This is a genomic window from Nonomuraea sp. NPDC051941 (genome assembly GCF_044593615.1).
Map to the genome: position 1 here is coordinate 57038 of NZ_JBIUCF010000021.1, position 56087 is coordinate 113124.

Here is a 56087-nt window from a genome sequence, read left to right on the forward strand (position 1 = left end):
GCCGGAGTTCGCCGAACTGGCGACCGGGGCGGGGCACCGCCGTTATCGCTCGGACACGGCCGAACGGGCGCGGGCGATCGTCGAGTCGGCCGCCGAACGGCGCGACGCGCGGCGGGCGCCCGAGGTGTACGACCCGTACGGCGGCCCGTACGAAGGCTACGAGGCGTGCACCAAGACCCTCGGCGAGGCTCTCAGCCACGCCCTGGGCGCCCTCCTGGGCCCCCGCTGATCACGGCGGGGGCCGCGCCCGGGAAGGTCAGCTGGCCTGGCTGACCGTGGACATGTTGAAGTCCGGCACCCGCACCGCCGGCATGATCGTGCGCTGGAAGTAGTCGTTCCACTCCCGGGGCAGCGTGCGCCCGGCGGCGCCCACCTCCGTCAACCGCCCGAGCAGGTCGACCGGGCTCTCGTTGAAGCGGAAGTTGTTCACCTCGCCCACGACCTCCCCGTGCTCGACCAGGTAGACCCCGTCCCGGGTCAACCCGGTCACCAGCAGCGTCTGCGGGTCGACCTCACGGATGTACCACAGGCAGGTGACGAGGAGCCCGCGCTCCGTGGAGGCGATCATCTCCTCCATGGACCGGCCGCCCTCGGGGCCCGACATGATCAGGTTGGAGATCCCGGGCGTCACCGGCAGGCCGCTCAGCTCCGCCGAGTAGCGGGTCTGCAGCAGGGCCTCCAGGGTCCCGTCCTTGATCCAGCCGGTCGGCCCCAGCGGGAGCCCGTTGTCGAAGACCGAGCTCTCCCGGCTGGAGGCGTGCGCCGTGACGAACGGCGCGCACGCGATGCCCGGCGCCGACGGGTCGCTCGACAGCGTGACGGGCAGCGTGCCCAGCCGCTCGCCCACCCGCGTGCCGCCGCCGGGCTTGGAGAACACCGAGCGCCCGTCGAGCGCGTCCCTGGCCCCCGCCGACCAGAACAGGTAGATCATCAGGTCGGCCACCGCGCTCGGCGGCAGGAGCGTCTCGTAGCGCCCGGCCGGCAGGTCGACCCGGGTCTTGGCCCACTCCAGCCGCTGCGTCAGCGAGGCGTCGAGCGCCGCGACGTCCACGTCCGTGAAGTCCTCGGTGGACACGCCCGTCCACGCCGAGCGCTTCAGGTCGGCCGACTTGGCGTTGAGCTCCAGGCGCCCGGTCGGCTGGTCGTGGCGCAGCCGCAGGCCCGCGGAGGTGCCGAGGAACGTCGAGGTCAGCGAGTGCTCCGCGAACCCGTACAGCTTCCTGCCGCCCGCCTCCGCCGCCGCGAACGCGTCGCCGAGCGCGGGCGCGAACCCCTCGAACACCCCGATGTCGGTCGGCTCGACGGCGGAGCCCCAGTGCGGCGACTGCGGCACGCCCTCGACGAGGGCGCGGGCGTCCTCCGCGGGCTGGGCCTCCCGCGCGGCAGCGTCGGCCGCTGCCACCACGTCCGCGAGCTGATCCTCGCGTACGGCGGCCCGCGACACGACCCCGACGCTCTGCCCCGCGATCGAGATCACGGTCAGCCGGGCGGAGCGGGCGACGCCGTTCGTGGTGAGCGTGTTGCCGGCGAACCGCAGGTTGGCCGTGGACTCCTCGTCCACCAGCACCACGCAGTCGTCGTTCGCCGAGAGCTCCAGAGCCTTCTCGACCATCTCCTGCGGCCTCATGCTTTGCCACCCTCCTGAACGGTGTTGAGGATCCGCACGCCCCTGAACAGCGCCGACGGGCAGCCGTGGCTGACCGGCGCGACCTGGCCCGGCTGACCCTTGCCGCAGTTGAAGGCGCCCCCGAGCACGTACGTCTGAGGCCCGCCGACGGCCTCCATCGACTGCCAGAAGTCCGTCGTGGTCGCCTGGTAGGCGAAGTCCCTGACCTGCCCGGCCAGCTTCCCGTGGGAGATCCGGTACGCCCGCTGCCCGGTGAACTGGAAGTTGTAGCGCTGCATGTCGATCGACCAGCTCTTGTCGCCGACGATGTAGACGCCCCGCTCGACGCCCGAGATCAGCTCGTCGGTGGAGGGCCCGTCCGGCGCGGGCGCCAGCGAGACGTTGGCCATGCGCTGGATCGGCATGTGCCCCGGCGAGTCGGCGAACGCGCACCCGTTGGACCGCCCGAGCCCCTTCATCAGGGCCATCCGCCGGTCGAGCTGGTAGCCGACCAGGATGCCGTCCTTGACGATGTCGAAGCTCTGCCCCTGCACGCCCTCGTCGTCGTAGCCGATCGTGGACAGGCCGTGCGTGACCGTGCGGTCGCCGGTCACGTTCATCAGCGGCGAGCCGTAGACCAGCTCGCCCAGCTGGTCGAACGTGGCGAAGCTGGTGCCCGCGTAGGCCGCCTCGTAGCCGAGCGCCCGGTCCAGCTCGGTCGCGTGGCCGATCGACTCGTGGATCGTCAGCCACAGGTTGGACGGGTCGATGACCAGGTCGTAGTCGCCCGCCTCGACGGAGGGCGCCGCCAGCTTCTCGGCCAGCAGCTCGGGCAGCCTGGCCAGCTCGCCCTGCCAGTCCCAGCCCGTGCCCGTCAGGTATTCGTAGCCACGCCCGACCGGCGGCGCGAGCGTCGACATGTCGTCGAAGCCGCTCTCGTGCGCCTTCATCGCGTTGAGCTTCGGGTGCACCCGCACCCGCTGCTGCGTGGTGACCGTGCCGGCCGTGTCGGCGTAGAACTTCTGCTCCTTGACCTGCAGCAGCCGCGCCGACACGTGGTCGGCGCCCTTGAGCAGGCCGGCCGACCAGTCGGCCAGCAGGCTCACCTTGTCGGCCGAGGAGACCTCGAACGGGTCGACGTCGTACTCTGACACCCACACGGCCTCGGCGTGCACCGGCTCGGGCGCCAGCTCGATGGGCTCGCGGTTGATCGGGGCGCTCACCTCCGCCACCCGCACGGCCTGCTCGGCCACGGCCGCGGCGGCCTGCGGCGTCAGGTGGATGCCCGCCGCGAACCCCCATGTGCCGCCCTTGACGACACGCACGGCGTAGCCGAGGTCGTCGGCGTCCATGGCGCCTTCGAGCCGGGCGTCATAAAGGCTGAGCGTCTCGGCTCTGACGCGTTCGAGCCGGAAGTCGGCGTGCTCGGCGCCGAGTTCGCGGGCGCGTTGCAGGGCGGCGTCCGCCAGCTGCCGCAGCGGCAGCTCCAGGAAGTCGGGATCGATCTGGCGCATGTCCACGATCCTAACCCTGTGATCTTGTGCCACCCGGACAACCGCATACCCGCCGGTAGGAGATAGCGTCTGGTGCCATGGCACGCTCTGTACTCGTCACCGGGGGCAATCGCGGCATAGGCCTCGCGATCGCCCGTGAACTCGCCGCGGCCGGCGACGCCGTCGCGGTCACCTACCGATCGGGGGAGCCGCCCGAGGGCCTGTTCGGCGTGCGCTGCGACGTCACCAGCATGGCCGACGTCGAGGCCGCGTTCGACAAGGTCGAGGCGGAGCAGGGCCCGGTCGAGGTCCTCGTCTCCAACGCCGGCATCACCAAGGACACGCTGCTGGCGATGATGAAGGAAGACACCTTCACCGACGTCATCGACGCCAACCTGACGGGCGCCTACCGCGTGGCCAAGCGGGCCATCCGCCCGATGATGAAGCTCAAGCGCGGCCGGATCGTCCTCATCTCCTCGGTGGTCGGCCTGTCCGGCCAGGCCGGTCAGGCCAACTACGCCGCCTCCAAGGCCGGGCTGGTCGGCTTCGCCCGCTCCCTGGCCCGCGAGTACGGCTCGCGCAACATCACGGTCAACGTGGTCGCGCCCGGCTTCGTGGCCACCGACATGACGGCCGACCTCGACCAGGAGGCGATCGTCTCCCGCATCCCCCTCGGCCGCCAGGCGGCGCCCGAGGAGGTGGCACGCGTCGTACGCTTCCTGGCCGGCGACGACGCCTCTTACATCACCGGGGCCGTGATCCCGGTCGACGGCGGACTCGGAATGGGGCACTGACGTGGGAATTCTCGAAGGCAAGCGGATCCTCGTGACGGGCGTGCTCACCGACGCCTCGATCGCCTTCTCGGTGGCCAAGCTGGCCCAGGAGGAGGGCGCCACGGTGGTGCTCACCGGGTTCGGCCGGCTGAGCCTGGTCGAGCGCATCGCCAAGCGGCTGCCGGCGCCGGCGCCGGTGCTGGAGCTCGACGTCCAGAACAACGAGCAGCTCGACACGCTCGCGGCGCGGGTGGGCGAGCACGTGGACGGCCTCGACGGCGTGGTCCACTCGATCGGCTTCGCCCCGCAGACGGCGTTGGGCGGCAACTTCCTCAACACCACGTGGGAGGACGTCGCCACGGCCCTGCACGTGTCGACCTACTCGTTCAAGTCCCTCGCCGTGGCCTGCCTGCCCCTCATGAAGGAGGGCGGGGCGGTCGTGGGCCTCGACTTCGACGCCACGAAGGCGTGGCCCGTCTACGACTGGATGGGCGTGGCCAAGGCGGGTCTGGAGTCGTGCAGCCGCTATCTCGCCCGCGACCTGGGGCCGCACAACATCCGCGTCAACCTGGTGGCGGCCGGTCCGCTGCGCACCATGGCGGCCAAGTCGATCCCGGGCTTCAAGGAGTTCGAGGACAGCTGGCCGGCGAAGGCCCCGCTGGGCTGGGACCTGTCGGACACGATTCCGGCGGCCAAGGCGTGCGTGGCGCTCATGTCGGACTGGTTCCCGGCGACGACCGGCGACATCGTCCACGTGGACGGCGGCGTCCACGCCGTCGGCACCTGATCCGAGGCTGTTGCGGGGTCTCGCGCGGGTCGCGGGGCCCCGCTTTCGATGCGCGGGGGTTCCACCAGGCGCGGGCCCGCTCTTGGGTGCGCGAGCCGGGGCCCGCTCTTGGGTGCGCGGCCGCTCAGGCCACGCGGTGACGGCCGTTGCCGGCGCCGGGGCCGCTGCCGGCGCGCGCCGGTTCGAAGGGGATCGACTCCACCGGCTCCGTGCGCTGGCGCCGCTGCTGGACGATCCGCGTGGCCAGCACCGCCGACCCCAGCAGCGCGATCGTCAGCGCCGTCCCCAGCACGTCCGAGGCGGGCGGGCTGGGCCGTACCACCCGCTTGTCCTGCATCGGCAGGGTCAGCTCATGAGCGAACGGATTGGGCCACAGCAGGTCCACCCGCGGCTCGTCCGTGTCGACCTTCGTCTCCTTCTCGATCACCGGCCGCCCCGTGTCCACGGTCTGCGGGCGCTGATCCGGCGCCGTGGGCCTCTTGCTGGGCAGGGATTCCACGCCCCATTCGCGGGGCCGCGACGTACGCGAGGGAGAGGGGACGGGCGAGGGGGAGAGCTTCTGCATGTCCTCCTCGCCCACGCAGGCCTGCCCCGGCCGGCAGGCGCTGTCCTGAGGGTCGTCCCCCTGCCCCGTCGCGGAGGTGGAGGGCGACGCCGAGGACCTGGTGTCAGGCGTGGCCTTGGTGGTCGGCGCCACCTCTCCGACCCGGCCGAGCACCTCGTCGGTGGTGTCGTTCACGCCGTCCGTCACCTTTTTGGTGGTCCCGCCGGTCAGGGTGTCGACCGTGCCGGTGAGCGTGTTCACCACGTCGCACAGTGTGTTGGTCACCCCTGAGAGCAGGCCCCCGTCGCGCGTACAGTCCTGCGCGTCGGCCGCCGCGGCTGTCGCGGCCCCTGGGACGGCCGCCAGCGCCACCGCGAGAACTCCAGCCGAGATCGCGGCCCTGCTCCCCATCCGTCCCCTCCTGCGTCGCTTCCGGGGGAAATCTTTATGGACATCGGACATGAGACGCAGGCGTTTGGCAGGTAAAGTTGCGATTCGGTATCGAGTAGTGATACGCGAGGGGGTCTCTCGTTCCTGGGGCGAGGGGTCAGTCGAGTGACGACACGTCATCGAGGGCATCTCGGATCTCTATGGGCAGCACCACGTCCTCGGCCGTCAGGGCCCCCGTGAGCTGCGCGTGCGTACGGGCTCCGACGATGGCCGAGGCGACCCCCGGCTGATCGCGGACCCAGGACAGGGCGACCGCCAGCGGTGAGACGCCGAGCCCGTCGGCGGCGGTCATGACCGACTCGACGACGCTGCGGCTGCGCTCATCCAGATACGGCCGGACGAAGTCGGCGAAGTGCGGGGTGGCGGCCCGGGAGTCGGCCGGGATGCCGGTGCGGTATTTCCCGGTCAGCACCCCGCGGCCCAGCGGCGACCAGGCCAGCACGCCCACGCCCAGCTCGGCGGCGGCGGGCAGCAGCTCGCGCTCGGGCTCGCGGGCCAGCAGCGAGTATTCGGCCTGCGCCGAGGTGATCGGGATGCGGCCGGGGATCATCTTCTGGGTGACCGCCGCGACGGCCAGTTGCCAGCCGGTGTAGTCGCACACGCCCGCGTAGACGGCGCGTCCGGAGGAGACGATCGCGTCGAGCGCGGCCAGGGTCTCCTCCATCGGCACCTCGGCGTCGTACGTGTGCAGCTGCCACAGGTCGACGTAGTCGAGCCCGAGCCGGTTGAGCGAGTCGTCGACCGCGGCGATCAGGTGGCGCCTGGAGGCGTCGCGCGGCCGGCGGCCGGTCGGCGTCACCACGGCCTTGGTGGAGATCACCAGCTCCGAACGCGGCACCGAGTCGCGCAGCATCCGGCCCAGCAGCCGCTCCGAGTCGCCACCGGTGTAGACGTCGGCCGTGTCGACGAGATTGCCACCCGCGTCCAGGAACGTCCGGAGCTGGGCGGCCGCCTCGTCGGCGTCGGTGTCACGCCCCCACGTCATCGTGCCGAGCCCCAGCCGGGACACCGACAGGCCACTGTGGCCGACATAGCGCTGCTGCATGATCCCGCCAGGTTACCAACAAGAAACCTGCTCATCGGGCTGACGCACCACTGTTGTTCGCGGTTGGCGCGGCGGCGGCGGCCCACGGTGAAATGTTGTGATCCACGCCTGAGACACTTGCCGGGTGACCACGCTGCTTTTGGCCCGCCACGGGCTGACGGACCTCACCGGCCCGGTGCTGGCCGGGCGTACGCCGGGGGTGCATCTGAGCGAGGCCGGCCGGGCGCAGGCCGAGGCGCTGGCCGCCCGCGTCGCGGGCGTCAGGCTGGACGCCGTCGTCTCCAGCCCTCTCGAACGCTGCCGGGAGACGGCCCACGCGGTCGCCGACGGGCGCGGGATGGACGTGCTGATCGACGACCGGTTCATCGAGTGCGGCTACGGCGGCTGGACCGGCCGCCCGCTGAAGGAGCTCGCCCAGGAGCCGCTGTGGCAGGTGGTGCAGGCGCATCCCAGTGCCGTGACATTTCCGGAAGGGGAGTCCCTGGCCGGTATGCAACACCGGGCCGTCGCGGCGGTCCGGGAGTGGAATCAACGCCTGGGGGAGAAGGCTGTCTACCTGGTTTGCAGCCACGGCGACGTGATCAAATCGATCGTCGCCGACGCTCTGGGCCTGCACCTCGATCACTTTCAGCGGATAACAGCCGATCCTGCGGCCCTGACCATCATTCGCTATGCCCCCCTGCGCCCCTTTGTTCTCAAGCTCAACGATATGGGGGAATTGCGGCTCCCCGAGGATTCGGAGGAGAAAGACGGGGGAGAAAACATCACCGGGAGCGATGCCGCCGTCGGCGGCGGACCCGGAACCACGTAAGGTCAGCGTATGCCGGTCTTCGACTACGACCCACCAGAGAGGTTCGTCGCCGGTGCCCTGGGGCAGCCGGGCGCGCGCGCCTTTTTTCTGCAGGCCAGGGCCGAGGGCAGACTGACCACGGTGGCGCTGGAGAAGTTGCAGGTCGCCGCCCTCGCGGGCAGGCTGGACGAGCTGCTGGACGAGGTGCTGCGCCTGAGCGGGGGCACCGCGCACGTCCCGGCGCTGGCCCCGGCCGACCTGGCCGACGACGCGCCGCTCGAGGTGCCCGTCGCCGAGGACTTCCGGGTGGGCACCATGGCGCTGGCCTGGGACGCGGAGAGGTCGCAAGTGGTGATCGAGGCGCAGGAGGTCGTCGACGAGGAAGACGTCGAGGCCGCCGACCCCGCGGTGCTGCGGGTGCGCATCAGCGCGGGAGCCGCTCGCGCCTTCACCCAGCGGGCCCTCGAGATCGTCTCCGCGGGCCGGCCACCGTGCCCGCTGTGCGGGCAGCCGCTCGACGCTTCCGGGCACGTCTGCGTGCGCCTCAACGGATATCGCGGGGGTGAGGCGGCTTCATGACCGCTCCGGAGAGCGAACCGGCAGTCAAGCCGTCCCGGCAGCCGCCGTCCATGCAGGAGGACGAGGCCCTCGCGCTGCTGCGCGACGGCCGGCTGGAGGTGGCCGGCCGCCTCGTCGAGGCCACCAACATGACGCTCTACTGCTCGGTCAAGCTGGGCTCCCGCTCGGCCGCCTGCGTCTACAAGCCGGTACGCGGCGAGCGCCCGCTGTGGGACTTCCCCGACGGCACGCTGGCCGCCCGGGAGGTGGCCGCGTTCGAGGTGTCGCAGGCGACCAGCTGGAACATCGTGCCGCCCACCGTCTACCGCGACGGCCCCTTCGGCCCCGGCATGGTCCAGCTGTGGATCGACACCGAGCGCGAGATCGACCTCCAGCGGCTGGTCAAGAGCCGAAATCCGCTGGTGCGCCGGATGGCGGTGTTCGACGCGATCGTCAACAACGCCGACCGCAAGGGCGGCCACCTGCTGCCGCTGCCCACGGGGCACGTCTACGGGGTCGACCACGGGGTCTGCTTCTCCGTCGAGGACAAGCTGCGCACCGTGCTGTGGCAGTGGCGCGGCAAGCCCCTCGCCCGCGAGGCGGTGGCCGTGCTGGCCAAACTGGAGCGCGACATCGAGTCCGGCGCCCTCGGGCGCAGGCTGCGCGAGCTGCTGAGCCTGGAGGAGGTCGAGGCCACCTGGCAGCGGGTCAGGCGGCTGCTGGACACCGGCGTGCACCCGTACCCCTCCGAAGGCTGGCCCGCCATCCCCTGGCCCCCGATCTAAAGCGTTCCCGGGCCCGTCAGGGCCCGCCCCTCCCGGCGGCGGCCGAAGCCCGTTTATTACCCTTTGCCCCATGTGCACGCTGATCGTGAAACCCGGGCGGACGCTCACCCTCATGGGCGTCAGAGACGAGTTCACCGACCGCCCGTGGGAGGCGCCGGGCGAGCACTGGCCGGAGCATCCGGGCGTGGTCGGCGGGCGCGACCTCAAGGCCGGCGGCACCTGGCTGGCCGTCAACCCGGCGGCCCGCCGCGCCGCCGCGCTGCTCAACGGGCGCGGCCGGCACGCGCCGGAGTCGGACCGGCTCTCGCGCGGCGACCTGGCGCTGCGGGCCGTGTCCACCGGCGAGCCGCCCGGCCCCGACCTGACCCGCTACGACCCCTTTCACCTGGTGCTCGCCGACCTGGCGCGGATCCGCATGTTCAGCTGGGACGGCGACCGGCTGACCACCACCGACCTGCCCGACGGCGTCAGCATGATCGTGAACACGGGCCTGGACCCGGCGAGCGAACGGGTCGTCGTGTACCTGCCCAGGTTCGAGAGCGAGGCCTGGAGCGAGCTCATCAAGGCGGAGCCGTCCGCCGACCCCGGCGCGCTCATCGTCCGGCACGAACTCCCCGGCGGGCGCGTCTTCGCCTCCCTGTCGGTGATGGAGGTCTCACTCTCGGCGGAGGACGTGACGTACCAGTTCACTGACCTGACCGCTGATCGGGACAGATAGGCTCAAACACATGAGATCGTGGGCTGCCCAGAACGTTCCAAAGCTCCCAGGTGAGAGCATTCCGCTGAGTCTCTATGACACCTCGGCCAAGCAGGTGAGGCAGACCGATCCGGGGCCGACCGCCAGGATGTACGTCTGCGGCATCACCCCCTACGACGCCACCCACCTCGGCCACGCCAACACCTACCACGCCTTCGATCTCGTCGGCCGGATGTGGCGGGACGCGGGCCACGAGGTCCACTACACCCAGAACGCGACCGACGTGGACGACCCGCTGCTGGAGCGGGCCGAGCAGACCGGTGTCGACTGGCGTGAGCTGGCCGAGCGGGAGATCGAGCTGTTCCGCGGCGACATGGAGGCGCTGCGGATCCTGCCGCCCCGCGAGTACGTGGGCGTCACCGAGGTCGTCGGCCGGGTGGCCGAGCTGATCTCCAAGCTGTCCGTCAAGGGTGTCACGTACGGCCTGGACGGCGACGTCTACTTCAGCGTGGCCGACGCCCCCAAGTTCGGCCAGGTGTCCGGCTACGACGAGACGGAGATGCTGGCCCTGTTCGCCGAACGCGGAGGCGACCCCGACAGGGCGGGCAAGCGCCACCCTCTCGACTGGCTGCTGTGGCGGGCCGAGCGGCCCGGAGAGCCCGCCTGGGACTCCCCGCTGGGCCGGGGTCGGCCCGGATGGCACATCGAGTGCACGGCGATCGCCCTGGACAGCCTGGGGGGCGGCTACGACGTGGCGGGCGGCGGCTCGGATCTGATCTTCCCGCACCACGAGTGCGGCGCCTCCGAGGGGCACGCCCTCACCGGCGAGTGGCCGTTCGCCAAGTTCTACACGCACGCGGGCATGGTGGCGCTGGACGGCGAGAAGATGTCCAAGTCCAAGGGCAACCTGGTGTTCGTGTCCAGGCTGCGGGTGGCCCACGACCCGATGGCGGTCCGGCTGGTGCTGCTGGCCCACCACTACCGCGCGGACTGGGAGTACGTTCCGTCCCTGATGGCCGACGCCGAGCGGCGGCTGGCGCGGTGGCGGGAGGCGGTCGCGCTGCCGTCGGGGCCGCGCGCCGACGAACTGCTGGCCACGGTGCGCGCCCGGATGGCCGACGACCTCGACTCGCCGGGCGCCCTGGCCGCCGTCGACGCCTGGGCCGACGAGGCCCTCGCCCAGGGCGGCCCCGACGCCACCGCCCCCGCTCTGGTCCGCGACCTCGCCGACGCCCTCCTGGGCATCGCCCTCTGACACCGTCCCGCGAGCGCCGGGTCGAACGGCGCTCGGCGGGGCGTCGCACCTCCGCTAGAGGGACGCCCGGTGCAGGCCGGGTGAATGCCGGGGGAGCGCGTGGCGCCTGGTGAGGGCGGTGTCGTAGCGGTGCCAGATGAGCGCCGCCACGTCCGGGTCCGGGCCGAGCGGGTCGCTCACCAGCCCCGCTCCCGCCGAGGCCAGCCGGTCATGGAAGTGGCCGGGCGCGAGCACGTACGAGGCGATGGCCACCCGGGCGGCCGGGGTCGAGGCGAGCCGTTCCATGGCCTCCCCCAGGGACGGCGAGCCGGACGAGGCGAAGGCGGCCGTGACCGGCCGCGCCAGGCGTACGGCGAGCCGGTGGGCGGCGGCGCGGACGTCGGCGAGGGCCGACGGGTCGGAGGAGCCCGCGGCCCCGAGCAGGACCGCGTCCGTGGCGCGCAGGCCGGCGCGCGCCAGCTTGCGGGCCAGCGCGGAGGTCAGCAGCCGGTGCGGCCCCAGCCAGCCGGCGACCACGGCGTCGGGGCGGCGGGAGGCGATGACCTCCGGCAGGTCGATGTGGGCGTGGTAGCCGCCCGCCAGCAGCAGCGGGACGACGACCACGGGTCCGCGGACGGCGGGCAGCACGTCGGACAGCAGAGGCGAGCTGATCTCGAGGTAGCTCAGCTCGACCCGGTGCCCGGGACGGGCCCTCCTGACCGCCTCCGCCAGGGCCGACAGGGTCGACTCCCCGGCGGCGCTCCGCGTGCCGTGCGCGGCCAGGACGAGCGTGGCCGTACGTTCGGTCACAGCCCCGCCTCGTACTGGCAGGCGAGCCGGTAGCCGCGCTTGACCACCGTCTCCACGATCCCGCTCGGCCCGAGCGCCCGCCGCAGCCGCGTGATCGCCATCTCCACCGCGTGCTCGGCCGAGTCGCGGGCGACGCTGCCGGGCAGCACGGTACGCAGGTCGGCGCGGGACACCACGTGGCCCGGCTTGTCGGCCAGGCGCTTGAGCACCGCCATCGGGGCCGGGGGCAGCGGGCGCAGCTCGCCGTCCACCACCACCGCGTGGCCGCGGATCTCCAGCCGGTGCTCGCCCGCCACGAGCCGGGTCACCCCGTGCTCGGGCAGGTGCCGGGCCAGGGCGCGGGCCAGCGCACCGAGGCGCGAGCGTTCGGGCTGCAGCGTCGGCACGCCGCGCGAGGTCAGCGGCTCGGCGGTGACGGGCCCGACGCAGGCGGCCACGACCGTCCCGCTGAACGCCGACAGCAGCGACTCCTCCAGCCCTTCGGCGCGGGCCGCGCCCAGCATCGCGTGTACGGCGGGCGCGCTGGTGAAGGCCACCGCGTCCACCGAGCCGGAGATGGTCTGGCTGATGAGGCGGCGCAGCGGCGAGATGTCGCGGTACGGCAGCCACCGGTAGACCGGGATCTCGATCACCTCGGCCCCCGCCCGGCGCAGGTCCGCCACGAAGTCGACGAGCGGCTCGCCGTGCTGCTGCACCGCGATGCGCCGCCCGTGCAGGTCCTGGGCGAGCAGGTACTGCTTGACCTCCCCGCACGATTCGGTGGCGGGCGTCCAGTGGTCGTTGAGGCCGGCGGCGCGCACCGCGCCCCGGGCCTTGGGGCCGCGGGTCAGCAGCCGCGCGTTGGCCAGGTGCTCGCCCAGGTCGGACGACAGGCCCCAGCCCTCGGCGGCGGCCATCCACCCGCGGAAGCCGACGCCGGTGGTGACCACCACGTCGTCGAGCGGCTCCGCCAGGCTGAGCCGGGTCGCGGCGAGCAGGTCGGCGTCCTCGGCCAGCGGGACCAGCCGGATCGCGGGGGCGCTGACCACGCGGGCGCCGCGCCGCTCCAGCAGCGCGCCGAACTCCTCGCGCCGCCTCGTCGCGGTCACGCCGACCGTGAAGCCCGACAGGGCGTCGGGGGCCGTCTCCGGGGAAGATCCGCCCTCAAGGGCAAGCACGCTCATGCCGGCACCTCCAGGTAGTCGAAGATGCCTGGCCGGGCCCCGAGCACCCGGCCAGGCATCACAGGCACGTGTGACGCAAGTGAGATCACCCTCCGATACTGCTTTCGGGTGGTTTCACCCACGGGTCTCCTCTGTTACCGCTGTGCTACAAGCCGGGTCCTCAGGGGTTGGCGAGGCGCGGTCACGGGAAACGTTGACGGTGACGACGTGGCCTATCGGGGAGTTGCGGGTGACGGTCCGGCCTATTCGCACGTTCGACGATCCGGTGCTGCGTTCGGTCGCGGAGCCGGTGCAAGACTTCGACCGGGAGCTGCGGCGCCTGGTCAAGTCGCTGACCGCCACGATGCGCGCCGGCGCCGGCCGCGCGGGCCTGGCGGCGCCGCAGGTGGGCGAGCCGGTACGGGTGGTGGTCTACTCCTACGACGGCAAGTCGGGCCATCTGGTCAACCCCCGCCTGGAGCTGTCGGAGCGGCGGGTCACGGCCGACGAGGCGTGCCTGTCGGCGCCGGGGCTGTGGTGGCCACTGGAACGTTCCTACATGGTCACAGCGCGTGGCCGCGACATGATGGGCAAGCCTGTGACGGTCCGCGCGCTGGGGGTGCTGGCCAGGGTGCTGCAGCACGAGGTCGACCATCTCGACGGCGTGCTGTTCAGCGACCACCTGGAGGCGGCCGAGCGGGAGCGCTTCCTGGCGGCGGCCCTTCCCGGCTGAGGGGCGTTCGTCAGGCGACCGAGCGCAGGGCGAGCTCCCTGCGCTGCTGCGGGTCGGTGCCACCCCACACGCCGTACGCCTGCCGCGTGGTCAGCGCGTACTCCAGGCACGGCTCACGTACGGGGCAGCCGGCGCACACATGCTTGGCCCGTTCGGCCTGCGACTGGCTCGGCCCTTCCAGAGAGATCGGGAAGAACAGTTCCGGGTCCAGTTCGAGGCAGGCGGCCCTGCGGGTCCAGTCGAGCATCATCATGTTGCTCGCGTCTACCCAGCCGACCTGCTCTCATACCTCCGCCGGCTCACCAGCGGCTCCAACCTAGAGCGCGGGCCCACGGCGCGCTGATGGCCGGCACCGGCGCCTCCGCGTCGCTGAGCACCAGGTCGACGACGTCGATCAGATCGTCCGCGACCTCGGCGGCCTGCAGGATCTCCTCCTGGCACGTCTGCGGGGTGGGGACCAGGATGCCCCTGGCCCCGGCGGCCCTGGCGGCCTCCATGTCCCTGCCGATGTCCCCCACGACCACGCAGTCGCGGGGGCTGACGTCGAGCACGGCGGCGGCTCTGATCACGAGCCCGGGGGCCGGTTTGCGGCAGGTGCAGCCGTCGGCGTCGTCGTGCACGCAGATCGCCCACGCGTCGAACGGCCCCAGCAGCTCCTCCACCCGGGCGTTCACCTGATCCATGTCGTCCGGGGACAACAGACCCTTGGCCACGCCGGACTGGTTGGTGACCACGGCCACCGGCACCTCGGCCCGTCTGAGCCTGGCCACCGCCTCCACCGCGCCCGGCATGGGCTCGACGAGGTCCGGGTCGCCGTTGTACGGCACGTCCCTGATCAAGGTCCCGTCCCGGTCGAAGAGTACCGCGCCGGGACGTCGCTTTTCGAACACCTTCCACCTCCGTCGCGTGCCCGCCAGCTACCCGGGGCCCAACCAGGCAAACAACTACTTAGCGTGACCAAGTCCAGGCCGTTTCTCCTGTTTGCGCATCTCATGGGCGTGGGGAAGGTTTGGGCATCGCTCCTCTCGGTAGCGGTTCCCGTCCTCTGAGGGGGAACGATGAGGTTTCTCGGCATCGACGCGATCTTCCACGAGCCGGCCGCCTGGTGCCCGCGCGCGCAGGCGGCGATGAACGGTCGCATGCCGGGAGCGGTGCTGTGCGACCCGGCCCCGCGCCGGAGGATGAGAACGGTCCCGCGCGCGTCGGCCAGGAGACGGGCCGTGCGCGCCGTGAGCCACCGGGTTGACGGCCGGGGCCCGGGCGACCGGGGCCGGGTGCTGGTGGCGCGGCTGGACGGCGCCGGCGCCGTGCTGCTGGCCGGGCCCGCCGTCAGGGCCGTGCGCACGCTGGCCCGCGAGCTGGTCTTCCTGGCCGGCCCGGACGGCAGGCCGGCGGCCGAGCTGCTGCCCGGCGTGGACCGGGTGATCGAATGGCGGGCCCCGTGGATCGACCACACCCCGCCGCCCGTCACCAAGGGACAGGCGGCCGACCTGGTCGGCCGGCTCGCGGGCGTCGACGAGGCGGTGATCCTCACCTCGCTCCACCAGTCGGCGCTCCCGCTGGCCCTGCTGCTCAGGCTGGCCGGCGTCCCCAGGATCACCGCCATCAGCGACGACTACCCCGGCTCGCTCCTGGACGTCCGGCACGTCGTGGACGAGAGCGTCGACGTGCCCGAGGCGGAGCGGATGCTGGCGGTCGCCAGGGCGGCCGGGTTCGAGTTGCCGACGGGCGATGACGGCAAACTCGCTGTTCAGCGGCCATTGCCGGATATAGGCGGAAATTTGGGGCAACTGCTGGATGCCGGCGCCGATGCCGGCAAAGGCACGTACGTCGTGGTGCACCCAGGGGCATCGGCCCCCGCTCGGACCTGGCCGGCCGAACGGCATCGGCGGACCGTACGGGAGCTGGCGCAGGACGGACACCGGGTCGTCGTGACCGGCAACGAACGTGACCTCACCGCCTACGTGGCCGGCGGCGTCGCCGTCGATCTCGGAGGCGTGACCACGTTCGCCGAACTCGCCGCCGTCATCGACGGCGCCGGGGTGCTCGTGGCCGGCAACACCGGCCCCGCGCACCTGGCGGCGGCGGTCGGGACGCCGGCCGTGAGCCTGTTCGCCCCCGTCGTCCCCGCGGCGCGGTGGGCCCCGTACGGGGTGCCCACGGTGCTGCTCGGAGACCAGGAGGCGCCCTGCCGCGCAAGCGGGGCGCGCGCCTGCCCGGTGCCCGGGCACCCGTGCCTGTCCCACGTGACAAGCGAGCAGGTGGTCAAGGCAGTGAGGGAGCTGACGCAGTGAAAGTCGATCTCATCTCCGAGCACGCGGACCCGCTGGCGCAGGTCGGCGACGTCGACTCCGGCGGCCAGAACGTCCACGTCGCCGAACTGGCCCGCGCGCTGGCCGGGCGCGGGCACACGGTCGTCGTCCACACCCGGCGCTCGTCCGGGCGGCAGCCCGGGTCGGTGACCATGGCACCGGGCGTCACGGTCGAGTACGTCACGGCCGGGCCGCCGGTCCCCGTCCCCAAGGACGAGCTGCCCCCGTACCTGGCCGAGTTCACCGAGCGCCTGGCCGACCGCTGGGCCGCGAGCCCCCCGGACGTCGTCCACGCCCACTTCTGGATGAGCGGGCAGGCGGCGCTGCGGGCGGCCGGCCGGGTGCCGGTGGTGCAGACGTTCCACGCGCTCGGCACCGTCAAGCGGCGCTGGCAGGGCGACGCCGACACCAGCCCCGCCCACCGGATCGACACCGAGCGCGCCATCGGCAGGCGCGCCGACGCCGTGCTGGCCACCTGCGGCGACGAGGTGGCCGAACTGCGCGCGATGGGCGTCCCCGAACGGCGCATCGCGGTCGTGCCGTGCGGGGTGGACCTGTCGGTGTTCCGCCCCGGCGGGCCGGTGGCGCCGCGCACGGGCGGCAAGCTGATCCTCAGCGTCGGCAGGCTGGTGCCGCGCAAGGGCGTGGACACCGTGATCAGGGCGCTGCGCCGGATCCCGGACGCCGACCTGGTGATCGCGGGCGGCCGCCGGGACGACGAGGAGGCGGTCAGGCTGTACGAGCTGGCGCGGGCGTACGGGCTCGAACGCCGGGTCCACGTGATCGGCAGCGTGCCCCGCGAGCACGTGCCGGCCCTCATGCGCTCGGCCGACGTCCTGGTGACGGTGCCGTGGTACGAGCCGTTCGGCATGGTGGCGATCGAGGCGATGGCCTGCGGCGTGCCCGTCGTGGCCTCGGCGGTCGGGGGACACCTGGACACGGTCGCCGGCTGCGGCGTCCTGGTGCCGCCGCGCCGCCCGCGCGCCCTGGCCAGGGCGCTGAGCGACGTCCTCGACCACCCGGGCAAGCGGGCGGCGCTCGCCGCCGCCGGGGCTCGCAGGGCCCGCGACAGGTACGGCTGGGCGCGCGTCGCCGAGCTGACCGAGGCCGTGTACACGCAGGCCGTCAACGGCACGGTCGGCCGCCTGGCCGCGCTCGGAGGCTGAGCGCCCGCGCCTAACGCTCGTTCCCTGCGCGCAGCCAGGCCAGGTAGTCGGCGACCGCCCGCTCGGGGTCGTAGGCGGGCTCGTATCCCGTGTCCTCGCGCAGGCGGGTGATGTCGAGCCAGGTGTTCTGCGCGGCGGGGTCGCGGCCCTCCGGGAGGTCGACGCGGGCGTCGGGGACGAGCTTCCTGATCGCCGCGGCGACCTCGCCGTTGGTCGTCGCCCTCCCGGAGGCCACGTTGTACGTGCGGTGCGCCAGCCGGTCCGCGAGCTGGAGCAGCGCGAGGGCGCGGCCGCAGTCCTTCGCGTAGCACAGGTCGATGCCGTCCTCCATGTACGCGCCGGCGCGCAGCGTGGACAGGTCGGGCTCGGTGCCGCGCGCGGCGGCGTGCACGAGCTGGGGAGCGGCGAAGAACGGCGACTGGGGGTGGCCGAGCGGCCCCCAGATGGCGCCGATGCGGTAGTGGACCACGTCGAGGCCCATGGCCCCGGCCAGATGGTCGCCGAGCAGCTCGCCGATCTTCTTGAACGCCGGGATCGGGTGGGGTGACGTCATCGGCAGGGGGAGGTCCTCCTTGAGCGCGCCCTCGCCGGTGACGCCGCCGTACACGCCGATCGTGCTGGCCAGGCCGAGCCGCGTCACCTGCCACTCGCTCGCGGCGCGGAACACGTTCAAGAGGCTCCGGATGGACTTGTCCGCGCCCTCCAGGGGCTGGTACGCGCCGGGCGGCCACGGGATGGAGCCGGCGAGGTGCACGATGCCGGTGATCTTGTGCCGCTCGCCGACGGCCAGGAGGGCCGCCTCGTCGGTGAGGTCGGCCTGCTCGACGACGACGGGCGCGTCCGCGAACCTCTCGGGCAGCACGGCGGGCCTGCGCTGGACGAGCACGCAGGATTCGCCGAGGTCGAGCAGGGCCTGGGTGGTGTGCGTGCCGATGAAGCCCAGCCCGCCGGTGATCAAAATCATGGTCAGCTCTCCAGATCGTCAGTGCGACTGACAATCAGTCTAACCCTAGAAGCGGTAGTGGAGAACCACGTTCCCCTTCCGCGACAACACCGCGCTGGGCGCGGTCAGGCGGTTCATCAGCCGCAGCCACGCCGGGAACCCGGCCACCTCGGGCTCCCGCGTCATCAGGACCTCCTTGACCAGCTTCAGCTTCGGGTGCCAGCGTTCGGGCTCCCTTGGGTCGTCGAGGCCGGGGAACTTGGAGACGTCGATGATGTTCTTGCCGACGGCGAACCGCTTCTGGGCCCACACGGCGAATTTGCTGTAGCCGTTGAAGGCGATCTCGCCGGTGGGGAAGTGGCCGATGAGGCGGTTCACCAGCGCGATCATCTCCTCCAGGGAGAGGAACGCGATCAGCCCGTCGGCGACGATCACCGCCGGCCGGTCGGAGGGCAGGCCGTCCAGCCACGCGGGGTCGGTGACGTCCGCGGCGAGGTCATGGGGTCTGGCTTCATCCGGCAGCAGCCGCCGCCGGGCGGCGAGGACCTCGGGGAAGTCGACGTCGTGCCATTCGGCGGTGGGCGGCGGGGCGATGCGCAGCGCCCGGCTGTCGAGGCCGGCCCCCAGATCGAGGCCGATCGCGTCGGGGTGGCGGGCGAGGAAGCGCTGGGCGATCTCGTCCAGCTTCCTGGCCCGGTGTGCGATGTAGAGGGCGCTGGAGGAGGGGATGTGGAGCTTGCCGTAGTCGTAGCCGACCTTGCGGACGATCTCGTCGGCCATCCGGTCGCCCAGGACGGGGCGGGGCTGGCGGTTGTCGAGCGCCCGGCCGCACAGCGTCAGCCACAGGGTGTCCTGGAGTGGGGTCAGAGCGGGAACGGGGGTCGTCATCGGTCATTCGTCCCTGTTCTCTTGAGAGGCCTCCCAGGCGGCCGTGGCCGCCTTCAGCGGCGCGTCGTCCGCGTACAGGCCGTGGGTGAAAAGCTCCAGCGTGGGCAGAGTCATCCGCCGCAGGACCTCGGGGCCGAAGCCGTCGTACCCGAGCGCGCGGGTCAGGGGCGGCGCCATGGTCAGCGTGGCCAGGCTGATCAGCACGGTGAGCACGGCCAGCGCCCGCACGTCCGAGGACGGCCGCACCGAACCCTCGGCGATCCCGGCCCGCAGGATCGACTCCGACTCGTCCATCAACGCGTCGACGAACCTGCCCGCGGCGGGGGTGTCCTCCTCGATCGCCCGGACCATGTAGCGCACCTGGAGCTGGTACTCCGCCGGGTTCGCCAAGAACTCGCCCAGCAGGCCGGCCGTCCCGGCCGCGTGCGACCGCCGTACCAGGACGCCGAGCACATGGTCGTCGCAGGCGCTCCGCAGCTTCTCCTTGCTGCCGAAGTGGTGGATGACCAGGGCGGCGCTCACGCCCGCGGTGGCGGCGACGGCCCGCAGGTTCGTCTTCTGGAAGCCGTCGCGGGCGAAGTGGGCGATGGCCGCGTCGCGGATCTTCGCCTGCGCGGTCAGGTCCGCATGAGCTGAACACATGTTCAGGATGCTAAACGAGTGTTCAGTCTCTTGGCAAGATTTTGCGCGCGCGAACACCCCGGCCCCGCCCGCGGGGTCGCCGCGGGCGGGGCCGGGGTGTTGCCGCCGTCAGGCGGGGACGGGATCGAGGCGCAGTTCGCGGACGATCTCGCGAGCGCTGGCCTCCAGCGTCGGGCCGGCGTCGGCGCCGACGAACATCTCGAGGTGGGCCCGGTGGAAGCAGCCCGCGATCAGCAGTCGCGCGCTGGCCTCCGGGTCCACCTCGGGCCCTATCCGGCCGAGGTCCTGCTCGGCCGCCAGGTACGCGGCCAGCGGCGCGACCTCGGTGCGCGGCCCCAGCCCCGTGTCGCGGACGGCCTCGCGGAAGCGGACCGTCACGTTCGGCGAGGTGAAAACGGGAAGTGCCGCACTTTGTACGTCGATGTAGTAATTAATGCCCGCTCGGGCAATGGGGAGAAGGTTGTCCGCTACGCACCCTTTTCCGATGCGATAGGAGAGATTGTGAAGAATGCTCAGCCAGAGCGGAAGGCGGTCCTGCAGCAGCGCGAGGAAGTGGTCCACGGAGCCCCCGGAGCGGTCCTCCCGGAGGGAGACGGCCATCTCGAGGATGCGGCGCCTGGTGTCCTGACTTCTTTGGTGCGGGTCAACATGGGAAGTCGCCATGGCGTGCCTAACGTGCGCGGTCAGTTGAGTAGGCATCACGGCGCGAAGCCGAGGGTGTTTTCTGGATTTATCGGGCTTTGTGTCTGGAGCCGCAACTTGGTGCAATCTTGTACGGCCCCGATTATTACCCGAAATCCCGAAAATTTCGCGGTTTTTATCCCTGAGGGTTAGCTGTCAGTGTCCCGGTCGCGGCGGCGCAGGTAGCGCTCGAACTCCGCCGCGATCGCGTCGCCGCTGGCCTCGGGCAACTCGGCGGCGTCCTTGCGCTCCTCCAGCTCCTTGACGTACTCGGCCACCTCGCTGTCCTGCGAGGCCAGCTCGTCGACGCCACGCTCCCACGCGCGGGCCTCCTCGTCGAGGTCGCCCAGGGGCATGGGGATCTCCAGCACGTCCTCCAGGCGGCGCAGCAGCGCGAGCGTCGCCTTCGGGTTGGGCGGCTGGGCCACGTAGTGCGGCACCGACGCCCACAGCGAGATGGCGTCGAGCCCCGCCTCGCCGAAAGCGTGCTGCAGCACCCCGACGATGCCGGTCGGGCCTTCGTAGCGGCTGAGCTCCAGGTTCGTCGAACGGGCCAGCGCCTCGTCCGTCGCGCCGCCGAGAATGGGCACGGGCCGGGTGTGCGGCGAGTCGTTGAGCAGCGCGCCCAGCATGACGGCCAGCTCGATGCCCAGCTCGCGGCAGATCTCGATGATGTCGGCGCAGAACGAGCGCCAGCGCATGTTGGGCTCGATGCCGCGCAGCAGCACGACGTCGCGCTCCAGACCCGGCGGGCGGGCGCGCAGCAGGCGCGTCGTCGGCCACACGATCGAACGCGTCAGCCCCTCGCCCATCTCCACGACGGGCCGGGTGACCTGGAAGTCGTAGTAGTCGTCCGGGTCGAGCGCGATCAGCGGCTCGGCCTTCCAGGCGGACTCGAGATGGGCGATCACACCGCTGGAGGCCTCGCCCGCGTCGTTCCACCCCTCGAACGCGGCAATGAGCACCGGGTCTACGAGCTCGGGGAGCCTTTCGAGCTCTATCACGTGTCGCCTCCTCTCTCCATCGTCTCGCTAAGCCTATGCGGTCGGGAGTACTCGGCGTCACCGATCTCCCCGCGAATGCGCAACCCGCGTCTCACGTGCGAACGCGCCATCGCCGTCCCCTCAGGCGAACACCTCACCGCGCCTCCCCACCACCCATCCCAGCCCGCCACCGGACCCGTCCGAAACCCCTACGCCGCCCCGCGTCACCCATACCTCCTGCACCCTTATCCCGCCTCCGCCACCCGCAACCCCTCCGGCCCTCCTACACCCACTCGCTCTCCCGCTCCCCACCCCTCCCACCGCTCCATCCGCACCCTCGCCCGCACGCCCACACCCGCCCCGACCACTCGCACCGCCTCTCCTGTACTCCCACTCCCGCCCGCAGCTCGCACTCCCGCCCTTGTCCGACAGCCGCACCCGCTCACACCGCCGCGCCTCTCCGGCCCTCCCGCACCTGCCCGCCTCGCGCCCCGCCGGGTCCCTGCGGTACTCGCACCCCACCGGCGCTCCCGCACTCGACCGCCTCTCGCGCTCCGGCGCTTCTCCACCACCCGCGACCTCCTGGCTTCCACGCCGCCACGCCTCGCCGGCCCCACGTCCCCTGCGTCGCCGCCCTTCGCCTCCCGCGCACCCGTGCCTCCTGTGCCCTGGCAGGCGCTGCGCCGGACGCGTCCGCTGCGGGGCTTGCGTCCCCTGCGGCTGGTGTGCCTTGTGCGCAATGTGCCGTTCTATGCGCCTGATATGCCCCCTGTGGCCACGTATCTACCCGCTGCGGTGCATACGTGATCTCCCCGCGACCTACGCCAGGCCAGGGGGCGCCCGCCGGCCCCTCGCGCGCGCGTGCGCGTAAGACAAGCGGCGAAGGATCAGCGGCCGTCGGTCGTGCGGACGATCAGGACGTCGCAGGCGGCGCGGTGGGAGACCGCGGACGGCACGGAGCCGAGCAGCCGCCCCGCCAGGCTGTTGAGCCCGCGATTACCCACAACCAGCAGGTCGGCGCGGTGCCGGGCGGCCAGCGAGACGAGCACGTCCACGGCGTCCCCCTGCTCGGCGGCCAGGACCACGTCGGAGGCGCCGGCCGCCACGGCGTGCCCGCGCGCCGCCCGCAGGGCGTCGTCGGCCGGGGTGGAGCCGCCCACCTTGTACGCGAGGTCGCCCAGCCGGTCGGCGGCCGCGGCGCGCTCGCTCTCCCGCATCGGCAGGTACGCGCAGGCCAGAACCAGGGTGGCGCCGGTCGCCGCGGCCAGGGACCCCGCCGCGGAGACGGCGCGGAAGGAGGAGGCCGAGCCGTCGGTGCCGACGAGTACGGTGCGGTAGGTCACGGAGACCCCCAATTGGACGCGGCGTTCAATTGACAGTCGGTACGATAGCGCCCGGCACCCACCCCAGGGCCGCCCGGGTCCCGCGGACCGGAACGCTCACGCCCCTGGAGGCCCCGATTTCGCGCCCGAAGCGAACAGGCGTACGGGCCGCTTGCGAGTAGGGCTCCAGGCGCACCCGATAAGCTCTACCCCATGAGCATCTCCCCGTCCTTCCGAGAAGTGTTGTCCCAGCGCGTCATCGTGGCCGACGGGGCGATGGGCACGATGCTCCAGGCCCAGGACCCGACGCTCGACGACTTCCACGGTCACGAGGGCTGCAACGAGGTGCTCAACGTCACCAGGCCCGACATCGTGCGCGGCGTCCACGACGCCTACTTCGCCGTCGGCGTCGACTGCGTCGAGACCAACACCTTCGGCGCCAACCTCGCCGCCCTCGGCGAATACGACATCTCCGACCGCGTCTTCGAATACTCCGAGGCGGGGGCCAGGATCGCCCGCGAGGCCGCCGACCACTGGTCCACGCCCGACCAGCCGCGCTTCGTGCTCGGCTCCATGGGCCCCGGCACCAAGCTCCCGACCCTCGGCCACCTGCCGTACGCCCTCCTGCGCGACGCCTACCGCGACAACGCGGCGGGCCTGATCGCGGGCGGCGCCGACGCGCTGATCATCGAGACCTGCCAGGACCTGCTCCAGGTCAAGGCCGCCGTCATCGGCGCCAAGCGGGCCGCCGAAGACTCCGGCCGCGACATCCCGATCATCGCCCAGGTCACCATCGAGACCAACGGCGCGATGCTGCTCGGCTCCGAGATCGGCGCCGCGCTGACCGCGATCGAGCCGCTCGGCGTCGACGTCGTGGGCCTCAACTGCGCGACCGGCCCCGCCGAGATGAGCGAGCACCTGCGCTACCTCGCCCGCCACTCGCGGCTCAAGCTCTCCTGCATGCCCAACGCCGGCCTGCCGGTGCTGACGGCCGACGGCGCGTACTACCCGCTGAGCGCGCAGGAGCTGGCCGACGCGCACGGCACCTTCACCCGCGACTACGGCCTGTCGCTGGTCGGCGGCTGCTGCGGCACCACGCCCGAGCACCTGCGCCAGGTCGTCGAGCGCGTCCGCGGCAAGCAGGTCGCGCCGCGCCGGCCGCACCCCGAGCCGGGCGCGTCCTCGCTCTACCAGACGGTCCCGTTCCGCCAGGACACCTCCTACCTCGCCATCGGCGAGCGCTGTAACACCAACGGCTCCAAGGCCTTCCGCGAGGCCATGCTGGCGGGCGCCTGGGACGACTGCGTCGAGACGGCCCGCGACCAGGCCCGCGACGGCGCCCACATGCTCGACCTGTGCGTCGACTACGTCGGCCGCGACGGCGTGGCCGACATGAAGGAGCTGGCGTTCCGGTTCGCCACCGCGTCCACGCTGCCGATCATGCTCGACTCGACCGAGCCCGCGGTGCTGCAGGCCGGTCTCGAGATGCTCGGCGGGCGCGCCGCGGTCAACTCCGTCAACTACGAGGACGGCGACGGCCCCGACTCCCGCTTCCAGAAGATCATGCGCCTCGTACGCGAGCACGGCTCGGCCGTCGTCGCGCTCACCATCGACGAGGAGGGCCAGGCCCGCACCGCCGAATGGAAGGTCCGCGTGGCCAGCCGCCTCGTCGAGGACCTGACCACCAACTGGGGCATGCGGGTCGAGGACATCATCGTCGACTGCCTGACCTTCCCCATCGCCACCGGCCAGGAGGAGACCAGGCGCGACGGCCTGGAGACCATCGAGGCCATCCGCGAGCTCAAGCGCCGCTACCCGGGCGTGCAGACCACGCTGGGCCTGTCCAACATCAGCTTCGGCCTCAACCCGGCCGCCCGCATGGTGCTCAACTCGGTCTTCCTCAACGAGTGCGTCAACGCCGGGCTCGACTCCGCCATCGTGCACGCCTCCAAGATCCTGCCGATGGCCCGCATCCCCGACGAGCAGCGCCAGGTCGCGCTCGACATGGTCTACGACCGCCGCCGCGAGGGCTACGACCCGCTGCAGCGGTTCATGGAGCTGTTCGAGGGCGTCGACGCGGCCGCGCTGCGCGCCGGCAAGGCCGAGGAGCTGGCCGCGCTGCCGCTGTGGGAGCGGCTCAAGCGCCGCATCATCGACGGCGAGCGCAAGGGCCTGGAGGCCGACCTCGACACCGCGCTGGAGCAGCGGCCCGCCCTCGAGATCATCAACGACGTGCTGCTCGACGGCATGAAGACGGTGGGCGAGCTGTTCGGCTCCGGGCAGATGCAGCTGCCGTTCGTGCTGCAGTCGGCCGAGGTCATGAAGGCCGCCGTCGCCTACCTCGAGCCCCACATGGACCGGCTCGAGGGTGAGTCGAAGGGCCGCATCGTGCTGGCCACCGTCAAGGGCGACGTGCACGACATCGGCAAGAACCTCGTCGACATCATCCTGTCCAACAACGGCTACCAGGTCGTCAACCTCGGCATCAAGCAGCCGGTCTCGGCCATCCTCGAGGCCGCCGACGAGCAGAAGGCCGACGTCATCGGCATGTCGGGGCTGCTGGTGAAGTCGACGGTCATCATGAAGGAAAACCTGGAGGAGATGAACTCCAGGGGCCTGTCCGAGACATACCCCGTCCTGCTCGGCGGCGCCGCCCTGACCCGCGCCTACGTCGAGCAGGACCTGGCCGAGCTGTTCGAGGGCGAGGTGCGCTACGCGCGCGACGCGTTCGAGGGGCTGCGGCTGATGGACTCGTTCATGGCCGTCAAGCGCGGCGTCGCGGGCGCGACGCTGCCGCCGCTGCGCGAGCGGCGCGTCAAGACCGGCGCGGTGCTGCAGCGCACGCCCGTCGAGGAGCTGCCCGCCCGCTCCGACGTGGCCGCCGACAACCCCGTCCCCGCGGTCCCCTTCTACGGCGACCGCGTGGTCAAGGGCATCTCCCTGACCGAGTACGCCGCCTTCCTCGACGAGCGCGCCCTGTTCCTCGGCCAGTGGGGACTCAAGCCCACCAGGGGTGGCTCGGGGCCCGACTACGACGAGCTGGTCGAGCTCGAGGGGCGGCCGCGGCTGCGCATGTGGCTCGACCGCATCCAGACCGAGGGGCTGCTGGAGGCGGCCGTCGTCTACGGCCACTTCCCGTGCGTCTCCGACGGCGACTCGCTGATCATCCTCGACGACGACGGCAAGGAGCGCACCCGCTTCACGTTCCCGCGCCAGCGCCGCGACCGCCACCTGTGCCTGTCCGACTTCTTCCGCGCCAAGGACTCCGGCGAGGTCGACGTGGTCGGCTTCCAGGTCGCCACCATGGGCGCCAAGATCGCCGAGGCCACGGCCGAGCTGTTCGCCAAGGACGCCTACCGCGACTACCTCGAGCTCCACGGCCTGTCGGTGCAGCTCACCGAGGCGCTGGCCGAATACTGGCACGCCAGGGTGCGCTCGGAGTGGTCGATCGGCGGCGAGGAGTCGCTCGACGACATGCTCAAGGTCAACATCCAGGGCTGCCGCTACTCCTTCGGCTACCCGGCCTGCCCCAACCTGGAGGACCAGAAGCAGCTGTTCGAGCTGCTCGACCCCGAGCGCATCGGGGTGTCGCTGTCGGAGGAGTTCCAGCTCCACCCGGAGCAGGCCACCTCGGCCCTGGTCGCCCACCACCCCGAGGCCAAATACTTCAACGTCTGACCCCCACCCGGTCTTTGACCGCCCGCCCGGTCCTTGACCGGCTGGCCGGTCCTTGGTCGGGTGTTCGGTCCTTCACCGGGCGGCGGGCGGATGGCGGGGCTCCCCGGCCCGGGGGCGGACGACCGCTCACTGGTCGGCGGGCGGGGGCGGCTTCCCAGCCCCGGGCGGACGGCCGCTCACCGGTCGCCGGACGTGGGGCTTCCCGCTCCGGCATTCCCCGGCGCTCACTGGCAGCGGGGGAGGGTGCACCCGGCACCGCGTCGGTACGCCGTTCAACCTACGGACGGATGAGCGGCGCCCGCTCTCCAGACGGCAGTGCCCCACGAGTCACTGGTGCCGGTGCCGGGGCGGCCTCTGCGCATGCCGGGCGGGGCAGGGACAATAGCGGGCAAAACACTACCGATCGGGGGCATGCATGGAAGCGGTCTTCTTCGACATGGACGGGCTGCTCGTCGACAGCGAGCGGGTCTGGCTGGAGATCGAGACCGACGTGATGGCCAGGCTCGGCGCCCAGTGGACGCCGGAGCACCAGGTCCACCTGGTGGGCGGATCCATGGAGCGAACGGTCGACTACATGCTGGCCGTCTCGGGGGCCGACGTGCCCGCCGAGATGGTGCGGGAGTGGATGACCGGCGGGATGGTGCGGCGGCTGACGGCGGGCGTGCACGTCATGCCGGGCGCTTTGGAGCTGCTGATGGCGCTGCGGGACGAGGGGGTGCCCGTGGGGCTGGTCACCTCGTCGCTGAAGGAGATCGCTGAGGCGGTCCTCAAGTGGGTGGGGCGTGACCGGTTCGACGTCGTGGTCACGGCGGACGACGTCACCCGTACCAAACCTGACCCTGAGCCGTACCTGACGGCTGCGCGGCTGCTCGGGGTGGAGCCGGTGCGGTGCGTGGTGCTGGAGGACTCTCCCAACGGCGTGGCGGCCGCGACGGCGGCGGGCTGCGCGGTGGTGGCCGTCCCGAGCCTGCTGGCCATCAACCCCGCTCCCGGCCGGCTGGTGGTGCCGTCTCTGGAGCAGGTCACCGTCGCCGACCTCCGCGCTCTCATCTCAACCTGACCCCCCATCCGCCCCACCCCATCCGTCCCCGCCTCCCTGCGTCGGCCGCATGCTGGCCGCGTAACCCCTTCCACGCGTGCTTGCTGGGTGGCTCCGCTGGTTCGCCCTGTGCCTCTACTCGGCACCGTGCTGGACGTCCTCGCCGATGGTGCCGCCGTCCGGGGCGGGGCGCTGACTGCCCGTGGACTCGGGGCGGCGGCCGCCGTTGCTCGGCATGAGCCAGCCGTCGGTGTCGCATTCGCTCGCCTCCCTGGAACGCGCGCCGCAGGGCGAACTCGTGCACCGCGCCGCTCCCGTACGGTCGACGCCGCTGGGCAACGTGCTGTTGCCGTGCGCCCGCGCCACGCTGGCCGCGCACCCGCGCCACGCACCCGTGCCACGCTCGCCACGCTCGCCACGCCAGGCTCGCCGCGCACTCGCGCCACGTTCGCCGCCGTCTGCCTTCAACGCCGCGGCGGCCCACACGAGTGCCGCCGCTGCCGGATCGATCGGGCTGGCCGTCCCGCCGGCACATCGCCGGCCGCAGCCGCCGCCACCCGCCCGCCGGCACGTCGCCGGCCGCAGCCGCCGCCACCCGCCCGCGGACACGATCGCGACCGCCGGCCCAGGGATGGGGAGCCGGACCCCTAGGGGGCAAGTGGTTCTTGCGGAGGAGCGGCGGGTGGCGTTTCGCGTGCCAGGATGGAGACGTAGTCGATATGAGGGGCGGCGTGATGTTCAATTCGATCGCCTGGCTGCCGCTGTGCGCCGGACTGAGCGCGGTGGGCCTGGTGTTCAGCTTCCTGGCCTTCAGGCGCAGGGGGGCGGCCTCGGGCATGCGGATGGCGGCGTGGGCGCTGCTGCCGGTGGCGGCCTATCTGACGGGCGCGCTGCAGGCGTTGTGGACCATCGGCGCCACCGTCGTGGGTTTCGTGACGCAGCTGGTGTTCAACCCCTTGGTGTGGGCGGGCGTCGCCGTCGCGGGGCTGTCGGCGGTGCTGTTCGTCGCGTCGGGCGTCATGCGCGGCCGGAAACTGGCGAGCTTCAGGAAGAAGACCCCCGGAGAGGCCCCGGAGGTTAAGCCCTCAGCGAACAAAACCGTGCCCAAACCTCAGCAGCCCGCCGTCGCCCCCAAGCAAACTGCCAAGGCAGAGGACGACTTCTCCGATATCGAGGCGCTGCTCAAAAAGCGTGGCATCAGCTGAATACAAGGACGAAATCGGCTGTGTCACAGTTCCGAGACGTAACCGGGACGGCTCGTAGACATTCTCCTCAAGATCGATACGAATGAGTTTCTGGTCAATCACAGTTGAGCCACATAGAGCTCAGAGGGACTAGTCACACCAGCTCAGGCCATAGATTCTGCCTCCTGGGGCCGCGACACGGCGGACCTCGCTCGCATGGGCGCACTACCCTGACCGGGACCGCGCCGACACGGACGATGTCGTCTGGAATCCAGGGGGCTACTGGCATGACCGCACCGCTCGATGTTCCGGAATCGGCCATCGAAGCAGGGCCGGAGACCGTTCTTGAGGGAGCGGAGACCTCGGTCATCAGGGGACGTTCCCTGGGGCAGATCGCGTGGATGCGCCTCAAGCGCGACCGCATCGCGATGACCGGAGGCATCGTCATCCTGCTGCTCATCCTGGTCGCCGTCTTCGCCCCGCTGCTGGTGTCGTGGTTCGGGCACCCGCCGGGTGAGTGGCACCGGGAGAAGCTCGACCCCTCCATCGGCGCGCCGCTGGGCGCCTTCGGCGGCATCAGCGGCGACTTCCTGTTCGGCGTGGAGCCCGACTCGGGCCGCGACCTGTTCAGCCGCGTCCTGTACGGGGCCCGCATCTCGCTGCTGATCGCGTTCTTCGCGACCCTGCTGTGCGTGGTGCTCGGCACCGTCCTCGGGATGATCGCCGGCTTCTTCGGCGGCTGGGTCGACACCGTCATCAGCCGCCTCATGGACATCTTCCTGGCCTTCCCGCTGCTGGTGTTCGCGCTGGCGCTGGCCGGCGTCATCCCCGACAAGGCGTTCGGCCTGTCGGGTGACACGCTGCGGATCAGCCTGCTGGTGTTCATCATCGGGTTCTTCAACTGGCCCTATATCGGACGCATCATCCGAGGTCAGACGCTGTCCCTCCGAGAACGGGAGTTCGTCGACGCCTCCAGGAGCCTGGGCGCGCGCAACCACACCATCCTGTTCAAGGAGATCCTGCCCAACCTCCTGGCGCCGATCCTCGTCTACTCGACGCTGTTGATCCCCTCGAACATCCTGTTCGAGGCCGCGCTGTCGTTCCTCGGCGTGGGTGTGCGGCCGCCGACTCCCACGTGGGGAGGCATGCTGTCGGACGCCGTCCACAACTACCAGGTGGCGCCCAACTTCATGATCTTCCCCGGTCTCGCGATCTTCATCACCGTGCTGGCGTTCAACCTGCTCGGTGACGGCCTCAGGGACGCCTTCGACCCCAAGGCCCGATAGCCCTCGTGAGTTTTCAGCAAGTTCTCAACTCCTAGATACAAGGGGTGTGTCAGGTCGATGAAGACAAGATCAAAGGCGTCGGCAGTGGCGTTGACCGCCGCTCTCGCCGTGGTCGTCTCGGCGTGTGGCGGCGGTGGCGGTGCCAAGAGCACCAGCGGCACCGGCAGTGACGAGAAGCCCGCGAGCCAGTACAACGCGGGTGTCACGCAGGTCGTCAACCCGTCGGAGAAGACCGGCGGCACCCTGCACATGGGCATGCCGGGCGACTTCGACTCCGTCGACCCCGGCGACCAGTACTACGGCTACGCGTGGAACTTCTCCCGCTTCTACACGCGCGCGCTGACCATGTTCAAGCCGGTGCCGGGCGAGGAGGGCCTGCAGCTCGTCGGCGACCTGGCCGAGGACCTGGGCAAGCCCAGCGACGGCGGCAAGACGTGGACGTACAAGCTGCGCAAGGGCATCAAGTTCGAGGACGGCAGCCCCGTCACCGCCAAGGACGTCAAGTACGCCGTGGCCCGCTCCCTGGACAAGGACATCCTGCCCAGCGGCCCGACCTACTTCAACGACTGGCTCGACCTGCAGGGCTACACCGGCCCGTACAAGATGAAGGACAAGCTCGACGACTTCAAGGCCGTCGAGACGCCTGATGACTACACCGTCGTCTTCCACCTGAAGAAGGCCTACGGCGGCTTCGACTACTTCGCCATGCTCCCGCAGACGGCCCCGGTGCCCGCGGCCAAGGACACCGGCTCGAAGTACAAGGAGCACCCGGTCTCGACCGGCCCCTACATGTTCAAGTCGCACGAGCTCACCAAGCGCATCGAGCTCGTGAAGAACCCCAACTGGGACCCGGCCACCGACCCCAACCGCAAGCAGCTCAACGACTCCGTCGAGGTGCTGCTCGGCCAGAACGAGGACGACCTCGACCAGCGCCTGCTGTCCGGCAAGATCGACGTCAAGATCAACAGCACCGGCGTGGCGGCCAACGCCCGTAAGACGGTCCTGACCGACCCGAAGGTCAAGCAGTACGCCGACTCGGCCGCGATCGACCGGACCTGGTTCACCAACATCAACGGTGACGTCAAGCCGTTCGACAACATCCACTGCCGCAAGGCCGTGATGTACGCTGCCGACCGCTCCGCGATCCAGGGCGCCTACGGCGGCCCCGACGCCGGCGGCGACGTCGCGCTCAGCCTCATGCCGTCGAAGATGACCGGCTACCAGAAGATCGACCCGTACGGTGTCGAGGCCAACCCGACCGGCGACCTCACCAAGGCGAAGGAGGAGCTGACGGCCTGTGGCCAGCCCAACGGCTTCAGCACCACCATCTCCTACCGCAACGAGCGCGCCGCCGAGAAGCTGACCGCCGAGTCGCTGCAGCAGTCGCTCGGCCGCATCGGCATCAAGCTGGAGATCAAGGGCTACCCGCAGGGCGACTACTTCAAGCTGTACGCCGGCAAGCCCGACTTCGCCAAGAAGAACAACCTCGGCCTCATGGTCTACGGCTGGGGCGCCGACTACCCCGAGGGCTTCGGCTTCTTCCAGCAGATCGTCGACAGCCGCGTGATCCGCGACGCCGGTAACACCAACCTCGGCGTCAAGGACCCGAAGATCGACGAGCTCATCGACCAGGCCGCCGGGGAGACCGACGCCGCCAAGCGCAACGCCATCTGGGCGCAGGTCGACAAGCAGGTCATGGACTCGGCGTTCATCCTGCCCTACGTCTGGGCGCACGGCCTGTTCTACCGGCCGCCGACGCTGAAGAACGCCTTCGTCAGCCAGAACTGGGGCATGTACGAGTACCTCACGCTGGGCACCCAGTAACCGGTCAGGCGATCCCGCCGGACACGTACGCCGAAAGCAGGTGAAGGCTCCGGCGGCCGGGCTCACGAGGCCCGGCCGCCATGGCCGAGATCAGTGTTCACATACATTCTCAGACGGTTGATAGCGGCCGTCATGCTGCTCTTCGTGGTGAGCATCACGACGTTCGCCATCTTCTTCCTCGTGCCTCGGCTCGCTGGGATGTCCGCTGACGACCTCGCCTCTCGTTATGTCGGCAAGGCCGCCAACGAGCAGGTCATCCACGATACGGCGATCCGGCTGGGGTTCTACGATCCGCTCCTGGTCCAGTACGGGCGGTTCGTGAAGGGCATCTTCGTCGGCGTGGAGCGCAACTACGGCCCCGGCGTCGAGCTGTGCCCGGCGCCCTGCCTCGGCTACTCGTACGTCACGCAGAACCCGGTCCTGCCGGACCTGCTCGACCGCATACCGATCACGCTGTCGCTGGCGCTCGGCGCGGCCCTGGTGTGGGTGTTCTTCGGCGTGGCCACCGGCGTGGTGTCCGCGCTGCGGCGCGGCAGCTTCTTCGACCGCATCTCCATGGGCGTCGCCCTGGCCGGCGTGTCGCTGCCGATCTTCTTCACCGGCATCGTGTCGCTGGCCATCTTCCGCGACCAGCTCGGCCTCGTCGGCGACGTCGCCGACTGGGTGCCGTTCAGCGAGGACCCGCTCACCTGGGCCAACAACCTGATGCTGCCCTGGATCACGCTCGCCTTCCTGTACGCCGCCGGTTATGCCCGGCTCACCAGGGCGGGCATGCTGGAGACCATGTCCGAGGACTACATACGCACGGCCAGAGCCAAGGGCCTGCCCGAGCGGGCCGTGGTGCTCAAACACGGGCTGAGAGCCACGCTCACCCCGGTGCTGACCATGTTCGGCCTGGACCTGGGCCTGCTGCTCGGCGGCGCGGTGCTGACCGAGAGCACGTTCTCGCTGCCCGGCATCGGCAAGTACGCCAGGGACGCCATCGAACGCAACGACCTGCCCCAGGTGATGGGCGTCACCCTGGTGGCGGCGGCCTTCATCATCGTCGCCAACCTGATCGTCGACCTGCTCTACGCGGTCGTGGACCCGAGGGTGAGGCTGGCATGAGTGCGTTCCTCCAGGTCAAGGACCTCAAGATCCACTTCCCGACCGACGACGGCCTGGTCAGGTCTGTCGACGGGCTGACGTTCGACCTCGAACGCGGCAAGACACTCGGCATCGTCGGCGAGTCCGGCTCCGGCAAGTCGGTCACCAGCCTCGGCATCCTCGGCCTGCACAAGGGCAAGGGCGCCAACGTCTCCGGGGAGATCTGGCTCGACGGCGAGGAGCTCGTCGGCGCCTCCCAGGAGCACGTGCGCGGGCTGCGCGGCAAGAAGATGGCGATGATCTTCCAGGATCCGCTGTCGTCGATGCACCCCTTCTACACGGTCGGCGACCAGATCATCGAGGCGTACCGCATTCACCACAAGGTCACCAAGGCCGTGGCGAAGAAGCACGCCATCGACATGCTCGGCCGGGTCGGCATCCCCGAGCCGCGGCGCCGCGTCGACTCCTACCCGCACGAGTTCTCCGGCGGCATGCGCCAGCGCGCCATGATCGCCATGGCGCTGTCGTGCGACCCCGAGCTGCTCATCGCCGACGAGCCCACCACCGCGCTCGACGTGACCGTGCAGGCCCAGATCCTCGACCTCATGGTCGACCTGCAGCGCGAGTTCAACTCCGCGCTGATCATCATCACCCACGACCTGGGCGTGGTGGCCGAGCTGTCCGACGACATCCTGGTCATGTACGCGGGCAAGTGCATCGAGTACGGCAGCGCCGACGACATCTTCTACCGTCCCGAGCACCCCTACACATGGGGTCTACTGGGATCGATGCCCCGGCTCGACCGGGAGCCCACCGAACGGCTGCTGCCGATCAAGGGCTCCCCGCCGTCGCTGATCAACGTGCCGCCGGGCTGCGCCTTCAACCCCCGCTGCCCGTACGTCGAGCGGACCGGAGACAAGGCCAAGTCCGAGGTCCCGGAGCTGCTCCAGACCCAGGGCGGCCACCTGGTGCGCTGCCACATGGACCGGACGGAGCGGCGGGAGCTGTGGGAGAACGAGATCAAGCCACTGCTGGAGACCCAGTGACCGAGCCCAAGAACGAGCCGCTCCTTTCCGTACAGGGCCTGGAGAAGCACTTCCCCGTGACGAAGGGCCTGCTCAAGCGGCAGGTCGGCGCCGTCAAGGCGGTCGACGGGATCAGCTTCGACGTGTTCAAGGGCGAGACGCTCGGCCTGGTGGGGGAGTCCGGCTGCGGCAAGTCCACCACCGGCCGGCTGGTCACCCGGCTCCTCGAACCCACCGCCGGCAAGGTGATCTTCGAGGGTGAGGACATCACGCACATGGGGCAGGGCAAGCTGAGGCCGCTCCGCCGCGACATGCAGATGATCTTCCAGGACCCGTACTCGTCGCTCAACCCCCGCCACACGGTCGGCACCATCGTCGGCGCGCCGTTCCGCATCCAGGGCGTCAAGACCGAGCACGGCGTCAAGCGGGCCGTCCAGGACATCCTCGCCCTGGTCGGGCTCAACCCCGAGCACTACAACCGCTACCCGCACGAGTTCTCCGGCGGCCAGCGGCAGCGCATCGGCATCGCCCGCACCCTCGCGCTCAAGCCCAAGCTGATCATCGCCGACGAGCCGGTCTCCGCGCTCGACGTCTCCATCCAGGCCCAGGTCGTCAACCTGCTCGAAGACCTGCAGAACGAGCTGGACCTCACCTACGTCGTGATCGCCCACGACCTGTCGGTGGTGCGGCACATCAGCGACCGGGTGGCCGTCATGTACCTGGGCAAGATCGTGGAGATCGGCGACCGCAAGCAGCTCTACAGCGCGCCGATGCACCCGTACACCAACGCCCTGATGTCGGCCGTGCCCGTGCCCGACCCCAAGGCGCGCAAGGAGCGCGAGCGCATCCGGCTGGCCGGCGACGTGCCCAGCCCGCTCAACCCGCCGCCCGCCTGCCGCTTCCACACCCGCTGCTGGAAGGCGCAGGAGATCTGCAAGACGGTCGAGCCGCCCCTGGAGGAGCTGGCCAGCGGCCACCGCGTCGCCTGCCATTTCCCGGAGAACGCCCCGGCCTCCGCCGAGGCCGCCCCCGCCGCCGCGTCCTGACCGTGTCCTGACGGTGTCCTGAGATCGGGGACGCGCCCCGGTCTCAGGAGTACGTGCCCGGCGTGATCAACCCGGTCTCGTAGGCCAGCACCACGGCCTGCACGCGGTCGCGCAGCCCCAGCTTGGTCAGCACGTTGCCGACGTGGGTCTTGACCGTCGTCTCGCTCACGACGAGCTTGGCCGCGATCTCCGCGTTGGACATGCCCTTGGCGATCAGCCGCAGCACCTCCAGCTCCCGCTCCGTCAGCCGGTCCAGGCGCGCCGGAGCGGGCTGCTCGTACGCCGACGGCAGCCGCTTGGCGAACCTGTCGAGCAGCCGCCGCGTCACGCTCGGCGCCACGATCGCGTCGCCCGCCGCCACCACCCGGATCGCCTGAACCAGCTCGTCGGGCGGCACGTCCTTCAGCAGGAACCCGGACGCGCCCGAGCGCAGCGCCTCCACGATGTACTCGTCCAGGTCGAACGTCGTCAGCACCAGCACCTTCGGCACGTGCGCCGTCGGCGCCGCCTCCCGCACGATCCTGCGGGTCGCCTCGATGCCGTCGACGCCCGGCATGCGGATGTCCATCAGCACCACGTCGGGCAGTAGCGCCCGCGTCTGCTCCATGGCGTCCTTGCCGTCGCCCGCCTGCCCCACCACCGTGATGTCGGACTCGGCCTCCAGAATCAGGCGGAATCCCGTACGCAGCAGCGGCTGGTCGTCCACCAGCAGCACTCTGATCGTCATTGGCCGTCCTTCAACGGGAACCTCGCCCGCACTTCGAAACCGCCCCCCGGTAGCGGACCGATGTTGAGGATTCCACCATAGAGTGCGACCCGTTCGCGAATGCCCACCAAACCGTGCCCTGGCGGCGCGGACACCCCGGCCGCGCCCAGCCCGTCGTCCTCCACCCGTACGTCCAGCTCACGGGGGTCGTGGCGGACGGTCACCACGGCCTTCGCGCCCGCCCCGGCGTGCCGCAGGCTGTTCGTCAGCCCTTCCTGGGCCAGCCGGTAGGCAGCCAGGTCGACCCCGGCGGGCAGCGGCCGCGGCTCTCCCTCCACGATCAGCCGGGTCGCCAGCCCCGCCTCGCGCATCTGCTCCACCAGCGCGGGCAGATCGTGCACGCCGGGCTGCGGGCCCAGCTCGGCGCGGGCGTCGGTACGCAGGACGCCGACGATGCTGCGCATCTCCGTCATCGCCATCCGGCCGGTGTGCTCGATCGCCGACAGCGCCTCGCGCGCCAGGTCGGGATCGGAGGCCAGCACCCGGCGCGCCGCGGCCGCCTGTACGGTCATCACGCTGACGTGGTGGGCCACCACGTCGTGCAGCTCGCGGGCGATCCGCGAGCGCTCCTCGGCGCGGGCCGCCCTCGTGTCGGCCGCGCGCGCCCGCTCCAGCCGCTCCGCCCGGTCCTTGAGCTCGTCCAGGTACGCCCGGCGCAGCCGCAGGCTCCGCCCCGCGCCCCACACCGCCACCAGCACCACGGCCACCACGACGTGCTCGCTCCAGCTCGTCGCCCTGACGGGGCCCGCCAGGGCGCCCAGCACGTACGTCACCAGCGAGATCAGCAGCCCCGCCAGCGCCATCGCCAGCCCGCGGTAGGAGGCCACCGAGTACAGCAGCACCAGCCCGGCCGGCCCCGAGATCCCGGTCCCGTAGCCGAGCACGGTCAGCAGCGTCTCGGGCACCAGCTCGGCGCACATCGCCGCCAGCGGCCACCGCCTGCGCGCCGCCACGGGCACGCACGCCAGCACCACCAGGACCCCGCCCAGCGGGTCGGGGGCGCGCATGCCGTCCACCGTCAGGCCCTGCGTCTCCAGGCGGTCGGGACCGTAGAGCACGAACATCGCCACCGACGCCGCGGCCACAACCCCGGCGAGCACCGAGTCGTGGAACGTGGTCCGGTCTATGCGCACCGCTTCACTGTAGGCCCAGGTGAAAACCCGTAACCTCCTCCCTCGGGAGGATTACCACCCACACGCCCCGAACCCGCGCCGCCCCGGCGCGGCGGGTGCGCGGGGTGGGTCAGAGTTCGTCGGTGGCGGCGCGGCGGTGGCTGCGGGTGGTGTCGCCCGGTTGGCGGGCCGGGATCGGTGGGGGCGTGCCGCCGAACTCCGGGCACAGGGCCTGGTGGTCGCACCAGTCGCACAGGCGGCTGCGGCGGGCCCGCCACTCGCCGGACTCCAGCGACCGCTCGATCGCCGTCCACAGCGCCATCACCTTGCGCTCGGTGGCCAGCAGGTCGGCCTCGTCCGGGGCGTAGCGCAGCACCTCGCCCTGCCCGCCCAGATAGACCAGCTGCAGCAGTCGAGGCACCTGGCCGCGCAGCCGCCACAGCACCAGGGCGTAGAACTTCATCTGGAACAGCGCCTTGGCCTCGAAGTCGGGGCCCGGCGCGCTGCCCGTCTTGTAGTCGACCACCCGGACCTCGCCGGTCGGCGCCACGTCGAGCCGGTCGACGTAGCCGCGCAGCATGAGCCCCCCGTCGAGGACCGCCTCCACGTAGAGCTCGCGCTCGGCGGGCTCCAGCCGCGTCGGGTCCTCCAGCGTGAAGTAGCGCTCCAGCATGCCGCGCGCCTGGACCAGCCACTCGGCCTGCTCGGCCTCGTCGGCGAACATCTGCGCGTATTGTGCGTCCTCGTCCAGCAGCCGCTGCCACTGCGGCTCCAGGAGCTCCAGCGCCGCCTGGACCGAGCGCCGCGGCGCCGGGAGGTCGTAGAGGCGCTCCAGGACCGCGTGCACCACCGTGCCGCGCACCGCCGCCTGCGAAGGCTTCTCGGGGAGCTGGTCGATCACCCGGAAGCGGTAGAGCAGCGGACAGGTCATGAAATCGCCCGCCCGGGACGGGGAGAGAGCTCCGATGATCTCCGGTTCGGTCAACGTCATGCACCGCACTCTAGGTCAAGACCCCGACAGAATAGCCCTCGCGCCACGATGATCACCCGATCCGGCGCGTAGCATCAAGGCAGCAACAGCACGTAATGGACGTTCAAGGAGTGCGGTGAGCGAGCAGAGCCCGCGGCAGGAGTTCTCCGGTCTTCGGATGGGGAAGCCGTTCGGCATTCCGGTGTATGTCTCGTGGACATGGTTCATCGTGGCGGCGGTCATCACCTGGGTGTTCGGGCGCCGGGTGACCAACATGCTGCCCGAGCTCGACAGCGCGGCCGCCTACGCGGTCGCGTTCGTGTTCGCGGTGCTGCTGTACGTGTCGGTGCTGCTGCACGAGCTGGCCCACAGCGTGCTGGCCAAGTTCTACGGCCTGCCGGTGCGCAGGATCACCCTCTACCTGCTCGGCGGCGTGTCGGAGATCGAGAAGGAGCCGCCCACGCCGGCCAAGGAGTTCCTGGTCGCCGCGGCGGGGCCGGCGCTGTCGCTGGGCCTGGCCGGGCTCGGCCTGGCCGCCGACGTCTACGTGATCAACGGCGGCGGCATCGTCGAGGTGCTCGTCTGGTGGCTGTGGGTCGCCAACCTCATCGTCGGCGTGTTCAACCTGCTGCCCGGCCTGCCCCTGGACGGCGGCCGGATGCTGCGCGCCGGAGTCTGGAAGCTGACCAAGAACCCCAGCTCCGGAACCATCGTCGCCGCCTGGGGCGGCCGCGTGCTGGCCGTGCTGCTCGTCGTGTTCTCGATCACCACGGCCCTGCAGAGCGGCCAGGTGACCGACCCGCTGGACCTGCTGTGGCCGTTCGTGCTGGCGTCGTTCATCTGGCTCGGCGCGAGCCAGTCGCTGCGCGTGGCCAAGATCCGCGCCAGGATCCCGCAGGTCAACGCCCGCGCGCTGGCGCGCAGGGCGATCCCGGTGACCGCCGAGACGCCGCTGTCGGAGGCGCTGCGGCAGGCCGCCGAGCGCAACGCGGGCGCCCTCGTCGTGATCGGCCACGACGGCGAGCCCCTGGCGATCGTGAACGAGGCCGCCGTCCAGGCCACCCCCGAACACCGCCGCCCCTGGGTGAGCGTCGGCTCGGTCGCCAAGTCCCTGGAGCCCACCATGGTGCTCGCGGCCGACCTGACCGGAGAGCCGCTCATCGACGCCATGCGCGAGGCCCCGGGCAGCGAGTACCTCCTGGTGGAACGGGGCGGCGAGATCTACGGGGTGCTCGCCACGGCCGACGTGAACCGGGTTTTCGCGGGCGTCTGATTTGTCCCACTCGTTTAAGCGGCGGGCCATGGATAGGGTCGTGTCCAGCAGTTTCGGGCGGCCGGAGCCGACTCCGGCCGGTTACTGCGATGTGACGACTGGCCGATAGTGTTCTGTTTGGCCAGACTTGCACAGTTGAGGGGTTTGCCGCAGTCCATCGGTTCACCGAATCGAGACGACGTGGCCGCGGCACGGCCCCTTCGTCTGGGTATGCGTATGGCTGGTGGCCAGCACGGCAGTGCGGGTGCCGTAATTTCGCCGGCTTCCGGGGAGGAGACACGAGTGACCGAGCGCAGCGAGGGCACCGATGAGCAGCGCAGCGCCGTCGTCATGAGGGAGGACGCATGACCGACCAAGGCTTCGGAGTGGTGCGTCCGCTTCCCGGTAACGGGCTTGTCGCCTACGCGGGCGGGCTGCTGCTGGTGTGCGACGCCGGCGAGGCCGCGGCCGACGACCTGCTCGACGCGCTGCGCGAGACGGCCGCGTCCGGCGGCGACGGCAGGGCGCTGGCCCGCCGCGCCGCTCAGGTGCTCGCGGCCAACATGGCCGGCGACCCGGCCACCTGCGCCGTCGCGGGCCGGGTCGGAGAAGGCGTGGCCGTCCTGGTCAGCGGCTCGGCCGCGGCCGTCATCGGCACCCCGGGCGGTGAGACGCGGCTGGCCGGCAGCGATTCGCTGACGTGGGCCGACCGGCTCGTCACCGGGCCCGTCGAGCGGGTCGAGCTGAGCCTGCCCGGCGCGGGCACCCCGCACCCCGCGGTCCGCTTCGACGGCGGCGTGGTGCACGGCGGCGGCCTCGTGGGCGACCTCACCGAGCGGTCCTCGGCGCCCGCCCCGTCCAGGCCGCTCACCAGCGAGATGCCCGCCACGGCCTTCCACCTCGAGGCCGACCTGGTCCAGCAGCCGCCCGCGCCGGTGGAGCGGCCGCCGTACCCGCTGGCCGACCAGCCGCCGGTCGTGCCGGGGTCGCCGTCGGGCCCGCAGCCCGCGCCGGTGGAGCAGCCGTCGTACCTCTCGCCCCAGGACCAGCCCCCGTACGTCCCGCCCCAGGACCCGCCGCCCTACCACACGCCGCAGGAGCAGCCGGCCCCCTTCTTCGCGCCGCCGCAGGAGCAGCCGCCGCCCCTGCCGGAGCCGCAGCAGTTCCCCTCCTACGACGAGCCGCCCCCCGGCAACGGCGTGGCCGACCAGCCCATGCCGCAGCACCTGGGCCCGTCCGACCACTTCGACCAGCCCGCGCCGCCCCTGCTCGGCCCGCCCGACCACTTCGACCATCCGGGCCAGCCGCCGCAGGAGCAGCAGCAGCAGCAGGACCACGGCGACCGCCCCCTGGTCTACGGCGTCGACTGCAAGAACGACCACTTCAACGACCCTCGCTCGCCCTACTGTGCGGTCTGCGGCATCGCGCTGGTGCAGCGCACGCTCGTCCCCTACAAGGGGCCGCGCCCGTCGCTCGGGGTGCTCATCCTCGACGACGGCACCGCGCTGCCGCTGGAGAGCGACTACCTGCTGGGCCGCGACCCCGAGCGGGCGCCCGAGGTGGCCGGCGGCACCGCCAGGCCCGCCAAGGTGACCAGCCCGGACGGCTCGGTGTCGCGCCGCCACCTGCGGGTGGCGCTCGACGGGTGGGACGTCAACCTGGTCGACCTGGGCTCGGTCAACGGCACCCAGATCCAGCCGCCCGGTGACCCCAACTTCTACGACATCCCGCCGAACGAGCCGGTCACCATCGCCCCCGGCACGACGGTCCGGGTCGGCGTCTCCCGCACGCTCCGCTTCGAGGCGCACCGGGGATAACCCGGCCGCCGGAACGCCCGCGTCCCCGTCCCGGGGCCGCGGGCATTCTCGTACGCCGCGTCGGCTGTCACCTCCGGCCGGACCGCGTCCAGGGCGGTCGTGCGAGCGTCCGCGCTGGACGCGGTCCGCGAGCATTCTCACGGAGAGCCAAAGCCCCATGATTTATTGATAAATGGTCAAATATCCGCAAAATCTTCGGACAAATGGGGCGGGCGGGAAGCGGCCATTCTCCGCCCGATCCGGGCAGGCAACCGGTCGTCCCTTACCCCGGGATCCGGTCGCCTCCAACGGGGAGGTTCGGCGGCTGGGCCGGGCAGAACGCCCGTACCCCGCGCAACAGCCGTACCGCGGCCTCCAGCCCGCTCGCCGCCTCCAGCGCCCGCCCTGCGGCGGTCGAGAAGCGGCTCAGCAGGTGCTCGTCCCCGTCGCCGAACCCCCGCCCGGCGACCCACACGAACGTGTGGTCCCGCGTCGCCAGCGGCAGGGGAGTGGCCAGGAAGCCCGGCTCGCCCACCGCGGCGTCGCGCGCCAGCCGGACCGTCGCCGGCACGGTCGCCAGCTCCTTCAGCACCCCCGACTCGGCCAGCCACCGGCGCACGCGCTGGGGATCGCCGGGAGGGGCGTGCGTGTGGATCGCATCGGCCTCCAAACGCAGGGCGTCCACGCGCACGAATCCCGCGTAGGCCGTGCCCGTGACGGCGGCGGCGGTACGCGCCAGCCGGTCGAGCAGGTCGACGGCCTCCAGGCAGGAGAACGAGGCGATGAGTTCACGCATGGCGGCATCGGCATGGTTGTATGACATCGCGGTGGTCCCTCGGGGGGAGGAGAGATCGCGCGGCCCGATCGCGCGAAACTGAAGTGCGGGTGCCCTGACTATCACCCCCGACGCGGCTCCTGACTAGCCCTCAACAGGAAATCGGGATTTCTGCCCCCTCCCGGTCCGCACGCGTCACGTGGGACGCAGCACCGACCACGCCAGGTCGTCCGTCCGCGTCCCGTCCGCCTTGACGAACAGCCCCCGGTGCACGCCCTCCCGGCTGAACCCGGCCCGCTCCAGCACCGCGTGCGAGGCCGTGTTGCCCGGGTCGGTGCCGGCCACGATCCGGTGCAGCGCCGTGTTCGCGAACGCCCAATCCACCAGCAGCCTGACCGCCCGCGTCATGAACCCCTTGCCCCGGAACCCGGGCACCAGCGAGTAGCCCACCATGGCCTGCCCCAGCGAAGGGACGACGTGCGCCAGCTGGATGTGCCCGGCGAACGCCCCCGACGCCGCGTCCCTGACGGCCAGCTCGATCCGCTGCCCCGACACCCACCAGTAGCCGGTGTAGCGGCAGCGCCGCTCGTGCTCCTCCAGCGTGCCCATCGGCCCGAAGTGATAGGCCGCCACGGTCGGGTCGGCCAGCATCCGGTGGAAGTCGCCGGCGTCCTCCACGGCCAGCGGCACCAGCCGCACCACGCCGTCGCACAGCTCCCCGTCCGCGAAGAACGGCAGGTACGGCTCCGCCGTCACCGTGTCCACCGTGTCCTCCGCCAGCCGGGCGAAGGTGACCATGTCGACGTAGCGGCCGTCGCGCAGCCGCTTGGCGTCCCGCCGGCGCCCCTCCTCGAGGAAGCCCGCCTTGACGGCCACCCGCAGGCTCGCCACGTTCTCCACCGCGGCCTGCAGCTCGACCCTGCGCACCCCGTGGTCGAACAGCCAGTCGGTGACCGCCCTGGCCGCCGTCGCCGCGACGTTCCTGCCCCGGGCCCACGGCGCCACCATGTAGCCGATCGAGGCCACGCCCCACTGATCGGGCCGCACGATCCCGATGGCGCCCACGTAGCCGCCGTCCCGCGTGATCACGAACTCCGCGCCGCCGTCCGCCCACTTCGCCGCCGCCTTCTCCAGGAAGCCGTGCGCGTCCTGCACCCGGTACGGCGACGGCAACGCCGGCAGGAACCGGGCGGTCACCGGGTCGTTGCACACCTTCACGATCGCCTCGACGTCCTCCTCCGCGGGAGGCCGGAGAATCAGGGGACCGGTGGAGATCACGTCGCGCGGAAGCATCCCCCATAGATACCGTGCGTCCGGACGCACTCGAAAGCCCTATAACCTTGCGGCCATGGGTTTCCGCAGGCATGGGCCTTTCCAGGCGGGGGATCAGGTGCAGCTCACCGACCCCAAGAACAAACGCCACACGATCACGCTCAAAGAGGACGGCGTCTTCCACACCCACAAGGGCGCCATCCCGCACAGCGACCTGATCGGGCAGCCTGAAGGCTCCGTCGTGCGCTCCTCGGGGGGCACCCAGTACCTCGCCTTCCGCCACCTGCTGCAGGACTACACGCTGGCCATGCCGCGCGGCGCGGCCGTCATCTACCCCAAGGACGCCTCGATGATCGTCGGCATGGCCGACATCTTCCCGGGCGCGCGGGTGATCGAGGCCGGCGTCGGCTCCGGCGCGCTGACGTGCTTCCTGCTGCGGGCCGTCGGCCCCGACGGGCACGTCACCTCGTACGAGCGGCGCCAGGAGTTCGCCGACGTGGCGAGCAAGAACGTGGAGAAGTTCTTCGGCGGCCCCATGGACGACAACTGGCGCCTGGTCGTCGGCGACCTGGTCGCCTCCATCGACGAGAGCGACGTCGACCGGGTGATCCTCGACATGCTCGCCCCGTGGGAGTGCGTCGACGCCGCCGCCAAGGCGCTCACCCCGGGTGGCGTGATCTGCTGTTATGTCGCCACGACCACGCAGTTGTCCAAGACGGTCGAGATGATTCGCGATCACGGGTGTTTCACGGAGCCGCATGCGTGGGAGACCCTGGTTCGCGACTGGCACGTCGAAGGGCTCGCGGTGAGACCGGATCATCGGATGATCGGTCACACGGGATTCCTGGTCACCGCCCGCCGCATGGCGGACGGAGTGACGCCCCCGCCGAGACGCCGTCGACCGAAGGGGACCACCGAGGAACTATGACAATTTGGCCACGAGGGTGCGTTGGTGCGTGACACGGGAACAGATTCCCGTGTGCAGGTGCTGGGAGTATTAAACGCACTATTGAGGATTATTCACCGAATACTGAATGTCACTCTACGAACACTGCCCGGCCAGGTTACGGAGGGGCCCGAGATAGGTAAGGTCCTAAGTAGTCGCCCTCGACTGGGAAGGAGGTGACGGGCGTGGCAGCTCGCGATGATGCTGAGGCTCGAGCCGCGCAGCGCGAACGGGAGGTCGCTGATCTTTCAACACAGGTCTCCTTCCTCCAGGAGGAGATCACCGCGCTGAGGCGGAAGCTGGCCGAGTCACCCCGTCAGGCCAGGGTCCTCGAAGAGCGTCTTCATGAGGCGCAGGCGAATCTCGCGGCCGTGACCGGCCAGAACGAACGCCTGGTCGCCACACTGAAGGAGGCCCGGGACCAAATCGTCGCCCTCAAGGAGGAGGTCGACCGGCTGGCGCAGCCGCCATCCGGTTTCGGCACCTTCCTCGAGGCCAGAGAAGACGGCACCATCGAGGTGTTCACCGGCGGCCGCAAGCTCCGGGTGAACGTCAGCCCTGCCGTCGACATCGACTCGCTGCGGCGTGGCCAGGAGGTCATGCTCAACGAAGCGCTCAACGTGGTCGAAGCTCTCGGCTACGAAGAGGTCGGCGAGATCGTCATGCTGAAAGAACTGCTCGACGAGGGCAAGCGGGCCCTGGTCATCTCGCACGCCGACGAAGAGCGCGTCGTGCGACTGGCCGAGTCGCTGGTCGGCCAGCCCATCAGGGCCGGCGACTCGCTCCTGCTCGAGCCGCGCTCCGGCTACGTCTACGAGCGCATTCCCAAGTCCGAAGTCGAAGAGCTCGTCCTCGAGGAGGTCCCCGACATCTCCTACGAGGAGATCGGCGGCCTCGGCAGGCAGATCGAGCAGATCAGGGACGCCATCGAGCTGCCCTACCTGCACGCCGACCTGTTCCGCGAGCACAAGCTCCGGCCCCCCAAGGGCGTGCTGCTGTACGGGCCGCCCGGATGCGGCAAGACGCTCATCGCCAAGGCGGTCGCCAACTCCCTGGCCAAGCAGGTCGCGGAGAAGACCGGCCAGTCCGGCAAGAGCTTCTTCCTCAACATCAAGGGCCCCGAGCTGCTCAACAAGTACGTCGGCGAGACCGAGCGGCACATCCGCCTGGTCTTCCAGCGGGCCCGTGAGAAGGCCTCCGAGGGCACCCCGGTGATCGTGTTCTTCGACGAGATGGACTCGATCTTCCGCACCCGAGGCTCCGGCGTGTCCTCCGACGTGGAGAACACCATCGTCCCTCAGCTGCTGTCGGAGATCGACGGCGTCGAGGGCCTGGAGAACGTCATCGTCATCGGCGCCTCCAACCGCGAGGACATGATCGACCCGGCGATCCTGCGGCCCGGCCGCCTGGACGTCAAGATCAAGATCGAGCGGCCGGACGCCGAGGCGGCCAAGGACATCTTCTCCAAGTACCTCATCGCCGACCTGCCGCTGCACCCGGACGACCTCACGGAGCACGCCGAGTCCCGCGAGGGCACCATCCAGGGCATGATCCAGAGCGTCGTCGAGCGCATGTACACCGAGAGCGAGGAAAACCGCTTCCTCGAGGTGACCTACGCCAACGGCGACAAGGAAGTCCTCTACTTCAAGGACTTCAACTCCGGCGCGATGATCCAGAACATCGTCGACCGTGGCAAGAAGATGGCCATCAAGCAGTTCCTCGAAACCGGCCAGAAGGGCCTGCGGGTGCAGCACCTGCTCACGGCCTGCGTGGACGAGTTCTCCGAGAACGAGGACCTGCCCAACACCACCAACCCCGACGACTGGGCCCGCATCTCCGGCAAGAAGGGTGAGCGGATCGTCTACATCCGCACGCTCGTCTCCGGCAAGCAGGGCACCGAAGCCGGCCGGTCCATCGACACCGTCGCCAACACCGGCCAGTACCTGTAGAACCCCCGAACGGGAGGGCCGCCGCGGCCCTCCCGTTCGCATGTCCGCGCCCCGCCGCGGCGACCCCGGCGAGGACGCCGGATGCGACACGGCCGATACGCATGCACGCCGCCCCGATCAGGCGCACACTGGGCTGATGACCACGCTCAAACGAGTAGACGTGCACGTCGAAGGCGTCGTCCAGGGCGTCGGCTTCCGCCCCTTCGTGCACTCGCTCGCCCGCCGGCTGGGTCTGGCCGGGCGGGTGCACAACGACGTCGACGGAGTGCACATCGAGGTCGAAGGCGCCCTGGCCGGCGTCGAGGAGTTCCTGACCGCGCTCGAACGCGACGCGCCCGCCCTGTCCGAGATCGAACGCGTCACCGTCGTCAGCGCCCGCCCCACCGGCCACAACGGCTTCACCATCGCCGCCGGCCTCCCGTCGGGCCCGCTGCGCCCCCTCGTCCGCGCCGACGGCGCCACCTGCGACGACTGCCTGCGCGAGCTGACCGACCCCGCCGACCGCCGCCACGGCTACCCGTTCATCAACTGCGCCAACTGCGGCCCCCGCTTCACGATCGTGCGCGGCGTCCCGTACGACAGGCCCCTGACCACCATGGCCGGCTTCGGCATGTGCCAGGCGTGCGCGGCCGAGTACCACGACCCCGGCAACCGCCGCCACCACGCCCAGCCCACCTGCTGCCCCGCCTGCGGGCCCCGGCTGCGGCTGCGCGACGCCCGCGGCACCGAGCTGTGCGGCGACCCCATCGCCGGCGCCGTCACCCTGCTGCGCGCCGGGCGCGTCGTCGCCGTCAAGGGCCTCGGCGGCTTCCACCTCGCCGTGCCCGCCGCCGACGAGCGGGCCGCCGCGGCGCTGCGTGGCCGCAAGCACCGGGAGGAGCAGCCGTTCGCCGTCATGACGGCCGACCTGGCGCAGGCGCGGCGGCTGTGCGAGATCGACGAGCACGCCGCCGAGCTGCTCACCGGCCGCGCGCGGCCCATCGTGCTGCTGCCCCGCCTGCCCGGCGCCCCCGTCGCCGCCTCCGTGGCGCCCGCCACCCGCAGCCTCGGCCTCATGCTGCCCTACACAGCCCTGCACCACCTCCTGCTCGCCGAGCTCGCCGAACCCATGGTCCTCACCGGCGGCAACGTCTCCGGCGAGCCCATCGCCTACGAGGACGACGACGCGCTGACCCGCCTGAGCGGCATCGCCGACGCCTTCCTCATCCACGACCGCCCCATCCACGTACGCGCCGACGACTCGGTCGTGCGCCCCATGGCGGGCGAGGTGACCGTGCTGCGCCGGGCCCGCGGGTACGCGCCCGAACCGCTCGCGATGCGCTGGCCCGCGCCCCGGCCCGTGCTCGCCTGCGGCGCCGAGCTGAAGAGCACCTTCTGCCTGGCCGAAGGACGGCGCGCGTTCGTCTCCCAGCACATCGGCACCCTGGAGAACCACGAGACGCTCCGGTCGTTCGTCGAGAGCATCGACCACTTCTGCGGCCTGTTCGGCATCCAGCCCGAGGTCGTGGCGCACGACCTGCACCCCGGCTACCTGTCCACCCGGCACGCCATGGAGATCCGCGGCGTCGAACTCCTCGGCGTCCAGCACCACCACGCCCACATCGCCTCCTGCCTGGCCGACAACGGCGACCCCGGGCCCGTGCTCGGCGTGGCCCTCGACGGGCTCGGCCACGGCCCCGACGGCACCCTGTGGGGCGGCGAGTTCCTGCGCGCCGACCTGACCTCCTTCGAACGCCTCGGCCACCTCGCCCAGGTCCCCATGCCGGGCGGGAGCGCCGCCGTGCGGCAGCCCTGGCGCATGACCGCCGCCTACCTCGGCGACGACCACCCCGGCCTCGACGTGGCCCGCCGCAACCCCTGGGCCGACGCCCTCCGGCTCGCGCCCGGCTCCCCGCTGACCTCCAGCGCGGCCCGCCTCTTCGACGCCGTCGCGGCGCTGCTCGGCGTCCGCGACAAGATCACGTACGCGGGGCAGGCCGTCGTCGAGCTCGAACAGCACGCCGACCCCGCCGAGCGCGGCACGTACGAGGCCGGGATCACCCACGGCGACCTGCTCGTCGTGGAGGGCGCCGACCTCGTCCGGGCCGCCGCCGCGGACCTGGCCGCAGGAGCCTGCACCCGCGCCATCGCCGGCCGCTTCCACAACGGCCTCGCCGACGCCGTCACCCGCGCCTGCGACACCCTCCGCCACGCCACCGGACTGACCACGGTGGCGCTGTCGGGCGGGATGTTCCAGAACGCGCTGCTGCTGGAGGCCACCGTGGCCCGGCTGCGCGCCGCCGGGTTCCGGGTGCTCAAGCACGTGCGCGTGCCGCCCGGCGACGGCGGAGTCAGCCTCGGCCAGGCCGCCGTCGCCGCCGCCCGCGACCGCGCCTGACCACCCTTCACCGTGCCCTCACCCTGCTCTCCTCGGGCTCTCGTCGGGCTCTCATCGCGGCGGAGTGGCGGGCCGGGGGAGAGCGGCCGGCCGCCCTAGCATGGCGATCATGGAGTACCTCAACCCCGCCCGCGCCCCGTACACCGCGCACGACCGCGCGCTCATCGGGACCGAGCACGCCCGCCAGGCCCGCGCCCACTTCGCCCGGCACCCCTCCTACCGGCCCACGCCGGTCCGCACCATCCCGGACCTGGCCGGAACCGAAGCCGTCCACGTCAAGGACGAGAGCGGGCGCATGGGGCTGGGCAGCTTCAAGGCGCTCGGGGGCGCGTACGCCGTCCACCTGCTCGCCGAGCACGAGGGCGGCGGCACGCCGTTCGTGTGCGCCAGCGCAGGCAACCACGGCATCTCCGTCGCCTCCGGCGCCGCCGAGGTCGGCGTGGACTGCGTCGTGTACCTCAGCGAAGGCGTCCCCGAGGCGTTCGCGCAGCGGCTGCGCGGACTCGGCGCCGAGGTGCGGCGCAGCGGCGAGGACTACGAGGCCAGCATGGCCGCCGCGATCCAGGCCGCCGAACGGAACGGCTGGCGGCTCGTCGCCGACAGCTCCTGGAACGGCTACACCGGCATCCCGCTCGACGTCATGCGCGGCTACACCGTCCTGTTCGACGAACTCGCCGACCCGGGCGCCCTGCCCGCCGTCCCCGCGCAGACCGCGCGCACCGGCGGCCCCGCCACGCCCCCAGGAGCGCGCGCCGGCCTCGAGGCGTACTCGGGCAGGCTCAACGGCTCCTCGGCCCTGACCGGCGGCCACAGCACGCCCCACGGGGCCGCGGGCGCGCCCACCCACGTGTTCCTCCAGGCGGGCGTCGGCGGGCTCGCCGCCGCCGGGGCCGCGTACGTGCGCGACCGCTGGGGCGAGCAGCCCAAGATCGTCGTGGTCGAGCCGGAAGGCGCGCCCTGCCTGCTCGAAAGCGCCCGGGCCGGCGAGCCCGTACGCGTCCAGGGCGGCCGCACCATCCTCGGCCGCCTCGACTGCCCGGAACCCTCCGTCATCGCTTTCCAGCTCCTCCACCACCTCGCCGACCTCTACATGACGATCACCGACGAGCAGGCGGCCGACGCCGCCCGCCTCCTGGCCGGCCACGGCGTCCACCTGTCGGAGTGCGGCGCCGCCGGAGCCGCCGGCCTGCTCGCCCTCACGCCCGCGGCCCGCGACGCGCTCGGGCTCGACGACGCCTCCCGCCCGCTGGTGGTGGGAACGGAGGGCCCCGTGGAACCAAAGTGATCCAGGTGACGTCAAAAAGGGCGTGCACGCACCTAACCGGCCCAAGCATGCTCGGGGGGACGGCCGGTTGGCCGAGCTCGACCTCCTGCGCTTCATCGCCGCCCTGGCCGTCGTCGCCTTCCACTACCTGGTGGCGTACGCGTCCGTCTGGGGGGCCAGGCCCGCCGCGCTGTTCCCGCCGCTGGCGCCCTTCGCGGGGTTAGGCATCCTCGGTGTCGAGCTGTTCTTCATCATCAGCGGGTTCGTCATCCTCATGACCGTGTGGGGGCGCGGCCTCGGCGGGTTCGCCCAGTCCAGGTTCGTCCGCCTTTATCCCGCGTACTGGCTCAGTCTCGGCGCCACCGCGGCGCTCTACGGGCTCACGGGCGCCAAGGCGCTGGACCCAAAACTTTCACCAGGCGACTACCTGGTGAACGCCACCATGTTCCAGCGGTTGTTCAAGGTCACCGACGCCAGCCAGGTCTACTGGTCGCTGTGGGCGGAGCTCCGCTTCTACCTGCTGATGGTCATCCTCGTGATCATCGGGGTCACGTACGGGCGCGTCCTGATCTTCTCCGGGGTCTGGCTGGTGGCCGCCTTCGGCGCCGACCTGCTCGGGAACGAGATCGTCAACGAGATCGTCATGCCCGACTACGCGCCCTACTTCATCGCCGGCATGTCCCTCTACCTCATCCACAAACACGGCAGCGCCTGGCTCCCGTGGCTCTACGTGGCCGGCGCGTACGCCCTGTCGATCGGCTCCGCGCTCGACCGGGTCCACCGGCGCGTCGACAACGTCGGGTTCAAGAACATGCCCGTCACCGACGTCAGTGTGATCATCACCATCACGCTGATCTTCGCCGTGATGGCCGTCGCCGCCCTCGGGCTGATCCGCCTCAAACCGTCCAGGACGCTCACCGCGCTCGGCGGCATCACATACCCGCTTTACCTGTTCCATGGCGTCGTCGCGGTGGCCCTCATCCCAGTGCTCACCGGCCACATGCCCCCCTGGGCCATCGCCATCACGACCGTCCTGACGGCCGTGGTGCTGTCGTATCTCGTGTACTCCTTTGCCGAACGGCCCATCCAGCGGCTACTCAAGCCCCGCAGACCCACGCAAACCCCGTCAGCTCCGGCCGTACAGGTTGAAAAGGCGTCGGTGCCATAACTCTGTGACCCTGGGGCACTGTGAAGGGCATAGGCTCGGGCATATAAACGGCGGATAGGCAGATCCGGACGAACAGAGGGTGTTGCATGACGGTGCGTCGGGTGATGGGCATCGAGACCGAGTACGGCATCTCCGTACCCGGCCAGCCAGGCGCCAACGCGATGGTGACCTCCTCACAGGTCGTGAACGCCTACCTGGCCGCCTCGGCGGCCCGGGCGCGCAGGGCCCGGTGGGACTTCGAAGAGGAGAACCCACTCCGCGACGCGCGCGGCTTCGACCTGGCCAGAGAGGTCGCCGACCCCAGCCAGCTCACCGACGAGGACCTCGGCCTCGCCAACGTCATCCTCACCAACGGCGCCCGGCTCTACGTCGACCACGCCCACCCCGAATACAGCTCGCCCGAGTGCACCAACCCCCGGGCCGCCGTCATCTGGGACAAGGCCGGCGAACGCGTCATGTACGACGCCGCCACCCGGGCCTCCGCCATCCCCTCCAACGCGCCCATCCAGCTCTACAAGAACAACACCGACGCCAAGGGCGCCTCCTACGGCTGCCACGAGAACTACCTCATGCGGCGCGCCACCCCCTTCGCCGACATCGTCCGGCACCTCACCCCCTTCTTCGTCTCCCGCCAGGTCGTCGTCGGCGCCGGCAAGGTCGGCATCGGCCAGGACTCCCGCGGCGAAGGCTTCCAGATCAGCCAGCGCGCCGACTTCTTCGAGGTCGAGGTCGGCCTCGAGACCACGCTCAAGCGGCCCATCATCAACACCCGCGACGAGCCGCACGCCGACCCCGAGAAGTACCGCCGGCTGCACGTGATCATCGGCGACGCCAACATGTCGGAAATTTCGACATATCTGAAGCTGGGCACCACCGCCCTCGTCCTCGCCATGATCGAAGAAGGCTTCCTCACCCGCGACCTCGCCGTCGAAAACCCCGTACAAGCCCTCCGGGCCGTCTCCCACGACCCCACCTGCCGCTACGAGATCGCCATGCGCGACGGCCGCAAGCTCACCGCCATCCAGCTCCAGATGGAATACCTCGAACAAGCGCGCAAATACGTCGAAGAGCGAGGCACCGCCCAAGAGGAGATGAACAAGGACATCCTCGACCGTTGGGAGTCCGTCCTCACCCGGCTCGCCGAAGACCCCATGCAGCTCTCCCGCGAACTCGACTGGGTCGCCAAACTCGAACTCCTCGAGGGCTACCGCACCCGCGACGGCCTGCCCTGGTCCCACCCCAGGCTCCAGCTCGTCGACCTGCAATACTCCGACATCCGCCCCGACCGCGGCCTCTACAACCGCCTCGTCGCCCGCGGACGCATGCAACGCCTCGTCACCGAAGACGAAGTCCAGCGCGCCGTCGAACACCCGCCCAACGACACCCGCGCCTACTTCCGCGGCCGCTGCCTGCGCCAATACAGCGAATCCGTCGCCGCCGCCTCCTGGGACTCCGTCATCTTCGACATCCCCGGCCGCGAATCACTCCAGCGCGTACCCACCCTCGAACCACTGCGCGGCACCAAAGCCCACGTCGGCGAACTCTTCGACCGCTGCCGCACCGCCGCCGACCTCGTCGCCGCCCTCACCGGCGGCGACTGAGCCCTTCTGAACGGGACCGGCCCACACGGGCCGGTCTCCTACAGCAGCCCCACACCCAGCGTCAGCGTGCCCACCGCCAGGCACGCCCCGCCCGCCACCGTCAGCCAGATCAACCTGCTCGGCTTCGTGTCCCCAGGACGCACCACCGACAGGAAGAAACCCAGCGGCATCAGGATCGGCGCGGCCACGATCAACACCCGCGTCAGGGCCTTCACACCCTCCGGCAGACTCGCCTGGTCCACATAGAGCATCGCCACCAGCGAGAACAGCACCAGCACGCCCGCATGCGCGTGCCCGGCCCGCCACAGGCCACGCCGGACCGGGTTGTCCAGATAGCCGGGGACGTTGCGCATCAGGAACTTCAACAGGGTGACGCCGCCGAAGGCCACCCCGGGGACTGTGATGAGGAGCACACCGGCCGTGCTCAGGGATGCGGGGGACATCGGAACCTCCTCGTGTGTAGGTGGATCCATTATTGGATAGTTTGGCTATCTAGTCAAGCCGACAAGATCGCTGGGCGATCGGCGCGAAATGTCGCTCGGTTCGGGGAAGATATGCCTTAGAGGCAGTCCCCCAACCGGAGGTAGGACATGGCAACCAAGGACACCGGAGGCCAGAAGCAGGCCGGTCGGCGCGAGAGCGAAGTCGAGGAGACCGAGGCCTCGGCGACGCCGGACGTTCAGGAGCGCCAGGAGAAGCTCACGGACGATGTCGACGCAATTCTGGACGAAATCGACGAAGTTCTCGAAGAGAACGCAGAGGAATTTGTCAGGTCATATGTACAGAAGGGCGGACAGTAGGGGATAAATCGGACATCGGATAGGGAGGGGGATCGGTGGAGACGCCGGATGGGTATAAGCGGTGCCCGGACTGCGGGGAAGAAAAGGAGGTCTTGGAGTTCGGGCGCAATAAGCGAATGGCCGATGGGCTCGCGCGATATTGCAAGGCCTGCTTCCAGCGGCGTCACACGCAGAGCTATCGCAAGCGCAGGGAAGAGCAAGGGAAGGCCGTGCGTGAGCGCGTTGAAGTGCCTGACGGGCAGAAATACTGCCCCCGTTGTGCGGAGATCAAGCCAATCACCGACTTCGGAAAGAACAGGTCGGAGAAGGACGGGCTCACCCATTACTGCAAGCCGTGTCATAACCAAGTGATGCGCGAGAACCGCATCAAGAATCACGGCAGCACTCGCAACTACCACCTGAAGCGCCGCTATGGCATCACCGAGGACGACTTCGAGCGCATGCTCGCCCACCAGGGCGGGCTCTGCGCCATCTGCCGGGCCGTGCCCGGCACGTTCGTCGACCACAGTCATCAGACCGGCCAGGTCCGGGGCATTCTCTGTTTCAACTGCAACAACGGGCTCGGCCACTTCGGCGACAATCTGGTGTTGCTGGAGTTGGCGGCCCTTTATCTGGACGGGGAGATTCTCTGGCCCGAGTTCGTGGTCCTCCCGCGGCAGCGTGCCTCGGATGAGGTGGCGCGGACGCGGAGTTATCACCTGACGCAGCGTTATCAGGTGCGGCATGAGGATGTCGAGCGGATGATCTCGGCTCAGCATGGTTTGTGTGTGGTGTGCTGGGATCGGCCGCCCGAGCATGTGGACCATTGTCATCGCACGGGGGATGTGCGGTTTGCGTTGTGTCTGCCGTGCAATACGGGGATCGGGCAGTTCAGGGATGATCCCGGTGTGGTGTGGCGGGCGCTTTCTTATGTCGAGGCGACCGTTGAGGAGTTCGACGAGGTCGAGGTTTCGGAGGAGGAGTTTCGGGGGTTGGTCGAGGCTGAGGAGCGGCTTCGGGGCGAGTTCTATTCGACGGTGTCGAGGGTGGGCTGATCGGCTTTGGGGAGGGTGTAGTCGACGGCGACGCCCAGGAGGCGGACCGGGCGGGTGAGGTCGAAGCGGGTGAGGATGGTGAGGGCCGCCTGCTGGATGGTGGCCGGGTCCGTGGTGGGGGCGGGGAGTTTTGACTGGCGGGTTCGGGTGAGGAACGGGGTGAAGCGGACCTTGACCGATACCCGGGTGATGTCGCGGCCGGCTTCGCGGGCGTCGTGGGCGACCTGGGTGGCGAGGGCGGCGACGTGGTGGGTGATGTCGGCTTCGTCGGTGAGGTCGTGCTGGAAGGTGGTTTCGCGGCTGTGGCCGCGGGCGATCCAGGGTGTGGTGACGATTTCGGCTTCGCCTTTGCCGAGGGCGAGGTAGCGGTACCAGGGGCCGTTGGTGGGGCCGAAGTGGCGGGCGAGGTGGGCGGGGTCGGCGGTGGCGAGTTGGGCGACGGTGTGGAGGCCTAGGGCGGCGAGTTTTTTGGAGATCTTGGCGCCGATGCCCCAGAGCGCGTCGGTGGGGCGGTCGTTCATGATCTCGGCCCAGTTGTCGCTGGTGAGGCGGTAGATTCCGGCGGGTTTGGCGAGGCCGGAGGCGAGTTTGGCCTGGTGTTTGTTGTCGCCGATGCCGATGGAGCAGGACAGCTGGGTGCGTTCGCGTACGGCCTGGCGGATGGTGGCGGCGAGGGTTTCGGGGTCGTCGGTGGTGGCGCCGAGGAAGGCTTCGTCCCAGCCCCAGATTTCGACGCGTACGGGGAATTCGCGGAGTACGGCCATGACGTGGGCGGAGGCGGCTTCGTAGGCGGGTGGGTCGCTGGGCAGGAAGATCGCTTCGGGGCAGCGTTTGAGTGCGGTGCGCAGTGGCATGCCGGAGTGGATGCCGTGTTCGCGGGCTTCGTAGGTGGCGGTGGCGGCCACGGTGCGGGGTTGGGTGGGGTCTCCTGAGCCGCCGACGACGACGGGTTTGCCGCGGAGTTCGGGGTGGCGGAGGATCTCGACGGCGGCGATGAACTGGTCGAGGTCGACGTGGAGGATCCAGTCCCTCATGGTTTTCAGTATGTCGTGAGGCCCTGTGGAGACGGTGTGGAGGCGGTCGTCGCGGTAGGTGAGGGCGTGGCGGGGGGCTGCCCAGGTGGGGTTGCCGATGGGTGGTGTTCGTCTTCTTGGACGACGGCCTGGATGAGGGTGGCGGGGGGCTCCGGGGGGAGTGGGGTTTCGGGGGCGGCGATGGTGGCCAGGTCGGGGCGGACGAGCGGGATCACGATGGGGCGCAGGATCTGCAGGGGGAGGCGCCGAAGACGGGGGCGGACTCCTCGTACGAGGTAGGGGTCTCGTCCATGAAGTCCTTGAGGATGAAGATCGCGGCGGGCAGCAGGCTGCTGGAGACGACGAGGATGACGCCGAGGTGGGTGTCGATGAGGCCGCGCCGGGTGGCCGGCTCGAAGATGGGCACCATGGCGGCGGTGCCGGTGCCGGTGACGGCCGACGACAGCAGCAGGAGCAGGTAGAGCAGTGCGTCCCGGCCGGGCACGCATGCTCATGGCGATCCCTCGATCGCCGGGATCCTGTGCCTTCCCTCGTCTGTGTGGTCGGCTCACCGCTCATGGCGGAGCCGGGCTCAGCCGCCGACGTGGGCCGGGCCGCCGACGAGGTCCTCCAGCTTCGCCTGGTACGCGGCGGCGGCCTCGTCGGGGCTCGTGCCGCTGGCGACGGCGGCGGTGGCCTCCTGCAGCGCGGCCGACACCTGCGGGTAGACGGCCAGGCCGGGGCGGTAGGCGGTGAGGGGCAGCACCTCGTCGGCGACGAACTTCAGCATCGGGTCGGCGGTGAGCACCTCGTCGTTGACGTCGGCGCGTGAGCTGATGCGCGCCTGCCCGGCCAGCTGCGCCTTCGTGGCCGCCGCCGAGTGCATGAAGGCGAGCAGGTCCCAGGCGAGCCTGGGGTTCTTGGAGTACGGGTTGAGCACGCGGACGGCGCCGCCGGACATGCTGACGAAGTCCTGGCCGCGGACGCCGGCGCCGGGCCGCTCGGCGGGGATCTTGGCGTAGCCGACGACCTGGTCGCGGTCCTTCATGGGGGCGACGCCGGCCCGGGGTTCGACGACGGAGCGCCAGAAGTAGTCGCTCTCGGCGAGGATGCCGATCTTGCCGGCGGCGAACTGGGCGAAGGACTTGTCGCGGCCCTTGGCCTCCTGCTGCAGCTTGGGGTCTCCGAGGCCGCTGCCGCCGTAGATCTGCCGGTAGAAGCCGAGCGCGTCCTTGAGCGACCGGGAGGCGCCGGTCCACTTGCCGGCGGCGTAGATCTCGGATCCGGCGCCGGCGAGCAGGGGGAGCATGCCCTGCATGGTCGTGGCCTCGCCCATGGCGGTGCCGGCGTCGATCTGGATGGGGACGGGCACGCCCGCGGCCTTGAGCCTGGTGCCGGCGTCGATGATGTCCTGCCAGCTCTTGGGCTGCCACGGGCCGG

Annotated in this window: 53 protein-coding genes (2 of these 53 running past the window's edge); 29 read left to right on the top strand and 24 right to left on the bottom strand. The window is 70.8% G+C overall.

Going from position 1 to position 56087, the window contains the following annotated elements; all coding sequences use genetic code 11:
- Positions 1-229 carry the final stretch of a hypothetical protein gene (locus ACIHFD_RS31990; protein WP_397370043.1) on the top strand. 329 nt of this gene lie to the left of the window's left edge, so only the last 229 of its 558 coding nucleotides appear in the window; the start codon falls outside the window, past its left edge; its stop codon occupies positions 227-229.
- A gap of 27 nt (positions 230-256) precedes the next feature.
- Here ACIHFD_RS31990 and ACIHFD_RS31995 read toward each other — a convergent pair whose 3' ends face one another.
- Together ACIHFD_RS31995 and ACIHFD_RS32000 are read right to left on the bottom strand one after the other, a co-directional pair.
- Positions 257-1627 (bottom strand): metallopeptidase TldD-related protein, encoded by a 1371-nt coding sequence (locus ACIHFD_RS31995; RefSeq protein WP_397370044.1) that lies wholly within the window; start codon positions 1625-1627, stop codon positions 257-259.
- Positions 1624-3120: a TldD/PmbA family protein gene (locus tag ACIHFD_RS32000; RefSeq protein WP_397370045.1), complete on the bottom strand. Its 1497-nt coding sequence runs from the start codon at positions 3118-3120 to the stop codon at positions 1624-1626. The genes ACIHFD_RS31995 and ACIHFD_RS32000 overlap by 4 nt, the downstream gene beginning before the upstream one ends.
- A 77-nt stretch (positions 3121-3197) precedes the next feature.
- On the opposite strand from ACIHFD_RS32000, the gene ACIHFD_RS32005 reads away from it, so the two are divergent.
- Positions 3198-3893 carry a beta-ketoacyl-ACP reductase gene (locus tag ACIHFD_RS32005; protein ID WP_350735304.1) on the top strand — a complete coding sequence of 232 codons (696 nt, stop codon included), beginning with the start codon at positions 3198-3200 and terminating at the stop codon, positions 3891-3893.
- A 1-nt stretch (position 3894) separates the two neighbouring features.
- Positions 3895-4659, top strand: a complete 765-nt coding sequence (gene fabI / locus ACIHFD_RS32010) for an enoyl-ACP reductase FabI (RefSeq protein ID WP_397370046.1) — start codon at positions 3895-3897, stop codon at positions 4657-4659.
- 124 nt (positions 4660-4783) lie between these two features.
- On the opposite strand, the gene ACIHFD_RS32015 is transcribed toward fabI, so the two are convergent.
- Complete coding sequence (locus ACIHFD_RS32015) at positions 4784-5614, bottom strand: hypothetical protein (protein WP_397370048.1); 831 nt, start codon at positions 5612-5614, stop codon at positions 4784-4786.
- 136 nt (positions 5615-5750) lie between these two features.
- Positions 5751-6698, bottom strand: coding sequence for an aldo/keto reductase (locus ACIHFD_RS32020; protein WP_350735310.1), 948 nt, complete (start codon positions 6696-6698; stop codon positions 5751-5753).
- Positions 6699-6822: 124 nt separating this feature from the next.
- Between ACIHFD_RS32020 and ACIHFD_RS32025 the strand changes: the two genes are divergently transcribed.
- The 5 genes from ACIHFD_RS32025 to mshC all read left to right on the top strand — a co-directional run bounded on the left by ACIHFD_RS32025 (position 6823) and on the right by mshC (position 10783).
- Complete coding sequence (locus tag ACIHFD_RS32025) at positions 6823-7509, top strand: histidine phosphatase family protein (RefSeq protein ID WP_363969807.1); 687 nt, start codon at positions 6823-6825, stop codon at positions 7507-7509.
- A 9-nt stretch (positions 7510-7518) separates the two neighbouring features.
- On the top strand, positions 7519-8067 hold the full coding sequence (locus ACIHFD_RS32030; RefSeq protein WP_355200806.1) for a DUF3090 domain-containing protein: 549 nt from the start codon (positions 7519-7521) through the stop codon (positions 8065-8067).
- Complete coding sequence (locus ACIHFD_RS32035; protein WP_350735314.1) at positions 8064-8831, top strand: SCO1664 family protein; 768 nt, start codon at positions 8064-8066, stop codon at positions 8829-8831. Before ACIHFD_RS32030 ends, ACIHFD_RS32035 begins: the two co-directional genes overlap by 4 nt.
- Before the next feature lie 70 nt (positions 8832-8901).
- Positions 8902-9549, top strand: coding sequence for an NRDE family protein (locus tag ACIHFD_RS32040; RefSeq protein ID WP_355200808.1), 648 nt, complete (start codon positions 8902-8904; stop codon positions 9547-9549).
- Positions 9550-9559: 10 nt separating this feature from the next.
- Positions 9560-10783 (top strand): cysteine--1-D-myo-inosityl 2-amino-2-deoxy-alpha-D-glucopyranoside ligase, encoded by a 1224-nt coding sequence (gene mshC, locus ACIHFD_RS32045; RefSeq protein ID WP_397370050.1) that lies wholly within the window; start codon positions 9560-9562, stop codon positions 10781-10783.
- A gap of 54 nt (positions 10784-10837) precedes the next feature.
- On the opposite strand, the gene ACIHFD_RS32050 is transcribed toward mshC, so the two are convergent.
- Together ACIHFD_RS32050 and ACIHFD_RS32055 are read right to left on the bottom strand one after the other, a co-directional pair.
- Complete coding sequence (locus ACIHFD_RS32050; RefSeq protein WP_397370051.1) at positions 10838-11572, bottom strand: sirohydrochlorin chelatase; 735 nt, start codon at positions 11570-11572, stop codon at positions 10838-10840.
- Positions 11569-12735: a uroporphyrinogen-III synthase gene (locus ACIHFD_RS32055; RefSeq protein WP_397370052.1), complete on the bottom strand. Its 1167-nt coding sequence runs from the start codon at positions 12733-12735 to the stop codon at positions 11569-11571. The genes ACIHFD_RS32050 and ACIHFD_RS32055 overlap by 4 nt, the downstream gene beginning before the upstream one ends.
- 229 nt (positions 12736-12964) lie before the next feature.
- Here ACIHFD_RS32055 and def point away from each other — a divergent pair, with 229 nt between their 5' ends.
- The gene (gene def, locus ACIHFD_RS32060) at positions 12965-13447 is read left to right on the top strand and encodes a peptide deformylase (protein ID WP_397370053.1); all 483 of its coding nucleotides are present in this window, start codon (positions 12965-12967) and stop codon (positions 13445-13447) included.
- A gap of 10 nt (positions 13448-13457) precedes the next feature.
- Here the strand turns inward: def and ACIHFD_RS32065 are convergent, their stop codons facing one another.
- Both ACIHFD_RS32065 and ACIHFD_RS32070 read right to left on the bottom strand, forming a co-directional pair.
- Positions 13458-13700 carry a WhiB family transcriptional regulator gene (locus tag ACIHFD_RS32065; RefSeq protein WP_350735323.1) on the bottom strand — a complete coding sequence of 81 codons (243 nt, stop codon included), beginning with the start codon at positions 13698-13700 and terminating at the stop codon, positions 13458-13460.
- Positions 13701-13746: 46 nt separating this feature from the next.
- Positions 13747-14337, bottom strand: coding sequence for an HAD-IIIA family hydrolase (locus tag ACIHFD_RS32070; RefSeq protein ID WP_350735325.1), 591 nt, complete (start codon positions 14335-14337; stop codon positions 13747-13749).
- Positions 14338-14505: 168 nt separating this feature from the next.
- On the opposite strand from ACIHFD_RS32070, the gene ACIHFD_RS32075 reads away from it, so the two are divergent.
- Both ACIHFD_RS32075 and ACIHFD_RS32080 read left to right on the top strand, forming a co-directional pair.
- Entirely contained in the window at positions 14506-15741 is a 1236-nt protein-coding gene (locus ACIHFD_RS32075; RefSeq protein WP_397370054.1) for a glycosyltransferase family 9 protein, read from the top strand.
- Entirely contained in the window at positions 15738-16925 is a 1188-nt protein-coding gene (locus ACIHFD_RS32080; RefSeq protein ID WP_397370055.1) for a glycosyltransferase, read from the top strand. Before ACIHFD_RS32075 ends, ACIHFD_RS32080 begins: the two co-directional genes overlap by 4 nt.
- Positions 16926-16935: 10 nt before the next feature.
- Here the strand turns inward: ACIHFD_RS32080 and ACIHFD_RS32085 are convergent, their stop codons facing one another.
- The 6 genes from ACIHFD_RS32085 to ACIHFD_RS32110 all read right to left on the bottom strand — a co-directional run bounded on the left by ACIHFD_RS32085 (position 16936) and on the right by ACIHFD_RS32110 (position 22405).
- Complete coding sequence (locus tag ACIHFD_RS32085) at positions 16936-17889, bottom strand: NAD-dependent epimerase/dehydratase family protein (RefSeq protein ID WP_397370056.1); 954 nt, start codon at positions 17887-17889, stop codon at positions 16936-16938.
- Positions 17890-17934: 45 nt separating this feature from the next.
- On the bottom strand, positions 17935-18756 hold the full coding sequence (locus ACIHFD_RS32090; RefSeq protein WP_397370057.1) for a class I SAM-dependent methyltransferase: 822 nt from the start codon (positions 18754-18756) through the stop codon (positions 17935-17937).
- A 3-nt stretch (positions 18757-18759) separates the two neighbouring features.
- A complete protein-coding gene (locus ACIHFD_RS32095; protein ID WP_397370058.1) occupies positions 18760-19398 on the bottom strand; it encodes a TetR family transcriptional regulator in 639 nt (212 codons plus the stop codon).
- A 108-nt stretch (positions 19399-19506) separates the two neighbouring features.
- Complete coding sequence (locus ACIHFD_RS32100) at positions 19507-19998, bottom strand: hypothetical protein (RefSeq protein WP_397370059.1); 492 nt, start codon at positions 19996-19998, stop codon at positions 19507-19509.
- A gap of 230 nt (positions 19999-20228) precedes the next feature.
- The gene (locus tag ACIHFD_RS32105; RefSeq protein ID WP_350735337.1) at positions 20229-21083 is read right to left on the bottom strand and encodes a PAC2 family protein; all 855 of its coding nucleotides are present in this window, start codon (positions 21081-21083) and stop codon (positions 20229-20231) included.
- A gap of 866 nt (positions 21084-21949) precedes the next feature.
- Complete coding sequence (locus ACIHFD_RS32110; protein WP_355200827.1) at positions 21950-22405, bottom strand: universal stress protein; 456 nt, start codon at positions 22403-22405, stop codon at positions 21950-21952.
- 192 nt (positions 22406-22597) lie between these two features.
- On the opposite strand from ACIHFD_RS32110, the gene metH reads away from it, so the two are divergent.
- Positions 22598-26062: a methionine synthase gene (gene metH, locus ACIHFD_RS32115; RefSeq protein ID WP_397370060.1), complete on the top strand. Its 3465-nt coding sequence runs from the start codon at positions 22598-22600 to the stop codon at positions 26060-26062.
- Positions 26063-26477: 415 nt separating this feature from the next.
- The gene (locus ACIHFD_RS32120; protein WP_397370062.1) at positions 26478-27122 is read left to right on the top strand and encodes an HAD family hydrolase; all 645 of its coding nucleotides are present in this window, start codon (positions 26478-26480) and stop codon (positions 27120-27122) included.
- 114 nt (positions 27123-27236) lie between these two features.
- Here ACIHFD_RS32120 and ACIHFD_RS32125 read toward each other — a convergent pair whose 3' ends face one another.
- Positions 27237-27467, bottom strand: coding sequence for a hypothetical protein (locus ACIHFD_RS32125; protein ID WP_397370063.1), 231 nt, complete (start codon positions 27465-27467; stop codon positions 27237-27239).
- 368 nt (positions 27468-27835) lie between these two features.
- Between ACIHFD_RS32125 and ACIHFD_RS32130 the strand changes: the two genes are divergently transcribed.
- The 6 genes from ACIHFD_RS32130 to ACIHFD_RS32155 all read left to right on the top strand — a co-directional run bounded on the left by ACIHFD_RS32130 (position 27836) and on the right by ACIHFD_RS32155 (position 34552).
- Positions 27836-28306 (top strand): cellulose synthase, encoded by a 471-nt coding sequence (locus ACIHFD_RS32130; protein ID WP_350735346.1) that lies wholly within the window; start codon positions 27836-27838, stop codon positions 28304-28306.
- Positions 28307-28572: 266 nt separating this feature from the next.
- Positions 28573-29571 carry an ABC transporter permease gene (locus tag ACIHFD_RS32135; RefSeq protein ID WP_397370064.1) on the top strand — a complete coding sequence of 333 codons (999 nt, stop codon included), beginning with the start codon at positions 28573-28575 and terminating at the stop codon, positions 29569-29571.
- Positions 29572-29628: 57 nt separating this feature from the next.
- On the top strand, positions 29629-31395 hold the full coding sequence (locus ACIHFD_RS32140) for an ABC transporter substrate-binding protein (RefSeq protein ID WP_397370065.1): 1767 nt from the start codon (positions 29629-29631) through the stop codon (positions 31393-31395).
- A 93-nt stretch (positions 31396-31488) separates the two neighbouring features.
- Entirely contained in the window at positions 31489-32502 is a 1014-nt protein-coding gene (locus ACIHFD_RS32145; RefSeq protein ID WP_357742707.1) for an ABC transporter permease, read from the top strand.
- Positions 32499-33527 carry an ABC transporter ATP-binding protein gene (locus tag ACIHFD_RS32150; RefSeq protein WP_397370066.1) on the top strand — a complete coding sequence of 343 codons (1029 nt, stop codon included), beginning with the start codon at positions 32499-32501 and terminating at the stop codon, positions 33525-33527. The genes ACIHFD_RS32145 and ACIHFD_RS32150 overlap by 4 nt, the downstream gene beginning before the upstream one ends.
- Entirely contained in the window at positions 33524-34552 is a 1029-nt protein-coding gene (locus ACIHFD_RS32155; RefSeq protein ID WP_350735355.1) for a dipeptide ABC transporter ATP-binding protein, read from the top strand. Before ACIHFD_RS32150 ends, ACIHFD_RS32155 begins: the two co-directional genes overlap by 4 nt.
- A 43-nt stretch (positions 34553-34595) precedes the next feature.
- Here the strand turns inward: ACIHFD_RS32155 and ACIHFD_RS32160 are convergent, their stop codons facing one another.
- The 3 genes from ACIHFD_RS32160 to ACIHFD_RS32170 form a co-directional block, all read right to left on the bottom strand.
- Complete coding sequence (locus ACIHFD_RS32160; RefSeq protein WP_185076857.1) at positions 34596-35279, bottom strand: response regulator transcription factor; 684 nt, start codon at positions 35277-35279, stop codon at positions 34596-34598.
- The gene (locus ACIHFD_RS32165; RefSeq protein WP_397370067.1) at positions 35276-36451 is read right to left on the bottom strand and encodes a sensor histidine kinase; all 1176 of its coding nucleotides are present in this window, start codon (positions 36449-36451) and stop codon (positions 35276-35278) included. Before ACIHFD_RS32165 ends, ACIHFD_RS32160 begins: the two co-directional genes overlap by 4 nt.
- Positions 36452-36560: 109 nt before the next feature.
- Positions 36561-37421, bottom strand: a complete 861-nt coding sequence (locus ACIHFD_RS32170) for a RecB family exonuclease (protein WP_357742721.1) — start codon at positions 37419-37421, stop codon at positions 36561-36563.
- A 115-nt stretch (positions 37422-37536) separates the two neighbouring features.
- On the opposite strand from ACIHFD_RS32170, the gene ACIHFD_RS32175 reads away from it, so the two are divergent.
- On the top strand, positions 37537-38673 hold the full coding sequence (locus tag ACIHFD_RS32175; protein WP_397370068.1) for a site-2 protease family protein: 1137 nt from the start codon (positions 37537-37539) through the stop codon (positions 38671-38673).
- A gap of 344 nt (positions 38674-39017) precedes the next feature.
- Positions 39018-40469: an FHA domain-containing protein gene (locus ACIHFD_RS32180; protein ID WP_397370069.1), complete on the top strand. Its 1452-nt coding sequence runs from the start codon at positions 39018-39020 to the stop codon at positions 40467-40469.
- A 262-nt stretch (positions 40470-40731) separates the two neighbouring features.
- Here ACIHFD_RS32180 and ACIHFD_RS32185 read toward each other — a convergent pair whose 3' ends face one another.
- Complete coding sequence (locus ACIHFD_RS32185; protein ID WP_397370071.1) at positions 40732-41244, bottom strand: hypothetical protein; 513 nt, start codon at positions 41242-41244, stop codon at positions 40732-40734.
- Between the two features lie 174 nt (positions 41245-41418).
- Positions 41419-42516, bottom strand: a complete 1098-nt coding sequence (locus tag ACIHFD_RS32190; protein ID WP_397370072.1) for a GNAT family N-acetyltransferase — start codon at positions 42514-42516, stop codon at positions 41419-41421.
- 55 nt (positions 42517-42571) lie between these two features.
- On the opposite strand from ACIHFD_RS32190, the gene ACIHFD_RS32195 reads away from it, so the two are divergent.
- The 6 genes from ACIHFD_RS32195 to dop all read left to right on the top strand — a co-directional run bounded on the left by ACIHFD_RS32195 (position 42572) and on the right by dop (position 51800).
- On the top strand, positions 42572-43423 hold the full coding sequence (locus tag ACIHFD_RS32195) for a tRNA (adenine-N1)-methyltransferase (RefSeq protein ID WP_350735376.1): 852 nt from the start codon (positions 42572-42574) through the stop codon (positions 43421-43423).
- A 194-nt stretch (positions 43424-43617) separates the two neighbouring features.
- Positions 43618-45390 (top strand): proteasome ATPase, encoded by a 1773-nt coding sequence (gene arc / locus ACIHFD_RS32200; RefSeq protein ID WP_363969751.1) that lies wholly within the window; start codon positions 43618-43620, stop codon positions 45388-45390.
- Between the two features lie 136 nt (positions 45391-45526).
- Positions 45527-47767 carry a carbamoyltransferase HypF gene (gene hypF, locus ACIHFD_RS32205; protein ID WP_397370073.1) on the top strand — a complete coding sequence of 747 codons (2241 nt, stop codon included), beginning with the start codon at positions 45527-45529 and terminating at the stop codon, positions 47765-47767.
- 109 nt (positions 47768-47876) lie between these two features.
- Entirely contained in the window at positions 47877-49052 is a 1176-nt protein-coding gene (locus ACIHFD_RS32210; RefSeq protein ID WP_397370074.1) for a pyridoxal-phosphate dependent enzyme, read from the top strand.
- Between the two features lie 67 nt (positions 49053-49119).
- Entirely contained in the window at positions 49120-50199 is a 1080-nt protein-coding gene (locus ACIHFD_RS32215; protein WP_397370075.1) for an acyltransferase family protein, read from the top strand.
- Between the two features lie 86 nt (positions 50200-50285).
- Positions 50286-51800, top strand: a complete 1515-nt coding sequence (gene dop, locus ACIHFD_RS32220) for a depupylase/deamidase Dop (protein WP_363969745.1) — start codon at positions 50286-50288, stop codon at positions 51798-51800.
- 38 nt (positions 51801-51838) lie between these two features.
- On the opposite strand, the gene ACIHFD_RS32225 is transcribed toward dop, so the two are convergent.
- A complete protein-coding gene (locus ACIHFD_RS32225; RefSeq protein WP_350735389.1) occupies positions 51839-52243 on the bottom strand; it encodes a hypothetical protein in 405 nt (134 codons plus the stop codon).
- Positions 52244-52390: 147 nt separating this feature from the next.
- On the opposite strand from ACIHFD_RS32225, the gene ACIHFD_RS32230 reads away from it, so the two are divergent.
- Together ACIHFD_RS32230 and ACIHFD_RS32235 are read left to right on the top strand one after the other, a co-directional pair.
- Positions 52391-52600: a ubiquitin-like protein Pup gene (locus tag ACIHFD_RS32230; protein ID WP_344995612.1), complete on the top strand. Its 210-nt coding sequence runs from the start codon at positions 52391-52393 to the stop codon at positions 52598-52600.
- A 35-nt stretch (positions 52601-52635) separates the two neighbouring features.
- Positions 52636-53634, top strand: a complete 999-nt coding sequence (locus tag ACIHFD_RS32235) for an endonuclease domain-containing protein (protein WP_397370076.1) — start codon at positions 52636-52638, stop codon at positions 53632-53634.
- Here ACIHFD_RS32235 and ACIHFD_RS32240 read toward each other — a convergent pair.
- From ACIHFD_RS32240 to ACIHFD_RS32250, 3 genes are all read right to left on the bottom strand, one after another.
- Positions 53607-54668, bottom strand: a complete 1062-nt coding sequence (locus tag ACIHFD_RS32240; RefSeq protein WP_397370077.1) for a DNA polymerase IV — start codon at positions 54666-54668, stop codon at positions 53607-53609. The genes ACIHFD_RS32235 and ACIHFD_RS32240 overlap by 28 nt on opposite strands.
- A 211-nt stretch (positions 54669-54879) precedes the next feature.
- Entirely contained in the window at positions 54880-55152 is a 273-nt protein-coding gene (locus tag ACIHFD_RS32245) for a hypothetical protein (RefSeq protein WP_397370078.1), read from the bottom strand.
- 87 nt (positions 55153-55239) lie between these two features.
- Positions 55240-56087 carry the 3' portion of an extracellular solute-binding protein gene (locus tag ACIHFD_RS32250; protein ID WP_397370079.1) on the bottom strand. Its footprint extends 520 nt past the window's final position, so 848 of the gene's 1368 nt are visible here — the last part of the coding sequence; its start codon lies beyond the right edge, outside the window — the gene reads right to left on this strand; the stop codon is at positions 55240-55242.

What these genes read in the sequence shown, in the direction of transcription:
- ACIHFD_RS31995 (WP_397370044.1), bottom strand. Translation starts at nt 1,627, where the DNA reads ATGAGGCCGCAGGAGATGGTCGAGAAGGCTCTGGAGCTCTCGGCGAAC.
- ACIHFD_RS32000 (WP_397370045.1), bottom strand. Translation starts at nt 3,120, where the DNA reads ATGCGCCAGATCGATCCCGACTTCCTGGAGCTGCCGCTGCGGCAGCTG.
- ACIHFD_RS32005 (WP_350735304.1), top strand. Translation starts at nt 3,198, where the DNA reads ATGGCACGCTCTGTACTCGTCACCGGGGGCAATCGCGGCATAGGCCTC.
- ACIHFD_RS32015 (WP_397370048.1), bottom strand. Translation starts at nt 5,614, where the DNA reads ATGGGGAGCAGGGCCGCGATCTCGGCTGGAGTTCTCGCGGTGGCGCTG.
- ACIHFD_RS32020 (WP_350735310.1), bottom strand. Translation starts at nt 6,698, where the DNA reads ATGCAGCAGCGCTATGTCGGCCACAGTGGCCTGTCGGTGTCCCGGCTG.
- ACIHFD_RS32030 (WP_355200806.1), top strand. Translation starts at nt 7,519, where the DNA reads ATGCCGGTCTTCGACTACGACCCACCAGAGAGGTTCGTCGCCGGTGCC.
- ACIHFD_RS32035 (WP_350735314.1), top strand. Translation starts at nt 8,064, where the DNA reads ATGACCGCTCCGGAGAGCGAACCGGCAGTCAAGCCGTCCCGGCAGCCG.
- ACIHFD_RS32040 (WP_355200808.1), top strand. Translation starts at nt 8,902, where the DNA reads ATGTGCACGCTGATCGTGAAACCCGGGCGGACGCTCACCCTCATGGGC.
- mshC (WP_397370050.1), top strand. Translation starts at nt 9,560, where the DNA reads ATGAGATCGTGGGCTGCCCAGAACGTTCCAAAGCTCCCAGGTGAGAGC.
- ACIHFD_RS32055 (WP_397370052.1), bottom strand. Translation starts at nt 12,735, where the DNA reads ATGAGCGTGCTTGCCCTTGAGGGCGGATCTTCCCCGGAGACGGCCCCC.
- ACIHFD_RS32065 (WP_350735323.1), bottom strand. Translation starts at nt 13,700, where the DNA reads ATGATGATGCTCGACTGGACCCGCAGGGCCGCCTGCCTCGAACTGGAC.
- ACIHFD_RS32075 (WP_397370054.1), top strand. Translation starts at nt 14,506, where the DNA reads ATGAGGTTTCTCGGCATCGACGCGATCTTCCACGAGCCGGCCGCCTGG.
- ACIHFD_RS32085 (WP_397370056.1), bottom strand. Translation starts at nt 17,889, where the DNA reads ATGATTTTGATCACCGGCGGGCTGGGCTTCATCGGCACGCACACCACC.
- ACIHFD_RS32090 (WP_397370057.1), bottom strand. Translation starts at nt 18,756, where the DNA reads ATGACGACCCCCGTTCCCGCTCTGACCCCACTCCAGGACACCCTGTGG.
- ACIHFD_RS32095 (WP_397370058.1), bottom strand. Translation starts at nt 19,398, where the DNA reads ATGTGTTCAGCTCATGCGGACCTGACCGCGCAGGCGAAGATCCGCGAC.
- ACIHFD_RS32100 (WP_397370059.1), bottom strand. Translation starts at nt 19,998, where the DNA reads ATGGCCGTCTCCCTCCGGGAGGACCGCTCCGGGGGCTCCGTGGACCAC.
- metH (WP_397370060.1), top strand. Translation starts at nt 22,598, where the DNA reads ATGAGCATCTCCCCGTCCTTCCGAGAAGTGTTGTCCCAGCGCGTCATC.
- ACIHFD_RS32120 (WP_397370062.1), top strand. Translation starts at nt 26,478, where the DNA reads ATGGAAGCGGTCTTCTTCGACATGGACGGGCTGCTCGTCGACAGCGAG.
- ACIHFD_RS32130 (WP_350735346.1), top strand. Translation starts at nt 27,836, where the DNA reads ATGTTCAATTCGATCGCCTGGCTGCCGCTGTGCGCCGGACTGAGCGCG.
- ACIHFD_RS32135 (WP_397370064.1), top strand. Translation starts at nt 28,573, where the DNA reads ATGACCGCACCGCTCGATGTTCCGGAATCGGCCATCGAAGCAGGGCCG.
- ACIHFD_RS32140 (WP_397370065.1), top strand. Translation starts at nt 29,629, where the DNA reads ATGAAGACAAGATCAAAGGCGTCGGCAGTGGCGTTGACCGCCGCTCTC.
- ACIHFD_RS32150 (WP_397370066.1), top strand. Translation starts at nt 32,499, where the DNA reads ATGAGTGCGTTCCTCCAGGTCAAGGACCTCAAGATCCACTTCCCGACC.
- ACIHFD_RS32160 (WP_185076857.1), bottom strand. Translation starts at nt 35,279, where the DNA reads ATGACGATCAGAGTGCTGCTGGTGGACGACCAGCCGCTGCTGCGTACG.
- ACIHFD_RS32170 (WP_357742721.1), bottom strand. Translation starts at nt 37,421, where the DNA reads ATGACGTTGACCGAACCGGAGATCATCGGAGCTCTCTCCCCGTCCCGG.
- ACIHFD_RS32180 (WP_397370069.1), top strand. Translation starts at nt 39,018, where the DNA reads ATGACCGACCAAGGCTTCGGAGTGGTGCGTCCGCTTCCCGGTAACGGG.
- ACIHFD_RS32185 (WP_397370071.1), bottom strand. Translation starts at nt 41,244, where the DNA reads ATGCGTGAACTCATCGCCTCGTTCTCCTGCCTGGAGGCCGTCGACCTG.
- ACIHFD_RS32190 (WP_397370072.1), bottom strand. Translation starts at nt 42,516, where the DNA reads ATGCTTCCGCGCGACGTGATCTCCACCGGTCCCCTGATTCTCCGGCCT.
- ACIHFD_RS32195 (WP_350735376.1), top strand. Translation starts at nt 42,572, where the DNA reads ATGGGTTTCCGCAGGCATGGGCCTTTCCAGGCGGGGGATCAGGTGCAG.
- hypF (WP_397370073.1), top strand. Translation starts at nt 45,527, where the DNA reads ATGACCACGCTCAAACGAGTAGACGTGCACGTCGAAGGCGTCGTCCAG.
- ACIHFD_RS32210 (WP_397370074.1), top strand. Translation starts at nt 47,877, where the DNA reads ATGGAGTACCTCAACCCCGCCCGCGCCCCGTACACCGCGCACGACCGC.
- dop (WP_363969745.1), top strand. Translation starts at nt 50,286, where the DNA reads ATGACGGTGCGTCGGGTGATGGGCATCGAGACCGAGTACGGCATCTCC.
- ACIHFD_RS32225 (WP_350735389.1), bottom strand. Translation starts at nt 52,243, where the DNA reads ATGTCCCCCGCATCCCTGAGCACGGCCGGTGTGCTCCTCATCACAGTC.
- ACIHFD_RS32230 (WP_344995612.1), top strand. Translation starts at nt 52,391, where the DNA reads ATGGCAACCAAGGACACCGGAGGCCAGAAGCAGGCCGGTCGGCGCGAG.
- ACIHFD_RS32240 (WP_397370077.1), bottom strand. Translation starts at nt 54,668, where the DNA reads ATGAGGGACTGGATCCTCCACGTCGACCTCGACCAGTTCATCGCCGCC.